This window comes from Cobetia sp. BMC6 (genome assembly GCF_029991385.1).
Taxonomy (GTDB): Bacteria; Pseudomonadota; Gammaproteobacteria; order Pseudomonadales; family Halomonadaceae; genus Cobetia.
Window position 1 is genome coordinate 1 of the sequence record NZ_JAKUMF010000009.1, and the last position, 57,671, is coordinate 57,671.

Annotated in this window: 47 protein-coding genes (1 of these 47 running past the window's edge); 25 read left to right on the forward strand and 22 right to left on the reverse strand. The window is 61.4% G+C overall.

The genetic code is table 11. The annotated features are described in order from the left end of the window. Positions 1-209: 209 nt before the first annotated feature. Complete coding sequence (gene sohB / locus MKZ40_RS14015; protein ID WP_175090214.1) at positions 210-1,313, reverse strand: protease SohB; 1,104 nt, start codon at positions 1,311-1,313, stop codon at positions 210-212. Positions 1,314-1,872: 559 nt separating this feature from the next. Here sohB and MKZ40_RS14020 point away from each other — a divergent pair. Next, positions 1,873-2,190: an SCP2 sterol-binding domain-containing protein gene (locus tag MKZ40_RS14020; protein WP_043332726.1), complete on the forward strand. Its 318-nt coding sequence runs from the start codon at positions 1,873-1,875 to the stop codon at positions 2,188-2,190. Between the two features lie 124 nt (positions 2,191-2,314). Here the strand turns inward: MKZ40_RS14020 and nudC are convergent, their stop codons facing one another. The 4 genes from nudC to MKZ40_RS14040 all read right to left on the reverse strand — a co-directional run bounded on the left by nudC (position 2,315) and on the right by MKZ40_RS14040 (position 5,688). Beyond that, positions 2,315-3,088, reverse strand: coding sequence for an NAD(+) diphosphatase (nudC, locus tag MKZ40_RS14025; RefSeq protein ID WP_175090215.1), 774 nt, complete (start codon positions 3,086-3,088; stop codon positions 2,315-2,317). Beyond that, positions 3,088-3,894, reverse strand: a complete 807-nt coding sequence (gene dnaQ / locus MKZ40_RS14030; RefSeq protein WP_175090216.1) for a DNA polymerase III subunit epsilon — start codon at positions 3,892-3,894, stop codon at positions 3,088-3,090. The genes nudC and dnaQ overlap by 1 nt, the downstream gene beginning before the upstream one ends. Positions 3,895-4,045: 151 nt before the next feature. Beyond that, positions 4,046-4,480, reverse strand: coding sequence for a ribonuclease HI (rnhA, locus tag MKZ40_RS14035; RefSeq protein WP_054556047.1), 435 nt, complete (start codon positions 4,478-4,480; stop codon positions 4,046-4,048). Between the two features lie 341 nt (positions 4,481-4,821). Further along, positions 4,822-5,688: a class I SAM-dependent methyltransferase gene (locus MKZ40_RS14040; RefSeq protein ID WP_175090218.1), complete on the reverse strand. Its 867-nt coding sequence runs from the start codon at positions 5,686-5,688 to the stop codon at positions 4,822-4,824. Between the two features lie 748 nt (positions 5,689-6,436). On the opposite strand from MKZ40_RS14040, the gene gloB reads away from it, so the two are divergent. From gloB to MKZ40_RS14090, 10 genes are all read left to right on the forward strand, one after another. Further along, positions 6,437-7,225, forward strand: a complete 789-nt coding sequence (gene gloB / locus MKZ40_RS14045; RefSeq protein WP_107334887.1) for a hydroxyacylglutathione hydrolase — start codon at positions 6,437-6,439, stop codon at positions 7,223-7,225. A gap of 208 nt (positions 7,226-7,433) precedes the next feature. Continuing rightward, complete coding sequence (locus MKZ40_RS14050) at positions 7,434-8,840, forward strand: LysM peptidoglycan-binding domain-containing protein (protein WP_254627152.1); 1,407 nt, start codon at positions 7,434-7,436, stop codon at positions 8,838-8,840. 401 nt (positions 8,841-9,241) lie between these two features. After that, entirely contained in the window at positions 9,242-11,257 is a 2,016-nt protein-coding gene (locus MKZ40_RS14055; RefSeq protein WP_254627153.1) for an extracellular solute-binding protein, read from the forward strand. A gap of 185 nt (positions 11,258-11,442) precedes the next feature. After that, positions 11,443-12,531, forward strand: a complete 1,089-nt coding sequence (gene yejB / locus MKZ40_RS14060) for a microcin C ABC transporter permease YejB (RefSeq protein WP_084589313.1) — start codon at positions 11,443-11,445, stop codon at positions 12,529-12,531. 88 nt (positions 12,532-12,619) lie between these two features. Continuing rightward, on the forward strand, positions 12,620-13,702 hold the full coding sequence (locus MKZ40_RS14065) for an ABC transporter permease (RefSeq protein ID WP_282627945.1): 1,083 nt from the start codon (positions 12,620-12,622) through the stop codon (positions 13,700-13,702). After that, the gene (locus MKZ40_RS14070) at positions 13,699-15,336 is read left to right on the forward strand and encodes a dipeptide ABC transporter ATP-binding protein (protein WP_175090220.1); all 1,638 of its coding nucleotides are present in this window, start codon (positions 13,699-13,701) and stop codon (positions 15,334-15,336) included. The genes MKZ40_RS14065 and MKZ40_RS14070 overlap by 4 nt, the downstream gene beginning before the upstream one ends. 269 nt (positions 15,337-15,605) lie before the next feature. Then, positions 15,606-16,916 (forward strand): imelysin family protein, encoded by a 1,311-nt coding sequence (locus tag MKZ40_RS14075; RefSeq protein ID WP_175090221.1) that lies wholly within the window; start codon positions 15,606-15,608, stop codon positions 16,914-16,916. Between the two features lie 202 nt (positions 16,917-17,118). Continuing rightward, complete coding sequence (locus MKZ40_RS14080; RefSeq protein WP_254627154.1) at positions 17,119-18,621, forward strand: di-heme oxidoredictase family protein; 1,503 nt, start codon at positions 17,119-17,121, stop codon at positions 18,619-18,621. A gap of 16 nt (positions 18,622-18,637) precedes the next feature. Next, positions 18,638-19,816: an imelysin family protein gene (locus tag MKZ40_RS14085; protein ID WP_175090222.1), complete on the forward strand. Its 1,179-nt coding sequence runs from the start codon at positions 18,638-18,640 to the stop codon at positions 19,814-19,816. Positions 19,817-19,872: 56 nt separating this feature from the next. Beyond that, positions 19,873-21,039: a DUF1513 domain-containing protein gene (locus MKZ40_RS14090; RefSeq protein ID WP_175090223.1), complete on the forward strand. Its 1,167-nt coding sequence runs from the start codon at positions 19,873-19,875 to the stop codon at positions 21,037-21,039. A gap of 149 nt (positions 21,040-21,188) precedes the next feature. Here MKZ40_RS14090 and MKZ40_RS14095 read toward each other — a convergent pair whose 3' ends face one another. The 3 genes from MKZ40_RS14095 to MKZ40_RS14105 form a co-directional block, all read right to left on the reverse strand. Continuing rightward, entirely contained in the window at positions 21,189-23,114 is a 1,926-nt protein-coding gene (locus MKZ40_RS14095; protein WP_254627165.1) for a TonB-dependent siderophore receptor, read from the reverse strand. A 581-nt stretch (positions 23,115-23,695) separates the two neighbouring features. Then, a complete protein-coding gene (locus tag MKZ40_RS14100) occupies positions 23,696-25,453 on the reverse strand; it encodes a multidrug ABC transporter permease/ATP-binding protein (RefSeq protein ID WP_175090225.1) in 1,758 nt (585 codons plus the stop codon). Between the two features lie 232 nt (positions 25,454-25,685). Continuing rightward, positions 25,686-28,133 carry a DNA polymerase II gene (locus tag MKZ40_RS14105; protein ID WP_282627946.1) on the reverse strand — a complete coding sequence of 816 codons (2,448 nt, stop codon included), beginning with the start codon at positions 28,131-28,133 and terminating at the stop codon, positions 25,686-25,688. A gap of 216 nt (positions 28,134-28,349) precedes the next feature. Between MKZ40_RS14105 and MKZ40_RS14110 the strand changes: the two genes are divergently transcribed. From MKZ40_RS14110 to MKZ40_RS14120, 3 genes are all read left to right on the forward strand, one after another. Next, positions 28,350-29,741, forward strand: coding sequence for a diguanylate cyclase (locus MKZ40_RS14110; protein ID WP_175090227.1), 1,392 nt, complete (start codon positions 28,350-28,352; stop codon positions 29,739-29,741). Between the two features lie 325 nt (positions 29,742-30,066). After that, positions 30,067-31,056: a GlxA family transcriptional regulator gene (locus MKZ40_RS14115; RefSeq protein ID WP_225348017.1), complete on the forward strand. Its 990-nt coding sequence runs from the start codon at positions 30,067-30,069 to the stop codon at positions 31,054-31,056. Positions 31,057-31,184: 128 nt separating this feature from the next. Further along, the gene (locus MKZ40_RS14120; protein ID WP_175090228.1) at positions 31,185-32,411 is read left to right on the forward strand and encodes a TauD/TfdA family dioxygenase; all 1,227 of its coding nucleotides are present in this window, start codon (positions 31,185-31,187) and stop codon (positions 32,409-32,411) included. A gap of 87 nt (positions 32,412-32,498) precedes the next feature. Here MKZ40_RS14120 and MKZ40_RS14125 read toward each other — a convergent pair whose 3' ends face one another. From MKZ40_RS14125 to MKZ40_RS14155, 7 genes are all read right to left on the reverse strand, one after another. Further along, positions 32,499-32,999, reverse strand: coding sequence for a hypothetical protein (locus MKZ40_RS14125; RefSeq protein ID WP_175090229.1), 501 nt, complete (start codon positions 32,997-32,999; stop codon positions 32,499-32,501). Between the two features lie 55 nt (positions 33,000-33,054). Beyond that, positions 33,055-33,786 (reverse strand): cytochrome c, encoded by a 732-nt coding sequence (locus MKZ40_RS14130; protein ID WP_175090230.1) that lies wholly within the window; start codon positions 33,784-33,786, stop codon positions 33,055-33,057. Positions 33,787-33,986: 200 nt separating this feature from the next. Continuing rightward, positions 33,987-34,397, reverse strand: coding sequence for a hypothetical protein (locus tag MKZ40_RS14135; protein WP_153635667.1), 411 nt, complete (start codon positions 34,395-34,397; stop codon positions 33,987-33,989). A gap of 208 nt (positions 34,398-34,605) precedes the next feature. Beyond that, on the reverse strand, positions 34,606-35,388 hold the full coding sequence (locus MKZ40_RS14140; protein ID WP_084589316.1) for a copper resistance protein B: 783 nt from the start codon (positions 35,386-35,388) through the stop codon (positions 34,606-34,608). A 9-nt stretch (positions 35,389-35,397) separates the two neighbouring features. Further along, on the reverse strand, positions 35,398-37,374 hold the full coding sequence (locus MKZ40_RS14145) for a copper resistance system multicopper oxidase (RefSeq protein WP_175090231.1): 1,977 nt from the start codon (positions 37,372-37,374) through the stop codon (positions 35,398-35,400). Between the two features lie 84 nt (positions 37,375-37,458). After that, on the reverse strand, positions 37,459-38,622 hold the full coding sequence (locus MKZ40_RS14150; RefSeq protein WP_254627155.1) for an ATP-binding protein: 1,164 nt from the start codon (positions 38,620-38,622) through the stop codon (positions 37,459-37,461). Positions 38,623-38,770: 148 nt separating this feature from the next. Beyond that, positions 38,771-39,445 carry a response regulator transcription factor gene (locus MKZ40_RS14155; RefSeq protein WP_153635664.1) on the reverse strand — a complete coding sequence of 225 codons (675 nt, stop codon included), beginning with the start codon at positions 39,443-39,445 and terminating at the stop codon, positions 38,771-38,773. A gap of 307 nt (positions 39,446-39,752) precedes the next feature. Here MKZ40_RS14155 and MKZ40_RS14160 point away from each other — a divergent pair, with 307 nt between their 5' ends. Beyond that, a complete protein-coding gene (locus MKZ40_RS14160) occupies positions 39,753-40,559 on the forward strand; it encodes a sulfite exporter TauE/SafE family protein (RefSeq protein WP_175090232.1) in 807 nt (268 codons plus the stop codon). A gap of 241 nt (positions 40,560-40,800) precedes the next feature. On the opposite strand, the gene MKZ40_RS14165 is transcribed toward MKZ40_RS14160, so the two are convergent. Further along, on the reverse strand, positions 40,801-42,267 hold the full coding sequence (locus tag MKZ40_RS14165; RefSeq protein WP_175090233.1) for an aldehyde dehydrogenase family protein: 1,467 nt from the start codon (positions 42,265-42,267) through the stop codon (positions 40,801-40,803). A gap of 136 nt (positions 42,268-42,403) precedes the next feature. Between MKZ40_RS14165 and MKZ40_RS14170 the strand changes: the two genes are divergently transcribed. Both MKZ40_RS14170 and MKZ40_RS14175 read left to right on the forward strand, forming a co-directional pair. Then, entirely contained in the window at positions 42,404-42,616 is a 213-nt protein-coding gene (locus MKZ40_RS14170) for a DUF3820 family protein (protein WP_175090234.1), read from the forward strand. A gap of 115 nt (positions 42,617-42,731) precedes the next feature. Further along, the gene (locus MKZ40_RS14175) at positions 42,732-43,148 is read left to right on the forward strand and encodes a hypothetical protein (RefSeq protein WP_152965372.1); all 417 of its coding nucleotides are present in this window, start codon (positions 42,732-42,734) and stop codon (positions 43,146-43,148) included. A gap of 6 nt (positions 43,149-43,154) precedes the next feature. On the opposite strand, the gene MKZ40_RS14180 is transcribed toward MKZ40_RS14175, so the two are convergent. Both MKZ40_RS14180 and MKZ40_RS14185 read right to left on the reverse strand, forming a co-directional pair. Continuing rightward, entirely contained in the window at positions 43,155-44,243 is a 1,089-nt protein-coding gene (locus MKZ40_RS14180) for an NAD-dependent epimerase/dehydratase family protein (RefSeq protein WP_175090235.1), read from the reverse strand. A gap of 60 nt (positions 44,244-44,303) precedes the next feature. Next, complete coding sequence (locus tag MKZ40_RS14185; RefSeq protein ID WP_043332759.1) at positions 44,304-44,687, reverse strand: hypothetical protein; 384 nt, start codon at positions 44,685-44,687, stop codon at positions 44,304-44,306. Between the two features lie 175 nt (positions 44,688-44,862). Here MKZ40_RS14185 and MKZ40_RS14190 point away from each other — a divergent pair, with 175 nt between their 5' ends. The 4 genes from MKZ40_RS14190 (at position 44,863) to MKZ40_RS14205 (ending at position 47,852) form a co-directional block, all read left to right on the forward strand. Next, complete coding sequence (locus tag MKZ40_RS14190) at positions 44,863-45,267, forward strand: helix-turn-helix transcriptional regulator (RefSeq protein WP_107334903.1); 405 nt, start codon at positions 44,863-44,865, stop codon at positions 45,265-45,267. Continuing rightward, positions 45,260-45,691, forward strand: coding sequence for an arsenate reductase (glutaredoxin) (arsC, locus tag MKZ40_RS14195; RefSeq protein ID WP_175090236.1), 432 nt, complete (start codon positions 45,260-45,262; stop codon positions 45,689-45,691). Before MKZ40_RS14190 ends, arsC begins: the two co-directional genes overlap by 8 nt. A gap of 51 nt (positions 45,692-45,742) precedes the next feature. After that, the gene (gene arsH, locus MKZ40_RS14200; RefSeq protein WP_153636846.1) at positions 45,743-46,477 is read left to right on the forward strand and encodes an arsenical resistance protein ArsH; all 735 of its coding nucleotides are present in this window, start codon (positions 45,743-45,745) and stop codon (positions 46,475-46,477) included. Positions 46,478-46,538: 61 nt separating this feature from the next. Then, complete coding sequence (locus MKZ40_RS14205) at positions 46,539-47,852, forward strand: arsenic transporter (RefSeq protein ID WP_175090237.1); 1,314 nt, start codon at positions 46,539-46,541, stop codon at positions 47,850-47,852. Positions 47,853-47,986: 134 nt separating this feature from the next. Here the strand turns inward: MKZ40_RS14205 and MKZ40_RS14210 are convergent, their stop codons facing one another. Further along, positions 47,987-48,919 carry a LysR substrate-binding domain-containing protein gene (locus tag MKZ40_RS14210; protein ID WP_175090238.1) on the reverse strand — a complete coding sequence of 311 codons (933 nt, stop codon included), beginning with the start codon at positions 48,917-48,919 and terminating at the stop codon, positions 47,987-47,989. A gap of 328 nt (positions 48,920-49,247) precedes the next feature. On the opposite strand from MKZ40_RS14210, the gene putP reads away from it, so the two are divergent. Together putP and MKZ40_RS14220 are read left to right on the forward strand one after the other, a co-directional pair. Beyond that, positions 49,248-50,732 (forward strand): sodium/proline symporter PutP, encoded by a 1,485-nt coding sequence (putP, locus tag MKZ40_RS14215; RefSeq protein WP_175090239.1) that lies wholly within the window; start codon positions 49,248-49,250, stop codon positions 50,730-50,732. A gap of 163 nt (positions 50,733-50,895) precedes the next feature. Then, entirely contained in the window at positions 50,896-51,756 is an 861-nt protein-coding gene (locus MKZ40_RS14220; protein WP_175090240.1) for a DUF1989 domain-containing protein, read from the forward strand. Positions 51,757-51,841: 85 nt separating this feature from the next. On the opposite strand, the gene MKZ40_RS14225 is transcribed toward MKZ40_RS14220, so the two are convergent. The 3 genes from MKZ40_RS14225 to MKZ40_RS14235 form a co-directional block, all read right to left on the reverse strand. Continuing rightward, complete coding sequence (locus MKZ40_RS14225) at positions 51,842-52,543, reverse strand: HD domain-containing phosphohydrolase (protein WP_175090241.1); 702 nt, start codon at positions 52,541-52,543, stop codon at positions 51,842-51,844. Positions 52,544-52,896: 353 nt separating this feature from the next. Next, complete coding sequence (locus tag MKZ40_RS14230; RefSeq protein WP_131431945.1) at positions 52,897-53,790, reverse strand: LysR family transcriptional regulator; 894 nt, start codon at positions 53,788-53,790, stop codon at positions 52,897-52,899. Between the two features lie 372 nt (positions 53,791-54,162). Then, positions 54,163-56,313 (reverse strand): TonB-dependent siderophore receptor, encoded by a 2,151-nt coding sequence (locus MKZ40_RS14235; RefSeq protein ID WP_282627949.1) that lies wholly within the window; start codon positions 56,311-56,313, stop codon positions 54,163-54,165. Positions 56,314-56,696: 383 nt separating this feature from the next. On the opposite strand from MKZ40_RS14235, the gene MKZ40_RS14240 reads away from it, so the two are divergent. Both MKZ40_RS14240 and MKZ40_RS14245 read left to right on the forward strand, forming a co-directional pair. Then, positions 56,697-57,218 (forward strand): TetR/AcrR family transcriptional regulator, encoded by a 522-nt coding sequence (locus MKZ40_RS14240; protein ID WP_175090242.1) that lies wholly within the window; start codon positions 56,697-56,699, stop codon positions 57,216-57,218. 26 nt (positions 57,219-57,244) lie between these two features. Next, positions 57,245-57,671, forward strand: the beginning of a protein-coding gene (locus MKZ40_RS14245) for an alcohol dehydrogenase family protein (RefSeq protein WP_254627156.1). The gene runs 608 nt beyond the window's last position; 427 of the gene's 1,035 nt are visible here — the first part of the coding sequence; its start codon is at positions 57,245-57,247; the stop codon falls past the right edge of the window.

Sequence of the window (57,671 nt, forward strand, 5' to 3'; positions counted from 1 at the left end):
TCCCCCGGTCGGCTTCCACGTAAAGCTCGAGACGATGCGGAGATGACGTGGTATCCAGATGCTGGTCCTTGAGTTTCCAAGGCGCTTGCAAGCCCAAGCCAAGGGTCAGGACCTGAGTACCATCCATATCAATTCTCCAGTCTGTTCGGGGGCCCATATCCTGGACCATTCCAGGGCACTAATTCCACACTTGGCGTCGAAGAGCCCTTTTATTGCTGATGCCAGCGCGACTCCGCATTGCGCTCCAGCACGCGGTCCAGCACGCGATCCAGACTCGATGTCACGCCCTTGCCGAAACGGTCCATCACGCGGCGCGGCTTCTCGAGACTCACCTCGAATATCTTGACCTCTTCCTTTAGATAGCGCGCCAGCAACGCCTGACTGGTACCGACCTCGTCGATCAGACCGATATCGATGGCTTCACTGCCATACCAGATATCGCCCTGGGACACTGCCTCGACGTCCAATTGCGGACGACGGCTGCCGACATGCTGCTTGAACAGCTCATGGGTGCGCGCCAAGTCCGACAGGAACTTCTCACGCCCTTCTTCACTGTTCTCGCCGAGCATGGTCAAGGTGCGCTTGTAACGCCCCGCCGTCAGGATCTCGACATCCACATCATGCTTCTTGAGCAGACGGTGCACATTGGGCACCTGAGCCACGACACCGATCGAGCCGATGACCGCAAAGGGCGCTGCCACCACGTGATCCGCCGCACAGGCCATCATGTAACCGCCACTGGCCGCGACCTTGTCGACCGTGATCGTCAGTCGCGCGCCACTGGCACGCAGACGGTCCAGCTGTGCCGCGGCCAGACCATAGGCATGCACCAGGCCACCACCGGACTCAAGTCGCAGTACGACCTCATCCTGCTCACCCAGCACGCCTTCCAGTGCCGTGATCTGTTCTGCCAGGCTTTCCACACCACTGGCCTTGATATCGCCGACGAAGTCGAGCACGAAGACCCGGCGCCCACGCGTGCTGGCCGGCGTATCGTCCTTGTCCACATTGCCGCCCTTGTTGGCTTTCGCCTTGGCCTTGAGCGATTTCTTGAGCGCCTTGGCCTCCTGCTTGTGCTTCTTGGCCCGCGCCTTCTCCTTGGCGGCGTACTCGGCCTCTTCCAGGCCGGCGTGGCTCAATTCGCGTTGATAGCCCTTGATGCGCTCATGCCAGGGGCGAATCTTCAGCTTGGCCTGGCGCTCTCCCGCTTCCCCCTGTCGTGCACGTGCAATGATGAGCACGATGGCCGCGATCGCGACCACTACGGTGATCGCCTGGGCCAGAAAGAGGCCGTACTGTGAAATCCATTGCATGCACTTGCTCCTGAAACATTGAAGAAGGTGTCTGATCTCTCGCCTGCACGTGAGCGGCGAACGCTCGCTCTCGAGTGCATGGCTGTCAGGCAGAAGGTCAAGGCATCTGCCACACGACCAGGACCCCATAACGAAATCACCGGCTAAAGGGCCGGTGCGGGATGGTACTCGATATGGGGGCGAGCTTGCCCGCCTGCAAGGCTGGCAGGCGCTTGGGCAGATTACACGCTGCTCGTATTGTCATGTGACTGGCGAGCCGCCTGTGCGGGTTCTCTAGGTGACCTGGACGCGATCTGTACGTTATCCCTATATGTTACTTCTACACGTTACTTCTGCAGGTTCGGAGCTGAGCGCTGAAGCGCGGAACACGCCAGATCGATTAAACGACTTGATTGGAACGCTCGTTTGAAATAATCTGATGTCAGTCTTGAAGGTCAGCAGCGTGATCACTTCATGGTGAGCAAGGTGATGAACGACACCCCACCCCTCATCATGCACGTCATCTTTCCCCGCGATCATTGACCTTTCTCCACCGCTAGCCCTGACAAGGAATATCACCATGGCCGACGCCAACGCCGTCATCGACATGCTCAAGAGCCGTTTCAACCCCGAAGCCGCCAAGGGCATGGATGAAGTCTTTCAATTCAACATCACCGACAGCGATGACTACTACATGGTCGTCAAGGACGGCACTCTGGACGTCGGCGAGGGTGAGCACGATGATCCGTCAGTGACCCTGAGCACCGACAGCGATACCCTCAAGGGCGTGATGAAAGGCGAAGTCGACGGCATGCAGGCCTTCATGACTGGCCGCCTGAAAGCCACCGGCAACATCATGCTGGCCACCAAGCTGACGTCTCTGTTCCCGAACAAGTAAGCGTCTACTTGAGCAGGTGCATCGTTGCGAACAAGCCCGATGAAAAGGGTCGCTTGATGCACCAGCCAAATAAAACGCCCCGGCCAATGGTCGGGGCGTTTTATTTGGGGAGAGGCTCACAATTTCAGCGGCCCGTCGCGACCGAGCGCAGGAAGTTGTCGATCAAGGCATGCGAGATCGAGAACTTCGGGGGCAGCCCCGGCAAGTCTTCCGGCGTGAACCACTGGGCATCCTCTATCTCGACACCATCGATGGTGATGTCGCCACCGGCATATTCCGCGTAGTAGCCCAACATGAACGAGTGCGGGAACGGCCACGACTGACTCTGGAAATAACTGACTCGCCCGACCTCGACACCGACTTCCTCGTGCACCTCTCGCCGCACGGCCTCCTCGGCACTTTCACCGGCTTCGATGAAGCCCGCCAAGGTCGAATACATGCCCGGCCCGAAGCGCGGACTGCGTGCCAGCAACATCTCGCGCCCCCGAGTGATCAGCGTGATGATACAGGGCGAGATACGCGGGTAGCTGCGATGCTGACAACCGGTGCAGTGCATGGCGAACTCATGTTCCAGACGCTTCATGCGCTTGCCACAACGGCCACAGAATCGATGGTCGCGCAGCCATTTGAGTACCTGTAGCGCGCTGGAAAGCAGCGGAAACTGATCACGTGGCAGCGTATGCAGCCACTGACGCGCGGTGGGCCAATCCGCACTGCCATTCTCACCGAACACCGCAATCGGCGCGCCCTGCCATTCCCCGAGGGCCACGGCGCCGCTGGGCCAATCCGCGATAGGCTGGATGATGCCGCCATCCGGCGCAGGCGCCACGCCATCACGCCCCACGCGAATCAGATAACCATGGCGCTGAGTCACACGCGAGAGATCACGAATCAACATCAGGCGTCGTCTCCGCGGGCACCTCGGTTGTCCAAGCTGGCGCCTTCAAGACTGGCACTATCAAGACTGCCCAAGGCATCGAGCGAGAAGCGATCGAACAGGCACTCATCCGCCTTGCCGCGAATCTCTTCACACCAGGCCGAGTGACGCTCAAGTTCCAGCGCGGAAAGCCCGGGCGTGACCAGACGTGGGCGATCGGCACGCAGGCGACGAACCCCGACGATACCGCCCTCCTCGCCATCGCCTTCCTCTATCACGTCCAGGCCCAGCGCCGTCTGGCCACCGGTCATCGCCAGATAGACGTCGCCGAGAATCTCGGCATCCAGCAAGGCGCCGTGCAGCACACGATGCCCGTTGTCGATATCGTAGCGCTTGCACAGCGCATCCAGATTGTTGCGCTGTCCGGGGTGCTTCTCTCGGGCCAGCTTCAGGGTATCGAGTATGGCGCAGTGATCGGCGACCGGGCCCAACGGGTTGGCGCGCCCGGGGTTGATCAGCCCGAATTCGTGATCGATGAAGCCCACATCGAATGGCGCATTGTGGATGACCAGCTGGGCACCCTTGATGAAGTCCCAGAAGGCATCGGCAATCTCGGCGAAGACCGGCTCGTTGGCGACTCGCTCATCGGTGATGCCGTGAACCCCGATCGCCTCTGCATCGATCAAGCGCTCAGGATTGACGTACTGATGGTAGGTGCGTCCGGTCAGGCGGCGGTTGATCATCTCCACCGCGCCGATCTCGATCAGGCGATGGCCTTCCTTCGGATCGATACCTGTCGTTTCGGTATCGAGAATAATCTGACGCATCTCAGACCTCTTGGTAAACAGTGACAGCTCCCTGACCGGCATCTGCCTCAAGCTTCGGGCCGCGCATCAGGGTGCCTCAATATCGGATACTGCATGTCCGTGCTCAAACACGGCTGGCCACCACGCTAGGTGTACCTGCCAGCCGAGGCACTCAGCGGCGGCGCTGCATCTCGTCGATGGCCTCGTTGGCCAGCGCATCGGCGCGCTCGTTGCCCTCATCGCCGCTATGACCCTTGACCCAGCGCCACTCGATATCATGACGCTCACTCTGGGCCAGCAGTGCTTTCCACAGATCTTCATTCTTGACCGGCTGCTTGGCTGCCGTCTTCCAACCGCGCTTGACCCAGCCGTGCACCCACTTGGTGATGCCGTTCTTGACGTATTCGGAGTCGGTCCACAGCACCACCTGACAGCGCTTGGTGAGCGCAGTGAGCGCCTCGACCGCCGCCATCATCTCCATCCGATTGTTGGTCGTCTGGGCCTCGCTGCCATTGAGTTCCTTGCGATGCTTGCCACTGACCAGAATCGCGCCCCAGCCACCCGGGCCCGGGTTGCCACGACAGGCACCATCGGTGTGGATGACCACGCGAGTCGGCGCCGCCTTGGATTCGGACGTCGCAGCAGCGGAGGGATTCTGGGGTTCGGGCGTGGATGAACTCTGGCTCACAAACGGCACTCTCGACAAAGGAAACGAAGACGGGCAAGTGCGACGGCGCTGGCTGTCACGACAGGGGCAAGCCTGGCTCGCAGAGGCGGGGCTTGGAAACCGCCCCCTGACAATCACTCTCCGGGAGCCCCCCCGCGGCAACAGCAGGCCTTGCCACAATGAGCGCCATTCTACCCACTCGCATGCAGCATGGCCAAAGTCCCTGTGTTTTTTTACAGCTTCCGCCAGACTGAAGCCTTGAAGAAAAGGGAGCCCTCGAGCTAGCCACGCTCGGACAGATCTCTGCGCGACTCACGCTTCACATGCCCCTCCCGGGAATGCACCCGCGTGGCCTGGCCGATGGAGACACCGGGGATGGCGACTCGCGGTCGCTTGGCATTCAAGGGTTGCACGTACCCGACATTGCGCCGCGCCCGTATCAACATCAGGCTGCCCAGCGGCAGGTTGTAGCGGCGCCCCATGCGTTCAAGCCAACCGTGTCGCAGGCGTAACCCCGGCAGATGGAAGCCGGCATAGTCGATGCGCTCGATCTCGAAATCCACGAAGGCCAGCCAATCGCGCAGGGCCGCCGGCGTCCGCCAGCTTCCCTCCCAGGGAGTGATGTGGCGACGCCGCGGGTCCAGACGCAGCAGCCCCTCGCCTGATAACGGCTGCCAGGCGACGATGACCAGACAGCCACTGGAGCGCAGCACGCGGGCCGCCTCACGCAGCAGTCGGTGCGGCTCCGGCGCGACCTCCAGCAGATGGTGGAGCATCACCAGATCCATGCTCTCGTCCGGCAAAGCCAGCTGCGTCAGCGGGCAGATCAAGGTGGAAGGCGACTCGGCAAGCGCCGCCTCGGGACTCCATTGGATGGCATGGCGGATGGCGGAGAGCGACAGGAGGTCATTGCCGCCCGGGCCCAGGTTCAGGCTGTGAAAACCGAAGCAGCGCTCGAACAGCGGCAACAGCATCTCGCGCTCCGCCGTCAGGATGTCCTGCCCATCCGGGCCCTCTAAAAAGGCACGCATGGCGCGCACATGGGCACTCAATTGGCGCGCATGCTGGCGCTGGCGCTCCTCGGCGGTCAGGGACGCGCTGGCCTTGTCCGCACCGGAGTCATTCACACCAAAGGGGCCTTTCCACATCTTGCATCTCCCGGGCTTCAGGCGGGGAGACACTCCCCACGGCATAGACAGGCTTTGACACTTGTCTACATTCTCACACCATAAGAGGTTTGACACTTACCTGCTGGCTCGTCAGGCTTGTTATCCTGAAAATTCAGATTCCCGCCACGAATCAATCCACTGGGCATCATCGTGCTGGCTATTGGCCTTGCGATTGATGGCGCTCATGGACTTTGGCACCGGCGGCCAGTCGTGACTTTTCCAGCGGGACTCTTCTTGCTGGGCTCTGCGTCAGCCACCCGGCGCCTGATCGCAAACGGCGAGCCTGACCGGGAACGAAATGCCGACAAGCGAGTCTTGAACAGGACTGCGGGCACCGAGCGTCTCGACACGCCCGGCCCGACACTCAGGATAGAGTGAAGCAAGGTGTTGCCCAACATCCTGCGAATGACCCATAAATATGCGTTGTCGATCATAGAGCATACGGATTGCCCCTCCCGCCCGGATACGCGGCCAGGGGAGCGGCCAGGAGCACGATCGTCCTGAGCCGTCTCTGAGCATGACTTTATGCTGCTTTCGACAACTAACTCTCAGTAAGGAGTCGATGGAACCGCCTGCCCATCAGTATTGCAGGCGACGATGACATGCCATGTTCATCTGCTTCAGCCTGGCCGATTCCTCGGCGAGGACGTATGAAGCCCCTTTTCGCGTCACTGGCCTGTCATTGCTTCGATCGACGACTGCAAGACATCAAGAGCACCTGACCACCATGATGAGCGTAACGCCCATAGCGGCCTTTCAGGACAACTACATCTGGTTGATACAGAGCGACGACAACCCCCGCGTGGCGGTCGTCGACCCCGGTGATGCACGCCCGGTGATGGAGGCCCTGGAGTCCAGAGGCCTGACCCTCGACACCATCCTCATCACCCATCACCACCAGGATCACACCGGCGGCCTGCCGGAGCTGATCGAACGCTATCAGCCTCGCGTGGTTGGCCCGCACAATCCGGCCATCCACGGTATCGACGAGCGTGTCGGCGATGGCGACAGCTTCCGCCTGCAGGGCCGCCTATTCGAGGTGATGGAAGTGCCGGGCCATACGCTGGATCACATCGCCTTTGTCAGCTCCGGCATGCCGGGACTGCTGTTCTGCGGCGACACCCTGTTCAGTGGCGGTTGCGGTCGCCTGTTTGAGGGCACGCCAGAACAGATGCATCACTCCTTGTCGCGCCTCGCCGCCCTGCCGGAAGAGACGCTCGTCTTCCCTGCACACGAGTACACGCTGGCCAACCTGGCCTTCGCCAGTGCCGCCGAGCCGAACAACCCGGCGCGAGACACCCTCAACGCAGAATGTGAACAGCTGCGTTCACTGGGCCGCCCCACGCTGCCCACCCTCATCGGCCGAGAAAAGCAGATCAATCCGTTCCTGCGCAGTGATGAGGTGGCGCTGCAACGCCACCTCGAGCAGGAAGGACGCCTCTCGGCACCCTCGGGTCAGGAAGATTCCCCACTGGCGGCCTTCACGGCACTGCGTCAGTGGAAGGACAACTTCTAGCCCTGCTGCCCGCGTGCCATTGCCCCCGTTCTGACGCCACCCAGGTGAGCGGTTGGAGCGCGGCGTGAATGGCATTTCGCGTGACAGCGGGTCGAGAACATTCCTGATCTCGATCAGCCCCCGCAGTCACTGATTCGTGCCGGCATGACCGGCCAGCCGAGCCGCTGCTGTCCCATCCAGCCGCGGCTCGCCAGAGAGTATTTCGTCAATGCATCAGCAAGACCTCCGTACCGACGGCCAGATGGCCGCCGACACGCCGTGTCGTGTCACTCCGACCCAGGCCCCCTTCCGTCCGGCTCGACTGCGTCACCTGATTCGCCTCGCCTCTCTGGGTGCCACCCTGTGCCTGATGCCGCTGACCGCCAGCGCCAATTCAGCGATGGTGTCCGGGGTCTCGCCCACCAGTGAATATCAGCGCGCCCCGCTGAACTTCATGGAGGCCGTCGACGCCATTCCCGCGCACTACGACGACGTCTGGGAGCGACTGCGCGCCGGCTATCAGCTGCAGCAGGACACCGGTCGCCCACGCGTGCGCAAATGGATCAGCTGGTATCAGGAGCACCCCCACCACGTGGAGCGTATCGCGGAACAGGCCCGCCCCTGGATTCGCTACGTGACACTGCGCACCGAAGCACGCGGCCTGCCGGCAGAGCTGGCACTGCTGCCCTTCATCGAGAGCGCCTACGATCCGGATGCCGCGCATCCGGGCGGTGCGACCGGCATGTGGCAGTTCATGCCGCGCACCGGTGACGCCATGGGGCTGACACGCAACCGCTGGTATGACGGTCGCAAGGACGTGTTGCTGTCCACGGATGCCGCGCTGGATTACCTGGAGACCCAGGGCGAGCGCTGGTATGACGGCGACTGGGAGCTGGCGCTGGCCGCCTACAATGCCGGTGCCGGCACCGTGAATCGTGCACGCCGCCGCGCCGGTGGCGATGAGGATTACTGGAACATCAAGCTGCCCAACGAGACCATGGAATACGTGCCGAAGCTTCTGGCACTGGCCGCGGTGATTCGCGACCCTGAGGAATATGGGCTCTCGTTGCCGAAGATTGACGACAGGCCGGAAATCGCGGCCGTCGAGACGGGCGGACAACTGGACCTGTCCACCGCCGCCAAGCTGGCCGGCATCAGCGAAGACGAGCTGCGCGCCCTGAACCCGGCCTACAAGCGCTGGGCCACCACGCCGGGTGACAGCTCGCTGGTGATTCCCGCCACCGCCCGCGATACCTTCCTCAGCCAGCTGGCCACGCTGCCTGAAAAAGCGCGCCAGAGCTGGGCCAGCTATCGCGTCAAGCGCGGCGACACCCTGTCCGTCATCGCGCGCCGCAGTGGCCTGACGCTGTCCGAGCTGAAGCAGAAGAACCGCCTCTCGGGCAACACCATCCGCATCGGCCAGGCACTGATGGTGCCGGACCGCGGCGCCTCGGTGGCCACCCAGCTGGCCTCGGCCAACGGCGAGAAGAAGGTGCTCGTGAAGAGTGGCGATTCCCTGTCCTTGATCGCCGCCCGTCACAATGTCAGCACTCGCCAGCTCGCGCGCTGGAACAAGCTGTCATCTGCGGACTACCTGCGCCCCGGCCAGATGCTGACCCTTTACAGCGCCAACTGAGTCAGTCGATTCACGCGTCGTTGCACGACGCTTGATAGGCGATTCCTCAACGCCCCTGCCATCTGCGATGGTGGGGGCGTTTGCGATTCAAACGCCGCAGCATGGCCGCTGACAGGGAACTTCGTTACTCTTGGCGGGGTCGATGCAAGGAGACCGGCCGCAGCCCGGCGCGTGGCGTGCACCTGCTGCACCGCTTCCGCAGTTCTCCTGCGGTTCTTCTTCAGCTCACGGCAGCTCACGATAGTGTGTCGACAGCGGTGTCGTCACACTTGTCGACAACCGCTGAGGAGACCCAAGCAAGCAGAGTTGATGGCGAGTCAGGCGCAAACCAGCCGCTGCCCAGATGCCGGTCATTTCATCACGGCCGCGAGGCCCGGGTCATTCAGTCAAGGAAGTCTTCGATGCAGCGTGTTTCTTCACTCACCCAACGTCGCTGGGCCGCGCTACGTGCGCTATGCCTGGGGGCGCTGATGGTGAGCGGCTCGTTCACTGCCACGGCCAACGCGGCTGAGCCCAATGCAGCTGGGTCCAATGCGAATAGCGAGCAATCTGCCGATTCACGCCCCAGCGCCGACATGGCGTCGGGCACGCAGGCAACCAGCGCTCAGGCAACCAGCGCGCAGGCAACCAGTATCCCCACCTCGAACGTGCAGACGCCGCTGGACGTCCCGACCGTGCATGGCCTGGCCATCTACGGCGAGCCCGCCCACAAGCCCGGCTTCACGCACTTTCCTTACGTCAATCCAGAGGCGCCGGTCGGCGGTCGCATGACGCGCGCCGCCATCGGCAGCTTCGACTCCACCAATCCCTTCATCCTCAAGGGCAATTCGGTGGCGGGACTCAACTACTTCGGGGGACTGATCTACGACACCCTGATGATCCCCTCCGCCGATGAACCCTTCACCGAATACGGATTGCTGGCCAGCGGCGTCCGCCTGGCCGAGGACCGCAGCGCCATCGAATTCGATATCGATCATCGGGCGCGCTTTCACGATGGCGTGGCGGTGACTGCCGAAGATGTCGTCTTCACCTATCGCCTGCTCAAGGATGAAGGCCTGCCGTTCTTCAAGAGCTATTACCACGATGTCACCGGCGTCAGCGTGATCGATGCCGACACCGTGCGCTTCGAGATGGCGCCAGACGCGGCGCGCGAATTGCCGCTGATCATCGGCCAGCTGCCGGTGTTGCCGGAGCACTACTGGAAGAGCCGCGACTTCACACGCGCCACCCTGGAACTCCCGCTGGGTTCCGGCCCCTATCGCATGGCGTCTCTGGATGCCGGCCGCCAGGTTCGCTATGAGCGTGTCGACGACTACTGGGGCAAGGACCTGCCGGTCAACAAGGGCCGCCACAACATCCAAACGCTGGTCTACGACTACTACCGGGACCAGACCGTGTCGCTGGAAGCCTTCAAGGCCGGCAGCATCGATCTGCATGTCGAAAGCAGCGCCAAGAACTGGGCGACCGCCTACGACACTCCCGCGCTGCACGAGGGCCGCCTGAAGAAGCTGGAAGTCCCGGACAGCAACCCGGCGGGCATGCAGGGCTTCGTGCTCAACGAGCGCCGCGAGCGCTTCCAGGACCCGAGAGTCCGTGAGGCACTGGCGCTGGTCTTCGACTTCGACTGGATCAACCGCAACCTCTTCTACGGCGCCTATCAGCAGACCCACAGCTATTTCGAGAACTCGGACATGGCCGCGGATGGCATGCCCACCGGCAAGGAACTCGCGCTGCTTGAGCCCTTCAAGGATGAGCTGCCCAGCGCGGTCTTCGACAAGCCTCTGCCGATCGATGAGCCACAGGAATTGCGCCCTCGCCTGCGCAAGGCGTTGGGACTGCTGCGCGAAGCGGGTTATGAAGTGGTCAAGGGCCAGCTGGTCAGCCGCAGCAGCGGCAAGCCGCTGACGCTCGAGGTGCTCAACTACGACACCCAGTTCGAGCGCATCATCCAGCCGTGGATTCGCAATCTGGCGCGCATCGGCATCAAGGCGCGGATTCGCACCGTCGACGTCAATCAGTACATCAACCGCCGTCGCAGCTTCGACTTCGACGTGGTGGTCGGCAGTTATCCGCAGTCCAACAGCCCCGGCAGCGAGCAGCGTGAATACTGGACCAGCGACTATGCCGACGTGGCCGGCTCACGCAACCTGATCGGGCTGAAGAGTCCGGTGGTGGACGCGCTCACCGATGCCCTGATTCAGGCACAGACCCGCGAAGACCTGCTCAGCGCGACACGGGCTCTCGACCGTGTACTGCGCTGGGGCTTTCATGTCGTGCCCCAGTGGCACCTGGCGGCGACGCGCATCGCGCTCTGGAACAAGTTCGGCTATCCGCAGCCCTTCCCGGAATACCAGCTGAGCCTGGACAGCTGGTGGATCGAGCCCGACAAGGATGCCTCGCTGGAGCCGGGTGAATAAGCCAGGTGAATAAGCCGGGTGAATACGTCTGGTCAACAAGCCTGAAGAATACGCTCGGCGCATATGCCAGGCATAGACGCCTGGCGGGATTGACGCCTTGCTGATGCGTCCACGACACCAATAACCGATGCCCCTTGCACCGCGCATCAGATGCCGGCGATGAGGGGCACGCAGGGAGATTGCCATTGGGTGCCTATATTCTGCGCCGGATTCTGTTGATGATTCCGACGCTGCTCGGAATCCTGTTGCTGAATTTTCTGATCGTTCAGGCCGCCCCCGGTGGCCCGATCGAACAACTGATGTCACGTCTGGACGGCATGAGTGCCGGTGCCAGCACCCGCCTCAACAGTGGCGGCGGTGATGGTGTCACCAGCGGTGGCGGTGGCTCCTCGACCTATCGCGGCGCGTCAGGGGTCGACCCGGCCTTGATCGAGGAGCTGGAGCAGCAGTTCGGCTTCGACAAGCCGGTCTGGGAGCGCTTCACCGACATGGTCGTCGATTACGCGCAGTTCGATTTCGGCGACAGCTTCTTCCGTGATCGGCCGGTGATCGACCTGATGCTGGAGCGCCTGCCGGTCTCCATCTCGCTGGGGCTATGGACCACGCTGCTGGTCTATCTGGTCTCGATCCCGCTGGGTATCCGCAAGGCACTGGTGCATGGCTCGCGCTTCGACATCTGGACCTCCGGCGTCGTCATCGTCGGCTACGCCATTCCGGGCTTCCTGTTCGCGATCCTGTTGATCGTGGTATTCGCCGGCGGCAGCTATCTGGACTGGTTCCCGCTCAGGGGGCTGACCTCGCCGGACTTCGAGCAGCTGTCCACCGCCGGCAAGATTCTGGATTACTTCCATCACATCGCCCTGCCCGTGCTGGCCTCCGCCATCGGCAGCTTCGCAACCCTGACGATGCTGACCAAGAACAGTTTCCTGGACGAGATCCACAAGCAATACGTCCTGACGGCGCGCGCCAAGGGCGCCAGCGAGAACCGCATCCTCTACGGGCATGTCTTCCGCAACGCCATGCTGATCATCATCGCCGGGCTGCCCGCGGCGCTGGTCGGCATCTTCTTCACCGGCTCGCTGCTGATCGAGGTGATCTTCTCCCTCGACGGGCTGGGGTTGCTCGGCTTCGAGGCCGTCCTGCAGCGCGACTACCCGCTGATCTTCGGCACCCTGTATCTCTATACCCTGATCGGTCTGATCCTGAAGCTGGTCTCTGATCTGATGTATGTGTGGATCGACCCGCGCATCGACTTCGCGACACGGGAGGCCTGACATGCGTCACGAGACAACGCTTCACGAAACGTCGGTTCATGAAACGTCGGTTCATGAAACAAAGCGTCACGAGACACCCGCTCATGACGTGAGCGACGAAAGCCAGCAACCGAAGCAACGCCCGCGCACCTCACGCCTGTCGCCCATCACCCGACGGCGCATGGCGGCCTTTCGTGACAACCGTCGCGCCTGGTGGTCGCTGCTGATCTTCGGCGTGCTGTTCGTGCTCTCGCTGGGGGCCGAGCTGATCGCCAATGACCGCCCCCTGCTGGTCGAGTATCAGGGCGAGACCTATCTGCCGATGCTGCACGAGTATCCGGAGACCACCTTCGGCGGCTTCCTGCCCACCGCCACCGACTATCGCGACCCCTATGTGATCGAGGCCATCGAGGCGCAGGGATTCATGCTCAACACCTTGATTCCCTACTCCTACGACACCTTGGATCTGAATCTGGGCTCTCCGGCGCCGTCGGCCCCCAATGGCCGTCATTGGCTGGGCACCGATGACCAGGGCCGTGACGTGCTGGCGCGCGTCATCTATGGCTTCCGGCTGTCGGTGATCTTCGCGCTGGTACTGACGGCGGGCTCGCTGGTGCTGGGGGTGGTGATCGGTGGCATGCAGGGCTACTTCGGCGGCAAGGTCGACCTGATCGGCCAGCGTCTGATCGAAGTGTGGTCCGGCCTGCCGGTGCTGTTCCTGTTGATCATTCTCGCCAGCATCGTCGAGCCGAACCTGTGGTGGCTGACCGGCATCATGTTGCTGTTCTCGTGGCTGGGCATCGTCGATATCGTGCGCGCCGAATTCCTGCGCGCTCGCAATCTGGAATACGTGCGTGCCGCCCGGGCCATGGGTCTGCCCTCGCGGCTGATCATGTGGCGTCATGTGCTGCCCAACGCGATGGTCGCCACCCTGTCCTTCATCCCCTTCCTGTTCACCGGCGCCATCACCACCCTGACCGCGCTGGATTTTCTTGGCTTCGGCCTGCCAGCAGGCTCACCCTCGCTGGGCGAGCTGGTCGCCCAGGGCAAGAACAACCTGCAGGCACCGTGGCTGGGCATGACCGCCTTCCTTAGCCTCGGCATCATGCTGACGCTGTTGGTCTTCATCGGCGAAGGGCTGCGCGATGCCTTCGACCCACGTCATATCAGTGACCGGGAGCAGAACGCATGAGCCATCCCTCTTCACCTGCGGACAACACCGGCACCGCTGCCAGCGTGCTGAGACTCGACGATCTCTGCATCCGCTTCGGCCAGACACCCGTCGTCAGGCATCTTTCCCTTGAGGTCCGACGGGGGGAATGTCTGGCCATCGTCGGCGAGTCCGGGTCGGGCAAGTCCGTCAGCCTGTTGGCGAGTCTTGGCCTGCTGCCGGGGCATGCCCATGTCACCGGGCAGCGCGAATTCACGCGGCCTGACGGCAAGACGCTGAATCTCGCTGCCCTGACGCCACGCCAGTGGCAACGCGTGCGCGGCGGGCAGATCGGCTTCGTGTTCCAGGAGCCGATGACCTCGCTCAACCCGCTGACACGTGTCGGCGAGCAGATCAGTGAAAGCCTGCGCCTCCAGCAGGGGCTGCGCGGCAATGCTGCCCGCCAGCGCGTGCTGGAACTGCTCTGCCAGGTGCAGCTGCCGCGTCCCGAGGAATTGATCGATGCCTGGCCGCACCAGCTCTCCGGCGGGCAACGCCAGCGCGTGATGATCGCCATGGCGATGGCCAATCAGCCACCGCTGTTGATCGCCGATGAGCCGACCACGGCGCTGGATGTCACCGTGCAGCAGGAGATACTCCAGCTGCTGGACCGCCTGCGCCGCGACCAGGGCATGGCGATGGTCCTGATCAGCCATGACCTCAATCTGGTGCGCCGTCACGCCGACCGCGTGATCGTGATGCGCGACGGGGAATGCATCGAGCAAGGGCGCGTCGACGAGGTATTCGATGCGCCACAGGCCGATTACACCCGCGAGCTGCTGGCCGCCGAACCCGAAGGCCTCGCCAGCGACTTGAGTGCCGAGGACGCCGCGACACCGGTTCTCGCCGCGCGCAAGCTGGAGGTGCGCTTCGCGCGCAGCAAGAAGCTGTTCCAGAAGCGCCCCGCGGACTTCGTCGCCGTTCATCCGCTGGATCTGACGCTGGCCCGCGGCGAGACGCTCGGCGTGGTCGGGGAATCGGGGTCCGGCAAGACGACACTCGCCCTGGCGCTCTTGAAGCTGCAGGCCGCCAAGGGCGAGATCCACCTCGAGAACGAACGCATCGATACGCTGGATCGCAATGCGCTGCGCCTGCGTCGCCGCCAGATGCAGATCGTCTTCCAGGATCCATACGGCTCGCTGTCGCCACGCATGCCGGTGGCGGACATCATCAGTGAAGGTCTGCGCTTTCATCATCCAACGCTCAGCGAAGACGAGGTTCGCCTGCGTGTGGCGCAGGTGCTGGAGGAAGTCGAACTGCCCTCGGCGTGTGCCGATCGCTATCCCCACGAGTTCTCCGGCGGCCAACGTCAGCGGATTGCCCTGGCGCGCGCCCTGATCCTCGAGCCCAGACTGCTGGTGCTGGATGAGCCCACCTCGGCACTGGACCGCAGCGTGCAGAAACAGCTGATTGCCCTGCTGCGTGAACTCCAGACACGCCGTGGCCTGAGCTATCTGTTCATCAGTCATGACCTGGCGGTGGTACGCGCGCTGTCCCATCGGGTGATGGTATTGCGTGAAGGACGCCTGGTGGAAACGGGCACGACGGCAGAAGTGCTCGGCAATCCCCGCGAGGACTATACGCGTGCCCTGATACAGGCCGCGGGTCTGGCCTGACACGCTCTGCTCTGACATAGCATGCCAATCGCCCTGCTCGGGCAGCCACAGATGATGAGCAGGGCGTTGGCGCATTGCAGTCAGTGCACCCCTGCGTTGCAGGACGCACGTTTTGTCGATTGCAAATAATAAAGGTTCTCAATATGATCCAGTGAGATGCGGGCCGACCATCGAGAGATCGTGTAATGACTTCCCGCCCCCTCTCGAGCGGCCCCACGCACTGCCGTTCTGCGCGCACTGCATAACAACAGACCGATCAAGGGATCCACATGACTGCCTCTTTCCGTTTTGCCTCACGCAAGCCGCTGGCAGCTGCCATCGCATTGTCAGCCTCCATGTTCACCGGTGCCGCTCTGGCAGAGCATCATGGCGACGCGCATGACAAGGCGTTGACGGCCGACGCTGTCGTCGCCCAGTACGCCAACGTCGCGCATGCCACCTACAGCGATGCCCTGGCCAGTGCCAATGCCCTGCGCGCCGCCAATGCCGCGCTGATCGAGTCGCCGTCCGACGAGACGCTGTCCGCGGCACGTGCCGCCTGGAAGCAGGCGCGCGTGGCGTATCAGCAGAGTGAAGTGTTCCGCTTCGGCAATGCCATCGTCGATGACTGGGAAGGTCAGCTCAACGCCTGGCCGCTGGATGAAGGGCTGATCGATTACGTCGAAGGCGACGGCTATCAGGCAGAGCTGGGCAACCCGGGTGCCAGCGCCAACATCATCGCCAGCGACAGCGTGCAGATCGGTGCCGACAAGATCGACACCACTGAGATCACACCGGAGCTGCTGGCGTCCCTCAACGAGCTGGGCGGTTTCGAGGCCAACGTGGCCAGCGGCTACCATGCCATCGAATTCCTGCTCTGGGGTCAGGACATGCACGGCTTTGAGGCCGGTGCCGGCGAGCGCCCGGCGACCGACTTCGCCAAGGGCGATGCCTGTACCGCCGACAACTGTGACCGTCGTGGCGCCTACCTGCTGGCCGCCAACGACCTGCTGATCAGCGACCTGGAATACATGGTCGGCCAGTGGGCGCAGGGCGAGAAGGACAACTACCGCGCGGAACTGACCTCACTGCCGGCCGGTGAAGGCCTCGAGAAGATGTTGTTCGGCATGGGCTCCCTGTCACTGGGTGAGCTGGCCGGTGAGCGCATGAAGGTCGCGCTGGAAGCCAACTCCTATGAAGACGAGCATGACTGCTTCTCCGACAACACCCACTACTCGCACTTCTACAATGCCAAGGGCATCCAGAACGTCTACGAAGGCAAGTACGTGACCCTGGACGGCCGCACCTTCGAAGGCCCGTCACTGCATGCACTCGTCGCCCAGAATGACCCGGAACTGGCCGAGAAGATGCATGAGGCGCTCGACACCACCATGGGCCAGCTGCAGGTGATGGTCGACACGGCAGAAGCCGACGGCGGCATGAAGTTTGACCAGATGATCGCCCCGGGCAATGCCGAAGGCGCCGAGATCATCAATGCCAGTATTCAGGATCTGGTCGCCCAGACCCGTCTGATCGAAGAAATTGCCGGCACCGTCGGTATCGATGGCCTGGAAGCCGACACGGCAGATCACGAATTCTGATCAACTGCTCCACATTGCCAAGCGTGAGTTGGCTGAAGACCCCAAGCTGCCTCGCGTCGCGCTGATATCCTCGCCCGAACCTCTCTCACGACAGGTTCGGGCGTTGATGGTTCTTGCGCCAGCTTTTCATGCGCGTCTGCCGATAGAGTCCTGAGAGGCGACTCTTCGAGCAGCCTGACCGCGCAAGCCGGGAAAACCCTGTATGCCAATATTGCACCACGACATGATGCTGCGTCCCTCCCTGACCCGCTCCCTGCCACTTGCCATCGCCCTGGCGTGCCTGCCTGCTCAGTCGGCATCGGCAGATCAACCCAAGCCCACGGCAGATTCCGCGATGACAGTGATGAGCTATCTGTCTTCCCTGCCATTGCAGGACACCGACAGAAGCGGTGGCGACGGCAGCGTGCCCAAGCACGATACCAATGCCTATTCGCTGCCGGCCAAGAACCTGAGCTTCGATCAGCGTCTGTCCTTCAGTGTCGGCAACAGCTTCTTCAAGAGCCCCTGGGTGATCGCGCCCGCCAGCACCACCGCGCGCGATGGCCTCGGCCCGCTGTTCAACACCAACGCCTGCCAGAACTGCCACGTCAAGGATGGCCGCGGCAGCCTGCCGGTCGAGGGCGATCCCTCGGTGGGCCTTTTCCTGCGCCTGGGTCTGCCGGACAGCCACGAGGACAGCTGGAGCGATGAGGAGCGTGAATTCCGGCGTATCGCCGGGGTGATGCCGCATCCTGTCTATGGCACCCAGCTGCAGAATGCCGCCGTGCCCGGCATCGAGCGCGAAGGCCGCATGCAGGTGGATTACGAGCAAGTGACGGTGACCCTGGCGGACGGGGAAGTGATCGCGTTGCGCAAGCCGCGCTACTCCATCGTCGAACCCGGCTTCGGTGACCCGGGCGCCATCGCGCTCTCCCCACGTCTCGCCCCCGGCATGGTGGGGCTGGGGCTGCTCGAGGCGGTCAGCGACGAGACCTTGCTCGAGTGGGCCGACCCGCAGGATGCGGATGGCGACGGCATCAGCGGGCGCGCCAATACTGTCTGGTCACTCGCCGAGCAACGCGAGGTCATGGGGCGTTTCGGCTGGAAGGCCGGCCAGCCCGATGTGCGTCAGCAGAGCGCCAAGGCCTTCGCCGGTGACATGGGGCTGACTTCCAATCTGGTCAGCTCCACCGACTGCACCCCGCTCCAGAAGTGCGAGGCATTGCCCGATGGGGGAGAGATCGAGGTCGACGACAACGTGATGGACAACGTGGCCTTCTACTCGCGAAATCTGGCCGTGCCCACCCGGCGTGACATCGATGACCCGACGGTGCGCCAGGGCGAGCAACTGTTCCGCGAGCTGGAATGCGCCAGCTGCCACCGCCCTCGCCTGACCACCCAGTCCGGCGGCGTGGCGGAACAACTGGCCGAGCAGACGATCTGGCCCTACAGCGACATGCTGCTGCATGACATGGGCGAAGGACTGGCAGATGATCGCCGCGAATTCGACGCCAGCGGCCAGGAGTGGCGCACGCCGCCCCTGTGGGGCATCGGCCTGGCCCAGACGGTCAACCCTGCCACGGGCTTCTTGCATGATGGCCGTGCACGCACCCTGCTCGAGGCCGTGCTCTGGCATGGCGGCGAAGCCCAGCCAAGCCGCGATGCCGTCGTGGCCCTGCCGACTGACCAGCGTGAAGCCCTGTTGCGCTTCCTCGAGACTCTCTGACAAGGAATACCCGTTCATGCCCCGCGACACCTTCACCCCTGCCGCAACCCCGATGAAACCAGGCCTGCGCAATACCTCGCCCCTGGCCCTGATGGCCTGTGGCATGACACTGCTGGGCGCCGCGCTGTTCTCGACAAGCACACTGGCGGCGACGGACTCCTCTGCCGCCAACACAGACGCTGCCACCACTGACACCAACAGCGCAGCGGCCGTCAGCCAGTTTGCCGCTGACACGCTGAGTGAGGCGCACCAGCAACTTGCCAGCCGCCTGCAACAGCTCGCGCAGCATACTCAGGCGTTCTGCTCCGCCGAGGGTGACGTGACCCTCGACACCCTCAAGCAGGACTGGCGCAGCGCCATGCTGGGGCTGAATCAGGTCAACTGGGTGGAAATGGGCCCGATCCTGCAGAACTCGCGTCAATGGCAGCTGTATTTCTGGCCGGACAAGAAGGATCTGGTCGCGCGCAAGACCCGCGCCCTGCTCGCCGGTGATGCCCCTATCACGGTCGAGAGTCTGGCGGAGCAATCCATCGTCATGCAGGGACTGGGCAGCGTGGAGTATCAGCTGTTCGATGCCCGCTATGCCGACTCGCCCCTCACGGCCGACTCGCGCCGCTGCGAGTTGATGACGGCCAACACCGCCTACGCCGCCAATACCGGCAAGACGCTGCGTGATGAGTGGCAGCAGTTCGCGCCGCAACTGGCCGAAGGCACTGGCGCCTTCAGCGATTCACGCGACGCCGTGCTGTCTCTGGTTCGCGCGCTGACCGTGCAGCTGGAAGCCATCAAGGACCGCAGACTGCGCCGGCCGATCGGCCTCGACAACGGCGGCACGGCCAACCCCTATGCGGCTGAGTCCTGGCGTGGCGGCATGGGGCTTGCCAACATCGCGGCGACCCTGGCGATGATGGAACGCCTCTGGCTTGGCAATGACGATGTCGCAGGCATTCAAGGCTATCTGAATGGCCAGGTCGACCCGCGCATGGTGGCCTCCACCACAAGCGATTTCGTCGATGCGCGCCAGGCCTTCGCCGCCCTGCCGGATGACCTCGCCGGCATACTGCGCGATGACCCGCGCAATGGTGAGCTGCAGCAGGCCATGATCCATGTCGAGACCCTGCAGGCCGGCTTTGCCGACACGCTCAACCCGGCGCTTGGCCTGTCACTGGGCTTCAACAGCACCGATGGCGACTGAGGAATTGAGAGCGGCGAATGACAACTGACAAGGGGCCAGGCGAGATGCCTCACGGCATGACAGACACACACGCAGCCGACGCCCGCCAGCGACGTCGGCTGCTCAAGGCGTTGGCCTGCACGCCACTGATGGGACTGCCCGGCGGCATGGCCGTGGCGGGCGGCAACAACGCCGCCAGTGCCCAGGGGCGCGAGCCACTCGGGGTAGCCATCTCGGCATGTGATGATGACACGGGGCAGCACTTTGCCAGCTGCACCAGTTATCGGGGAGTGGAGCGCTGGCGCCAGCCGATACGCCAGCGCGCCCACGGCGCCACCCGACACCCTCACAAGCCGTGGGCGCTGATCTTCTCACGGCGTCCGGGGACGGAAATCAATGTCTTCGACCTCGACAGTGGCGAGCGGATCGCACGCATCGAAGCCGCACCAGACCGCCACTTCTATGGGCATGGCGTATTCAGCCCGGATGGCGGTCTGCTCTACACCACCGAGAATGCCATCGCGCCCGGAGAAGGCCGCATCGGCATCTACGACGTGAATCGCGACTTCACACGGATCGGCGAGTTCGCCAGTGGCGGGATCGGCCCGCATGAAATTCGCCTGCATCCGGATGGCCAACAGCTGATCATCGCCAATGGCGGGATTCTGACGCGGCCTGAAACCGGTCGGGTCAAGCTCAACCTGGACAGCATGCAGTCGAATCTGACCTTGCTCGACCGTGTCTCGGGCGAGATTCGCTGGCAAGGCGAGCCCTCCCATCACCAGCTGTCACTGCGCCACCTGGACGTCAGCCGTGAGGGCGTCATCGTCGCGGGCTATCAGTACCAGGGCCCCGCGGCGGACCACCGACCGCTGGTGGTGATGAAGCATCCCGGCAGTGACCGCTTGCAGGAACTGCCGTTGCCGCGGGACTACGTCCCACAGTTCAAGCAGTACATCGCCAGTATCGCCGTCTCCCCCGATGGGCGACTGGCCGTGGCGACTGCCCCACGCGGCAATCTGATCACGCTCTGGGATCTCGCGACGGGAGAGCTGGACACGACTCTGGACTTCGCCGACTGCGCTGGCGTGCTGGCGGTGCCGGCCACGCAGCAGACGCCTGCAGGCTTCGTGGTCAGCAATGGTCGTGGCGAGTGGCTGCTGATCGATGAGGAGGGGCTGCCGGCGCTTGGCCCGGTGCGGTTGGCGAATACCCACTGGGACAATCACCTGGCGCTGATGTAGCAAGCGGTAACCATGCCCCAAACGCGCATGTCTCAAGATGACAATGCCTCAGGAACGACAAGGCCTCGCAGGTAGCTGCCTGCGAGGCCTTGTCGTTGATAGATTGCCATGCTCTCACGAGCATCAGCACTCAAAAGCAGCCAGCTGCCTCAGAAGTGATAGGTCAGACTCCCGATGATGCTGCGAGACTCTCCGTAATAGCACCAATAACTGCAACTGGCGACATACTCCTTGTCGGTGAGATTGCTGACATTGACCTGCGCACTCAACTCGCGAGTGAAGTCATAGCCAACCATCGCATCGAACAGCAGATAGTCGGACACGGTGGCATCGCCATCCACTGATTCGCCGACATAACGGGCACCCGCCCCCAGACGCAGCCCCTCCAGGGCACCACGCTCGAAGGCGTAATCCAGCCAGCTGGAGGCCTGATGGCGCGGTATCAGCGGGGCACGCACATCGTTTTCCAAGCGTGCATCGGTATAAGTATACGCTGAAGTCAGTTTGAGATGGTCCGTCAGATAACCGACCATCTCCAGCTCGAAGCCACGCGACTGGCGTTCCCCTTCCTGAACCTGAAAACCTCCGGTGGTGACAAGAGTATTGTCCTCAGTGAGTTCAAAGACGGCAGCCGTAAGATACCCATCCCAGCCCGCAGGCTGGTACTTGGCGCCCAGCTCCCACTGACGACCTTCGCGAGGCTCATAGAGCGAACCGCGATCATCGGTCGCGCTGATCGGCTCGAAGGATTCGGTATAGCTCAGATAAGGGTTGAGGCCGAAGTCACTCAGGTACATCACCCCGCCCGACCAGCTGATCTCGTCATCATCGGAGCGCTCACGAGACCCCGTCGTCTGATTGACGTTCTCGGTCTCGGCCTGGTCGTAGCGCACTCCCGCCAGCAGTACCCACTTGTCGTCGATGCGCAGCTGATCCTGCACGTAGAGACCGATCTGCTCCTTGTCGATATCGCGCCGCGTGATCTGTTCATCGCTCAATGCGGTGTAATTGCCGTATTGCGGATCAAACAGATCGATCGGGTCGCCGAAGGCATAGTCATCCGCTTCCTTGCCCGACAGGCTCAGATTCTGATAATCCACACCCAGCAGCAAGGTGTTCTCGGTGCGCTCGCCATACCATTTGCCGATGGCCCGGTTGTCGACGGTATAGCTGTCGATGGTGCCCTCGCGGTACAGAAGCCCCCGCTGACCTTCGCGCGCCGAGGACTGATAGAGGATGTAGCTGCTGATCAGGTCGAGATCCAGCTGGCTATAACGGAAATCCTGCTCCAGCGCCCAGGTGTCGTTCACTTGATGGCGAAACTCATAGCCCAGGGATGTCTGGGTACGCTCATCCTTGTCATACCCCGGTTCACTGTAATTGGTCTGCGGGTCCACCTTGCCGAACGGCGTATCATCATTGGTGCCATAGGCCAGCTTGAAAGCGTTGGTAGGTACACCATCATCCTTCTGGAGGCTGGCGAGTAGCGTCAGCTGGGTCGCATCCGAAATGTCCCAGGTCAGGCTCGGTGCGAAGTAGTAGCGCTCGTTCTCAGTATGATCCAGATCCCCATCACGTTCGCGATACAGCCCTACCAGACGATAGCGCACATCCCCGTACTCGCTCAGATAACCACTAGTATCGAGCCCCGTCTGGCGAAGATCGCGATTGCCGATCTGCAGCTGCAGTTCCGTCTGGGGCTCATCGGTCGGACGCTTGCTGATGGCATTGATCAGACCGCCAGGAGGCGCCTCCCCATAGAGGATGGAGGAAGGCCCCTTGAACAGATCGACCCGCTCCAGGCCCCAGGTCTCCGGCAACCACTGATAGAAGCCTTCACGGTAGATGCGCAGGCCATCCTGATAGGTGGATTGATCAAAGCCACGCACCTTGAACCAGTCGGTATTGTTATCGGATCCATAATGGCCAGACAGGACGCCGGCACGGTAGCGGAAGGTTTCATCGAGCTGCTGGACGTTTCGCGTGTCGAGCTCTTCGCGATTGACCGTCGAGACCGGACGCGGCGTCTCCACCAGCGGCGCATCGACTTTCAGTGCCGTTCCGACCACGACCATGGTGCCATCGGTCTCGGCGGCCAGCACGATGGCGGACTGTGACAGGAGCCATGCCGCGATGCAGAGCCGTATGGTGTGTGACAGTGGGGCTTGTGACAGAGCGGCATATGAATAAGGTGCAGGTGCCGGCCGGGCAGCTGCCTGTCGAGATGATAGGTATCTTGGCATGTCGTGTTCCCTTGTAGCGATCGTTGTATGGTCAATTTCCCCTTCCGTCTCGTGGCGTCTCTCACTGGCACGCTCATATCCAATGCGGAATGGAATTAGGATGATTCGTATTCAACAAATGTAACTTGCGGTGACACACCGTTCTGCATGTACCTGCATGCAATCCCGAGAATGGCGCGTCCTACCGACTGCAACACCCCGAGGGGCGATTCACTCTGCAGCCGGACATCATCCCTGACACATCACATGAGACCGTCTCCTGGGCTCACGTCCTGGCGTTGCGACTTCTTGCGTCTGCTACCTGCATCGCGTCTTCCATCTTCGTCCATGTTCTTCTGCCCAGCGCTCAGACGATGCCCAGCTCGTGGGACGTCTTGCAGGGCATCGGCAGGTATGCGCTTTCGTCTTCCCGGTCACGCTTCATCCAGGCGCGCCACAGCGTCCCGACTGATACGATCACGCTGGGCACCCGACAACTCCTGCAACTTGCCGGCGCGCATCTCGAACAATCTATCCGCTTGCCCGAAATAATGATCATCGTGACTGATGGCGAAGACCGTCTTGCCCATCTCGCGCAGACGCGGCAGCAGATCACGATAGAAGATGCGGCGGAATTGCGGGTCCTGATCTGCCGCCCATTCATCCAACAACACGATGTCGCGACGCTCTGCCACTGCCATCAACAGCGCAAGTCGCTTGCGCTGCCCTTGAGACAGCTCGGTATTGATCACACGGTTTTCCTCAAGCACCAGCTTCTCGCGCATCTGCAGGTAGTCGACCCACTGCGCGATCAATGCCGGGTCTGCCGGCCCACCGGTCGGACCCAGCAGGCGATCGAACTGATGGAAATCAGTGAAGACCGCCGAGAACTGCTGACGCCAGGCTTCCCGCTCGTCTTCGCCTATCGGGTGCCCGTCCCGCAAGAGCGTGCCTGAGATTGGCCGATAGAGGCCGGTCAGAAGCTTGGCCAGGGTCGACTTGCCACTGCCATTGCCACCGATCAGGAAGACCAGCTCTCCGCGCCTGAGGGTAAGATCCAGCGGACCGACGCAGAAGGCCTGCATGTCATTGTGCGCAATGTCCTGTCCCGTGTTCTCGCGGCCGGCGTAGCGAAAGCAGACACCCTGTAGACTCAGGGTCTGCCAGTCAGACTCGGCCGAAGTGCCTGCGGCTGAATCATGTCCTCGCGGCTCGGGATGCCGAGGAGACGCGAAATCGGCGTTGACCGGTGCCAATGCCAACTTGCGCAGCTTGGCAAAGGCCACATCAGCCCCCAGCAAGGTGGGCAATGCCCCCACGGCCTGGATCAAGGGCGTGCGCAGAAACAGCAGAGTCAGGGAAAAGGTCGCGGCGACTTCACCACTGGCCCATCCCAGGCCATTGGCCAGATAGAAGACAATACCGATGGCGCCCAGCATCATGATGTTGGAGAAGTTGACGGCGCTCAGGTGGTAGGTGTCCGCGCGCACGACATGATGGCGATACTCACAGGCATTGACACTGTAGCTGGTGTCGAAATAGTCACGCGCACGTGGACGATTGAGCGCCAGCTCCTTGCGCCCGTCGATGACAGCCTCATAGTCGGCATAAAGGCGACTCTCCGCTTCACGCACCTCGGCCAGGTGGCGATAGACTCGCGTGACCATCCAGCTGCCCCCCATAATGGTCAAGGTCACCCAGATGGCGGTGATCAACATCATGCCGAGAGACAACCAGCCAAGATAGAACACGGCTCCCAGGGTCAGCACGATGCCTTGTACCAGTTCTGGCAGGCGCACGAACGCCAGGGTGATGTTGCGGATGTCACTCGAAAGACTCGCCAGCAGGTTGGCGCTGCCGAGCTGCTCGAGCCGCTCGATATCAGTATCGAGGATCTGCTTGACCAAACGCCCGCGCAGTCCATGCACGAAATGATGCCCCAGCGTCGTCAATGCCAACTGTGCACCCAGCGTGATCGCAAGCAACAGCAGAATCAGCCCAAGAAACTCCGGAAGCACCCCGACATGGGCCGCAAGCCCCTCGTCCAGGGGGACGGTGGCAGAATGCGCGATGAGTCGCTGGTTGATATAGGCAATGACACCGATGCCTAGCCCTGCACTGACAAGGCTCAGAAAGATCACACCAAGAAAGGACCAGCGATATTGGGCAAGAACCACTTTCAGTAACGTCACACCTGCTCCCGGACATCATGGCAATCAGACCGCCACCAAAAGGCGGCGACGCAGGTCATGTGACTGCGCCGAAAGAGAATCTTACGGCGCGCATAGTTAATGCAAGAAATAATGAGAAATATTATCACTACGGAATAACGACTATAGATGCCGTCGCGCGCCCCCCCCTCTTCTTGCACCACTCCCCGATAGGAGCCCCCCCGCTCATGGGCCACTCATGTGGCCGCAAGTCTCACCACAGCGTCATCTGACGATCCAGCAGGCGATCGAAATCATCGTCGACGAACGGCAGGATGCCATCGGCGACGGGCTTGAGCTGACGACTCAGGTAGTGCTCGACATCAATGGGCGAGCGCAGATACTCGACGGGTTCCGGGCCGGAGGTGGTCATCACATAGCGAATCCAGCCGCCGCGCTGATAGCGTAACGGCAGGCCCCGCCGACGGTTCTCGTCATCCGCCAGACGCGCCGCACGGACATGGGGCGGCACGTTGCGCTGATAGTCGTCGAGCTTGCGCCGCAGCCGCTTGCGGTAGATCAAGGCCTCGACATCCGAGGTGTCCGCCGCGCCATGGGCATGGCGTTGCAGGTAATCCTGCACGTAGCCTTTCAGATACTCCTGATAGGGGCTGCCTTCGAAGATGCGGCGATAGAGTCCCTGCTGGAAGGTCTTGGCCAGCGGCGTCCAGTCGGAACGCACCGACTCCAACCCCTTGAACACCAGTTCCGTCTGGCCGCTGCTGCCTGTCTGTTGCAGCCCGGCGTAGCGTTTCTTGCTGCCCTCTTCGGCCCCGCGAATGGTCGGCATCACGAAGCGCTGATAGTGGGTCTCGAACTGCAGCTCCAACGCGCTGTCGAGATCGAGACTGTCCTTGAGATGCCGTCGCCACCAGTCGGTGACATGCGCCGCCAGCTCACGGCCGATCCGGCTCGCCTCGGCTTCGTCATGCGCAGCGCCCAGCCACACGAAGGTGGAGTCGGTATCGCCATAGATGACGCGATAGCCCTGCGCCTCGATCAACTCCACCGTCTGCTGGATGATCTGATGGCCACGCCGCGTGATCGAGGACGCCAGCCGTGGATCGAAGAAACGACAGCCGCGTGACCCCAGCACGCCGTAGAAGGCATTCATGATGATCTTGAGCGCCTGGGTCAGCGGGGCATCACCCGCCGCGCGGGCGGCGTCACGTGCTTGCCAGATCTCGGCGACGATGCCCGGCAGGCAGTGTCGATCACGCGAGAAGCACGCGCCGAGAAAACCGGGCACACCGGCCTCAGGGGCATCATCCGTGCCGTTCTCCGACCCACGCAGCCCTTCGACCAGACCCAGCGGGTCGATCAGGAAAGTGCGGATGATGGAGGGATACAGACTCTTGAAATCCAGCACCAGCACCGAGTCATAAAGCCCGGGCTGGGAATCCATCACGAAGCCACCGGGGCTGTCCTCCCCCACCACGTCTCCCAGATTGGGCGCGACCTTGCCCAGCCGGTGCAATCTCGGCAGATACAGGTGCGTGAAGGCCGCCACCGAGCCACCGCTGCGATCCGCCTCAAGCCCCGTGGCAGCGGCCCGCGCGAGCAGAAACTCCATCAGTCGCGTCTTCGCGAAGATGCGCGTGACCAGCTCGCAATCCTTGAGGTTGTAGCGCGCCAGGGAAGGCTTGTCCTCGGCGAACATGCGCAGAATCTCGTCCAGCCGGCCGTAGGGGTCATCGATGGCCTTGCCTTCCTGCAACAGCTCACGCGAGACATTCTCGAGACTGAACGACTCGAAATGCCAGAAGGCCGACTTGAGCGCCTCGATGCCATCCACCACCCAGCGCCCGGCGATCTCGGCAAAGAAGTGCTCGGCCTGGCGGGAATGAGAGCGCCACTGCATCACGCTGGCGTCACGCCCCAGTCGCAGCGGCAGACCTTCGGCCTCTGACAGCCGCACCAGCATGCGCAGATCGAACTGGATGACGTTCCAGCCGATGATGACATCCGGATCATGCCTTGCGACCCAGTCCAGCAGGCATTGCAGCAACTCACGCCGGCTATCGCGGTATTCCAGCGAGAAATCGCGGCTGACGTTCTCCTCGCCATTGGGGGGCCCCAGCATGTACACCTGACGCTGTCCGCAGCCCTCGAGCGCGATGGAATACAGATTGCCCCGCGCATCGGTCTCGATATCCAGCGATGCCCAGCGCAGCGGTGGCCGATAGCCCGCAAGCGGTGTCAGGCGCGCATTCTTCACGCTGCCATCAGGCTGGCGCTCGCCGCGTGCCGTGACGCCTGCCGTGATGAAACGCTCCATCAGGTAGCGGTCCGTCGGACGAACATCCGCTTCGTAGACGTCGACGCCAATCGCCTTCAAACGGCGCGCCAGCTGGCCCAGGGTGCGATATTCACGACAGTAGAGCCCCACCACCGGGCGATGGTGGAAGTCTTCCAGTGCCAGCGGACGCAGCTCGGCGCCGACCTCAAAGCTCACCAGTGTCTGAGCCAGTACCTGCTGTTCGGCGGGCAGGAAAGCGACGACTTCCTGGGGTGCACATTCGGCACGTACGGCACCTTCGTCGGTGCGAATCCAGAAGCTGATCACCACCCCCTCGGGCGTGTCCCGCCAATGACGTGTCAGCACGAAGCCATGAAGTTCAACAGGAGCGTGGCGGGAATCTTCGGATGCGGCCTCTGGCACTGCATTACCTTTACGTTGAATATACGAATGCCGGGCAGGATGAGAGCAAGACGCGTCTGCATCCTCATACGATAATATGAATTCTGTATCGTACAACATCCGGCGTGAAGCCTGAGCTTGACGACGGAAATACCGTGCCTTCCCGGCGACAGGATGGATGTCTGCGGCAAGGAATGCCTCTGCCGAGATAGCGGCACCCCACAAGGAGCCTGCGTCATGCAACGCTTTGAGATGATTCAAACCCTGCTGGGCCAGATGCTGGGCCAGATCGACGACATCATCTTGCTTGCAGATGATCAGCGCCATATTACCTACCTGAATGACAGTGCGGTGAAGGCATTCGGCTACCCGCGTGAAGCGTTGATCGGCAAGCAGACACGTATGCTGTATGCCTCCAGCGATGAGTTCGAGCGCCAGGGGCAGAGGCGCTTTCGTGTCGATGCCCAGCCCGCCAAGGAAGGCCGGGTCATCCGCTACCGACGCCAGGATGGCACCTACTTCTATGGGGAAACGCTCGGCGGCCCCATCAAGGACCCCACCAGCGACAACATCTTCATGTTCGGGCTGATCCGCGATGTCTCACGCCGTGTGACGGCGGAACATACCCTGCACAGCCTGCATGCCATCACCTCATCACGTGAACTCAACTTCAATGAGCGCATCGATGAGCTGCTGAAACTGGGCTGCGCCCATTTCGGCCTGCCGATCGGTATCTTCAGCCGCATCCAGGACGGCGAATACGTCGTCCAGCGCGCCTGTCACCCGGAAGACCTGCTGGAACCGGGACTGAGTTTCTCGCTCAGCGATACCTATTGCGATCACGTCTACAAGGCCGACTGCGTCCAGGCCTTCCATCATGTGGCCAGCAGTGAGATCCGCAACCATCCCTGCTATGCCAACTTCAATCTGGAAGCCTACATCGGGGCGCCGGTGATCGTGGATGGTGAGCGCTACGGCACCTTCAACTTCTCAAGCCCTGATCCGGTACCGCCCTTCACCCCCGAAGACATCGAGCTGGTACGTCTCATCGCCTTGTGGGCCGGCCACGAAGTCGCGCGTGCCAATGACATCAATGCCCTGAAGGAAGCGCATCAGGCGCTCGAGAAGATCGCGATCACCGACCCGCTGACAGGCCTCTACAATCGCCGTCATGCCCAGCAGGTACTGGATGACAGCATCGCGGCACTGGCCACCGCCGAGGTTGACCACCCCCTGTGCGTGGCACTGCTGGATTTCGACCATTTCAAGAAGATCAACGACAATCATGGCCATGACGCCGGTGATCTTGCCTTGCAACACTTGAGCGTCCTCGCCGAGGAGATTCTGCTGCCCGGCGACACCCTCGCCAGATGGGGTGGCGAGGAATTCCTGGCGATTCTGCCTGACTCGCTGCTCAGTGACTCGGCCACGCGCATCAACCTGCTGCGACAACGCATGAAGGACAGTGTCGTGGAATACGCTGGCCAACGTCTGCCCCTGTCATTGAGCATCGGGATGACCTGCCTGGAACCCGATGACCGCGCCACGCGCGAGCAGTTGATCGCACGCGCCGATGAAGCCATGTACGCGGCCAAGGAAGAAGGACGCAACTGCCTCAGGATGCTGTAACGCAATGATGCGTGAATTGCTCCGTCCTGCCTGGCCTGATCAGGAGCGCCAAGCAGGACGGAGCCCTCTCACCAAAGCCCGCTCACCAAGCCCTCTCGCCGAAGCCCTCGCGCCGAAGCCCTCGCGTCACGTCATCCCCCCTCTCGCACTCAGGTAGCGAACACGCTAAGGTCAGGCCCATCCCCTACTGCTGAGCCACCCGACGTCGTCGTTGCCTATCCTCATGCCTTCACACGATTCCAGCGCTACGCCGCCCGATGCGTCCTATGCCTTCGGCCTCCCGGAAGACGGCGTGCTGTCTGACCAGCCCACAAGCATTGCGCCCTTGACCGCCACCCTTGCCTCGCCTGCCCCCGCTGACCGTCACCAACTCGGTATCTTCCTGCTGCCGGGCTTCGCGATGGTCGCGTTGTTCTCGATGATCGAGCCGCTGCGCATCGCCAATCGACTGCGCGGAACACGCCTGTATCAGTGGACACTCGCAAGCCAGGATGGCGCGTCGGTCAAGGCCTCCAACGGCATGGTGCTGCCGGTGGATACCGCACGTGACGAGCTTGCCGCAGTGGACAAGCTGGTGGTGTGCACCAGCTTTGCCCCGGAAGCCTATCTGGAAGACCGCACCTTGCACTGGCTGCAGGAGCGCTCCCATAGCGGCTGCCAGCTCGGCGGCGTGGACACCGGCTGCTTCGTGCTGGCGCGCGCCGGCCTGCTCACCGGCAAGACGGTCACGCTGCATTGGGAAAGCCTGCCGGAATTCAACCAGCGCTTCGATGAGGTGGACGCCGTGGAGTCACTGTATGAAATCAGTGACGATGGCTTCTTCTGCGCCGGCGGCAGCGCCCCGCTGGACATGAGCCTGGAGCTGATTCGCCGCCAGCATGGCCAGACGCTCTATCAGGCGGTACGCGAACAGCTGATTCTCGATCAGGGTCGCCTGCCGGCCAGCCGCCAGCGCGGCATCAGCCAGCAGACGGCCGATCTGGCCGACCCGCTGCTCAGGCGTGCGATCACTCGCATGGAGAACACCCTGGAGGCCCCGCTCAGCATCGAGGCACTCGCCGAGGAGCTCGGCCTCTCATGGCGCCAGCTGGAGCGCCGCTTTCAGCAAGGGCTCGGCTGCACGCCTCGCGCCTATCATGGGGAGCGTCGCCTGCTGCACGCACGCAGCCTGCTTCACGATACCCGCCATGGCGTGACCGATATCGCCCTGGCCTGTGGTTTCACCTCGCATTCGAGTTTCACCCGCGCCTTTCGCCGTCGCTTCGGCATCACCCCGACCCAGGCACGCCGCCAGCCACCGCGCCCCTTGGGGTGATCCACGCCCGATACCCGCAACGCGATGTCGAATTGGGCACAGTGGATGTCGAATTAGGCACAGTAGCGAGCGCCGTGGGCTGCCATTCTGTCGGGGAATCGCTCACCTGACATAAGGAAGGACTCTCCATGGCGCTCCCGATCACACCCGATTACGACAGCTGGCCAATTGACGAGACTCTCGTGAAGGTCATTCACGAAGCACGCTATCTGAGCGTGACCTGGAGCGATGGCCGCGTCAGCCGTTTTCATAGTGTCTGGTTGCGCGAGAACGCCGCGGACGATACCACCGTCAATCCGGCGACGCGCGAACGCATTCTGGACCTCTCCCAGATTCCCGCCTGGCCGGAAATCGCCGAGGCCAGCATCGATGAGGACGGCGCACTCAGCGTGCTGTTCACGCCCGAAGACCGCAGCCTGCGCTTCCACCCGGGCTTCCTGCGTGCCAATGACTATGACAACCAGGACGCGCTGCCGCCGGAACTGCCACCGCTGACGCTCTGGCACGGTGAGCAGTTGGATCAGCCGCCGACCATCGATGCCGCCCGCCTGGCCGAGGCCGATCATGGCAGCGCGCAGGAGGCGGAAATTCTGTATCCCACCCTGCACGAACTGCTCGGCAAGGGACTGGTGCGCCTGCGCGACCTGCCGACGGAAGAAGGCGCCATCGAAAAGGTCGCCGAACGCATCGGCTCGATCCGCACCACCAACTTCGGCCACCTCTTCAATGTCCGCGCGATCCAGAACCCGGATTCCAACGCCTATACCTCCATCGCCTTGCCGCCGCATGTGGACCTGCCGACCCGGGAATATCAGCCGGGCCTGCAGTGCCTCTATTGTCTCGAGAACACCGTGGAAGGCGGCATGGCGGTGATGATGGATGGCTTCGCCATCGCGGCGGCGCTAAAGGAAGAACACCCCGAGGCCTACGAGACACTCACCACGGTGCACTGGCGCTACGCCAATACCTCGCGCAATACCGATCATGTCTGGTACTCGCCGATGATCGTGCTGGGTCAGGCAGGAGAACTGCTGGAGGTACGGATCGCCGACTTCCTGCGCGGGCCGATGATGGCGCCGTTCGAGCAGACCGAGACCGCCTATGAGGCACTGATGACGCTACAGCGCATGTTGCGTGAGCCGCGCTTCGCCATGCGCTTCACCTATGCCCCCGGCGACATGGTCATCTTCGACAATCGCCGCCTGCTGCACGCCCGCGATGCCTTCGAGGGCGACAGCGGCAGCCGCTGGTTGCAAGGCTGCTACCTGGAACGTGACGAGGTGCGCTCTCGCTATCGCATGCTCAAGCGTGCCGAACGCGCCGAGCGGGTCGAGGAAGCTACCCAGACGGCGTGATTCGGCACGGCATGCCTCTGCTCGCGAATTGGCTCACACATCAGCTCACGCCGATGGCCGGCATGAGAATGAGAACGTGCGGGGGAATCAGGGCGTGCGTGGCGTGATGACGAGCGTGAAGCCGGGGTCCTGCGGGATCAGGGGCGGCAGACAACGCACCTCATGACCAGGCAACTGGCGGGCAAGACATCGGGTCAGCGTCGCAGGTTCACAGGCGCTGACCCATGCCGGCCTATCAGGCTTCTCGCCCCGCCAGTGGACGGCATGCATGCCCCATTCCGGCTCCAGCATGTGACGTGACAGGGTCTGCCAGGCCAGTTGATGGCGACCGCTGCCCGACACGATGCGCGTGGACAACGGCAGACGTTCGACATCACAGGCATCGATCACGATTCGCAGGCGTGGATGACGAAGAATCACCTCGACGAGTCTCGCGAGTTGCTCGCCCTGCTGCCAGTTGGCACTGATGCGACAGCTGATCGCCACGCAGGATGCCGGCGTCTCTGCCAGCACATCGAGAATGTCGCCGTGCACCACCTCTTCAAGCTGAGGCCGGCTCTGGCATCGTACGCCTGTCAGGCAGGTCATGTTGTTTGCGGCTGGCCGTGTACGTCACTTCCGATGCCTGATGCTGGCCCTGGCCTCAATGTTGATGCTCTGCATCATGTGATGAGTGAGGATGATCCTCAGCCCGGCCACTGTCCTTCGGCTCATGATTCTCTTTCGGCTCATGACTGCCCTCCGGCTCATGGCTGTCTTGTAAATCAGCAGGCCCATCAGCTTCCCTAGCGTGATGTGATTGGCGGGTGTCATCGTCATGATGCGATGACGGTGATTGTGCAGTCTCGCCTCCGCCATGTTGATGACCATCACTTGCTGCCACAAGAGCCGTATAACGAGCAGCACTCATGTCCGGTAGCTCTTGCATGAAAGCGACCATCTGCCAGATATATTCATCCTGCATGCTCTTGCCCCATGCCGGCATTCCGCTGGCTTTTATCCCATGCTTGATGACCCAGAAGCGCTCTTCAGGCTCACCATGCATATCCGAAGATACAAAATTCGGTGGACTGGGGTAAAGCCCCTTGCTGAGCTCTGTCTCTTGCATGCCTGGCGCGAGATGGCAGGAGGCACACATCGATGCATAATTGCCGGCCCCCGCCACTTTCATGGCTTCATCATCGAGGGGTGGCGCGGCGATATCACTCGCGTGGCTTTCGATCGAACGTTCACGCGCCGTTTCAAGAATTCCATGGACCCATGACCCATGCGGATCATCTGCCGCGACACTGACGACGCCGGAGTAAATGACTCCGGCCCCTGCTGCCAGCAGCACCATGAATGCCAGACACATCCCCAACAATAATTTCTTCATGTCGCCCCCCTTTTAGACGGCAAGAATAGTCAATGACAAGGCTGTCAACCAAAGCGAAAAAAAAGGCCGACGAATGCCGGCCATCAACACGATCCAGAGTGACGCCTTATTTACAACACAACATCAATGAATAATTTTCAAATATCGCTCAGCAATTTACATTAAACCTATCATTGATCATCTTTCGCCATAACCACCTCTTATTCAAAAGCAACATTTAGAGAATAGCTACGCCCATTTTCGTCAGCCGAACCACTTATTGAATTTCCTGCGACCTCCAATTGGTAATAGCCTTCTTGGACATCCTGCTCCAGTGAAAAATGCCCATTATCATCAGAGGCTGTCGCGACGACATTTCCTTGTGGGTCTCGTAGCACAGCAGTCATCAAGTTGTTCTTACTCGAATCAGCTGCAAAATGTCGACTGCTGATCTTTAGAACTGCATCATGTTCAACGGCTATTTGGAAACGCAATGGCTTTCCAGCCACAAGTCCATATGTTTCTGAAACTCCAGCCGAAAGAGTCGGAAGACGGCTATGCTCATCATTGGCCTGCGTCACAGCGGTAAAAAAAGTCATGGTAGCAGCAAGTAACAGCGTTGATGTTTTCATGAAAATCATCTCTTTATGGGTTCACTTATCATCATGGCAACACAACCTGAAAACATCCTGAAAATGGAATAGATTATCATCACATTGTACAAAACCATAAGACATAGTCTCCCAATCAAAAGGCCATTCTGCATATTCATGTAAAACATGATCACGCAACTACACCACCGCTATTCAATTGAAAAATGTCACTGCCATCCTGACTCCTCTAGAACATCATGCGCACACCGACCACGACAGCCGTATCCTCCACATCCTCACCTTCTTCACGCTGCATATCGGCGGTTTCGCCATACTCTCTCTGCCAGTACATGCCGACGTAAGGCGCTACCCGCCGAGTTATCTCATAGCGTGCACGCAAGCCGATTCGTACTGAGTTGAGGCCCGTCCCAATCCCCTGCTGCCTGGACTCATTGGCAGCGAACACCATTTCACTACGTGGCTGTAGATACCAGCGCTGGGTCAGGCGCACATCATGTTCAAGCTCCAGGCTGGCAGTCACGATACCTTCCTCTCGGTACTGCACTGCGGCATCCGTCTCGATCCGGTAGGGGGCGGTCCCCTGAAAGCCGAAGACCCCATATACGCCTTCATCATGATCATCGTTGAACACACCACCCTGATAGCCAGCTCCAACCTGGAACTCCCAGAAATCGGCAACCAGGCGACTGTAGAGAAGCTCAAGGGATTCAAACTCGGCTTCTTCACCATCGCCTTGGACATTCTCCCCTTCTGACTTGAGATAGACGCGGTGGGTATCTCCGCCATACCAGGCCTGAAAATCCCACACCAGGGAGTCCTCTCCCTTGTCCGGAAGGCTATATTCCAGGCGATCGAAAACTGCGCTCCACTGGAGATGTTCGGCCATGGGCGATGGCCATGACGCCGGGGCATCATATCCATCCTGGGCAAATGCCTGGGAGGCACCAGCACTGGAGAATAGACATACCGTCACGCAGGCAAGACGAAATGAATGCTGACTGATTGACATGATGACTCCTCAGGAAACCTTTACGACACGGAACATACCTGCATCCATGTGGTACAGAAGATGACAATGGAAAGCCCAGCTACCTTCTGCATCGGCAGTGATCAACGCTGAGACGCGCTCACCGGGTTTGACATTCAAGGTGTGCTTGCGAGGGATCAGGTCACCGTGGCCATTCTCGAGCTCCATCCACATCCCATGTAAATGAATGGGATGCTCCATCATGGTGTCATTGATCAAGATGAGACGGAGGCGCTCATCTTTATGAAAATGAATAGGGCCATTGACTTCACTGAACTTCTTGCCATCGAAGGACCACATATAACGTTCCATATTGCCGGTCAGATGCAACTCCATCTCGCGCATGGGCCCACGTCTGTCCGGCCATGGTGAATAGGCCTTGAGATCCTGATAGACCAGTACACGACGCAGCGACTGGTCCAGACCGATTCCTGCCTGGTCATAACGAGCCCCTTGCTGAGCAGCACCCGCCATCAGCATGCCGCCCTGGGCTGCATCGGCTTGCAGGCCAGTCATCTTCGAATGGTCCATACCTGCCATCTGCGAATGGTCCATGCCCGCCATCTGCGAATGGTCCATACCTGCCATCTTCGAATGGTCCATGCCTGCCATCTTCGAATGGTCCATGCCCGCCATCTGCGAATGGTCCATGCCTGCCATCTTCGAATGGTCCATGCCTGCCATCTTCGAATGGTCCATACCTGCCATCTTCGAATGGTCCATGCCCGCCATCTGCGAATGGTCCATGCCCGCCATCTGCGAATGATCCATGCCCGCCATCTGCGAATGATCCATGCCTGCCATCTGCGAATGGTCCATTCCAGCATGAGCGCCCATGGCCTCCATCCCGCGATCAGCGATCTGCCGTTGTTCAGGTACGGGCGCCTCCATTCCGGGGCGGGGTGCCAACGTGGCTCGCGCGTAGCCACTGCGGTCCATGGCTTCGGCGAAGATGGTGTACGCCTTGTCATCTTCCGGTGTCACCAGCACATCGTAGGCTTCCGCCACGGCAATACGGAACTCATCCACTTCAACCGGTTGCACTGGCTGACCATCTGCCGCCACCACGGTCATCTTCAAGCCGGGAATGCGTAAATCGAAGTAGCTCATTGCCGAGCCATTGACGACACGCAGACGCACTGTTTCCCCACGCTTGAATAGCGCGCTCCAGTTTTCTTCTGGTGAATGACCATTGAGAAGATATGTATAGGTACTGCCGGTGACATCGGCAATATCCCGTGAGCTCATGCGCATCTCTGCCCACATGCTGCGCGACTCGATCGTGTCCACCCAACCACCCCGTCGTACATCCGCAAAGAAATCAGCGACGGTGCGCTCCTGGTAGTTATAGTAGCCTTCCATGGTCTTGAGATTGCGAAATACGGACTTGGGGTCTTCGAATGTCCAGTCAGTCAGCAGCAGGACATGCTCACGATCATAGGTGAAGGCTTCGGGTGTTGCGGAGTCGATGATCAATGGACCTGCGTGGCCTTCCTGCTCCTGGAGGCCTGAATGACTGTGATACCAGTAGGTACCGCTCTGAGTGACAGGAAACCGGTAGGTAAAGGTTTCGCCCGGTGCTATCCCTGCGAAGCTGATACCCGGCACGCCGTCCATTTCCGGAGGAAGTATGATGCCATGCCAGTGAATGGAGGTTGGCTCATCGAGCAGGTTTGTCACCTTGATGACAGCATCCTGCCCCTCCTTCAAGCGCACCATGGGCCCGGGACTACTGCCATTGATGCTGATAGGACGAGCGAATTGCCCGGCAATGTCGATGTCTTCACGTCGAATGACAAGAGAGATCTCGGGCCCATGCTCAACCCCTTGGGAGTAACCTGATGTGCGCCCCCAGGGGTTGGCCCAGGCGGGTGCCACGCCTGACACCATTGCGCCCAGCCCCAGGGCAGAACCTCCCTTGAGCAACTGACGACGTGATACAGAAAATTCAGACGGTTTTGGTGCCATGGCCGTTGCTGCTCCCGAGTCATGAATGAAGAGTCATGACATGGATGAAGCCACGGCAAGCTGAAACGAACCTGAATGGAGTGCCTATTTGCGTGTGGGCAGATGCACCTCGGCTCTCAATCCCCCTGCGCCGGCTGTTGAGTAGCTCACGCAACCAGCGTAATGCTTGACGAGATGGGCAAGAATGGAGAGCCCCAACCCATAACCCGGGTGAGTTTCGTCCTGACGCCACCCACGCTCGCCAAGATGGGCCAACTGTGCCTGCGGCACCCCCGGACCATCATCCTCGACGCAGAGCACGATCTGGTCACTCTCTATCGTCAATCGGCATTGCACCTGATTGACAGACCACTTGCCCGCATTATCCAGCAATATGCCGAGCATTTCGGTGAAATCCTGTGTCTCGACATTCACCCAGCTATCCGCATGCTCATTAGATACGCCCAGACACTCCAGCAAGAAGGTACGCTGCGGATAGATCCCCTGGAACATCTCGATCAAGCGCTGGGCCTCTTCAACCGGGCGTGTTGTCTGACCGGCGCGCGGGCCAGCAATGCGGGCTCGCCTGAGTTCTGTCTCCAGCTGGGAATGAATCGTCTCTACACGTTGCAGCATCTTGCCACGACGTACCTCATTGATCGGTCGCTTGCCACGCAGCACCTGTGTCAGTGCCGCCAGAGGTGTCTTGAGCGCATGGGACAGATTCGCCACAGACTCTCGTGAACGAGTCAACCTAAGATCAAACTCATCCAGCAAGGTGTTGAGCTGTGATACCAGCGCATCAAGCTCGGAAGGGGCCTCAAGCACAATCCGCTTTCGATACCCGGACTGAAGTTCACTCAATTGATGGCGCAGGACACTCAACGGCTTGAGCCCCCGCCTTACCGCCAGCAGATTGAGTGATATCAGAATCCCCCACAACAGGATGGCGCTGGCGGCGATCCACCAATGAACTCGGGTCAAGCCCTGCTCCACTGGCGAGAAATTCTCGGCAATCAACAATTGCACCGCGTCCCCGCGGATATCGAAGACGTGCCGATAGACCAACAGTGGCTGTTGCTGAAACTGATGCATGAATAACGCATCCCCCTTGCCCTCAAGCAAAGGGAGCATCTGCGTCGGCAAGGCAGGCAACGAGGTACTGACCTTCTCCCCGACTCGCAACACATAGAAATGATGAAAGCTCAGAGATTCCTCACGGGCCGCTGCCATGAGCTGGGCAACAGGCCGCTCATCCTTCTTGAGCAAGGTGACGATATGCGATGCCTCATCCTTGAGACGCTCCCCAAGAAAGTCCTTCGCCAGCTCGTGGAGAAAGAAGCCATGCAGATACCAGGCAAACAACACCACCGCGAGGGATGCACCTCCCAGGCGGGTCAGCAGGCGAAAACGAAGGCTACGACGATCGATGTGAAACAAGCAGATACCCCTGTCCGCGGCGGGTCTGTATCAAGTCCTTGCCCAGGCGGCGGCGAAGGCGAGCGATATAGACTTCTACCAGATTGGGCGCCGCGGCGTCCTGCTCCAGGGCATATAGCTGATCCAGCAACTGTGTCTTGGAGTGCACTCTGTCTGGATGATGCATGAGGTACCGTAACAGGCGAAATTCGGTGGCCGTCAAGCTCGCCCACTGCTCTCCATCACAGCACACACGCTGCGCCTCTTCATCCAGCTGAATTCCGCTCACCTGAAGATACCCATGACTTGCCCCTTGACGACGCCGAAGCAGCGCATGAAGACGTGCCAGCAACTCTGCTTCATGAAATGGCTTGGTCAGGTAATCATCTGCCCCGCTGCGCAAACCGACGACCTTGTCTTCCCACGTGTCACGGGCCGTGAGAATCAGTATCGGAATATCCACCTGACCTTGACGCCAGCGCTTGAGCAAATCCAACCCGGAGCCGTCCGGTAGTCCCAGATCCAGAATGGCCAGCGCGTACTGCTCGGTTGCCATGAAGGCTTGCGCATCATTCAAATTGGAGGAGACATCCAGTCGATAACCATTGTCCTCAAGCAGCTCGGCCAGGCTTTCCGCCAGCAGGTCATCATCTTCAAGCAACAACAGCTTCATGCCAGCTTTCTCCTGATCCACAAAACACCCACTGAACACTGCGGCATATGGCTAAACCAACATGCCATGGTAAGCCTCACCATCCTATAGGGGAAAGCTGATCTCTAGCTGAAAAGACAGCAACATGCAATTTCACCAACACGCGAAGCCGCTCGAATCTCCTAGGCGCTATCCAGCCACGCACGCTTGGCTGGATAGCGCCTCTTGGTCACGGTAGCCTTGCACGCCTGTCAGGCAGGACATGCATCATGTCGGCTGCCTGAGCCCCTATTCTCTCTCTATTGGCTAATTGCACAGGATGCCCGCAATGCTCGCAAGTCCCGCCGATATTCCCTACCTCGCAAGCCTGCTTGAGGGCCTCGCGCAGTATTTCCCGCTCTCGCTATCTATCGTCTGCACGTTGCTGCTGCTTGCCCTGCTGACGTCAGCCATGTCCGCAGCTGTCGGGGTCGGCGGCGGCACCCTGCTGATCATGTTCATGGCGCAGTTGATGCCTGCCGCTGCCCTGATTCCGGTGCATGGCATGGTGCAGCTGGGCTCCAACGGCGGGCGCATGGCGATGACGTGGCGCCATATCGACATGCGCCGCCTGTTGGCCTTTCTGCCCGGCGTGGCGCTGGGTGCGCTGGTCGCGGCCTGGGTGTTGATCCGCTTGCCTGAAGGGGTACTGGAGCTTTCCATCGCGCTGTTCGTGCTGTTCACCTGCTGGGGGCCGGCACTGCCTAAGCGAGCTTTGAGCCGCACGGGCACCTTGATCGCCGGAGCCATCACGACTTTCCTTTCGAGTCTGATCGGTGCCAGCGGCCCACTGGTCGCGAGCTTCATCAAGCAAGGCGGCGGCGAGCGTCACGCCAAGGTGGCGACCTTCGCGGCCTGCATGGTCGCGCAGCACCTCACCAAAGCCTTCATCTTCGGCATGGCAGGGTTTCTCTTCCAGGAGTGGTTGCCCCTGATCGTGCTGATGATCGGCGCGGGCCTGATCGGTACCCGCCTCGGACTGCGCTTTCTGGATCGCGTCTCCAACCGGCATTTCGATGGCCTGTTCAAATGGGCGCTGTCATTGCTGGCGCTCAGGCTTGCCTGGCTGGGTAGCGCTTCTCTGATCAGTCATTGATCCGCCGTCAGGCGCGCCCTGATCCGCTTCTCACGCACGGCTCATCTGGCGGTCGCGCTGATGATCACAGCATGTGTCCCTGTCCTCTCGACAGGGATGCCTTGGGTGTCACACTGAGCTGGCTCTTTGCCTACCTCGTCCATCATGACACGTCAGCATTACCTACCATCAAAAGCGCCCCGCTCAGGCATCAGGCTGAGCGGGGCGCTGCTTGTCATGCGTCAACTACAGGTCAGAGACATCAGAACGGATATTGGCGGGGCTCGACCTGCAGGCTGACCCACTGGTCGGTGGTGAATTCCTCAAGCACCCAGTCGCCATTGAAGCGCCCAAGGCCGGAGTTCTTCTCGCCACCGAAGGGCGCGCGCGGGTCATCGTTCACTGGCATGTCATTGACGTGCACCATGCCAGCCTCGACCTGGCGCGCGAAGCGCTCGCCACGTGCGATATCCGCGGTGAAGACGGACGCCGAAAGGCCATATTCGGTGCCATTGGCAAGCTCCAGCGCGTGAGCTTCATCACGGGCCTTCTGGATGCCGACCAGCGGACCGAAGATCTCGTTGCGGGCCAGACTCATGTCATTGGTGACCTCGGTGAACACATGCGGCGGCACCAGCTGACCCTGCGTCTCGCCCTCAAGCATCACCTGGGCGCCCTCGCCCTTGGCCGTCTCGATCATCTCGAGTAGACCATCACGCTGCTTGGCATTGATGATCGGCCCGATGACGGTATCGTCCTGTGCGGGATCGCCGACCTTGAGTGCACGGGCACGCGCCACGAAGCGATCGACAAAGGCGTCATGGACCGACTCATCGACGATGATGCGGTTGATGGCCATGCAGATCTGCCCCTGATGGAGGAACTTGCCGACCAGAGCGGCGTCCACCGCCTGCTCGATATCCGCATCATCCAGCACCACGAAGGGACTGTTACCACCCAGTTCCAGGGCAACGTGCTTGAGATGATCACCACCGACGGCGCGCTCGCCGATGCCCTTGCCCACCTGGGTGGAACCGGTGAAGGAGATCAGCCGCGGCACCTCGTGATCCACGAAGGCATCGCCGATCTCGCTGCCGGAACCGACCACCACGCTCAAGACGCCGGCAGGCAGGCCCGCCTCCTCGAACAATCTGGCCAGCAGCAGGCCACCGGTCAGCGGCGTGTCACTCGCCGGCTTGATGACGACGCTGTTGCCAAGCGCCAATGCCGGTGCCAGGGAACGCTGGGTCAGATGCAGCGGGAAATTCCACGGGCTGATGATGCCGATGACACCCAGCGGCTTGCGAAAGACACGGCTCTCCTTGCCCGGCACCTGAGCCTCCATCGCCATTCCGGCCACGCGGTTGGCCATCGCGGCAGATTCCAGCGTGATCGCGCGAGCCGCGGCCAGTTCCGCCTGCGCCTTGATGCGAGTACTGCCGGACTCACGAATCAACCAGCCGAGCAGCTCCTCGCGTCGCTCGTCCATCAGCTCCACCGCCTTGTGCATCACGCCCGCGCGCTCGCTTGCCGGCGTCTGGGCCCAGTCAGGCTGGGCATCGCGCGCCTTGCGATAGCTGGCGTCGAGATCCTCGGCGTTGGCCATGGAAATCGAGAGCAGCGAGCTCTGATCGAAGGGGTCCAACACCTCAAGCGTCTTGCCGGCTCGTCCGGCACGCCATTCACCGGCGAGAGGTAGCTGCTCCAGGTTCTGGTAATCGCGAGGCATGAGTCTCTCCGTGCTATGGGGTTATAGGAGACATGGCGATAGTGTGGCAAAACCCAACCACCGCAACTCAGCTATGCCAGAATGGCACCGCCAACTGAGAGCATCCCCCCTACCGAAACCGAATGAGAGTCAAAGGATGAGCCCTGAAGACCTGCAGAAACTGACGACCCGCCAGATGCCCTATGGCAAGTATGCCGGACGCCTGATTGCCGACCTGCCCGGGGATTATCTGGGCTGGTTTGCGCGCAAGGGATTCCCGCAGGGCGAGATCGGTCGCCTGCTCGCGCTGATGCACGAGATTGATCACAACGGGTTGAATGCGCTGCTGGAGCCGTTGAGAAAACGCTAAAGCCAAAGAGAATTATGCTGTCGATTAAGTTGATTTAAATATACCTGCGAGCAACCAAAATATATGATGGTCTTTGCATGCTCCTAACTTCATGCCCACCATTTCTGAGGCAATCATGACACGCACACTAATAACAACTGTACTCATGCTTACCATTACAGGTTGCTCTACTACGCCAATTTCATCATTAGATGCCGACCCCGTCCCTCCTGAACGAATCTATGCACACAATCAACCTTTACAGGAGGAGCATGGGACATTGACTCTGACCCGTGATAGTGGGCTGTTAGGCAGCGCTTGCGGGATCATTGTAAAAATCAATGGAGTTCTAACCGCCAAGCTTGACCCTGCAGAAACTGTCTCGCTGGATCTTACTCCGGGTACATATATCGTCAGCGCTTCAGCGGATCAAGGGCTTTGTGAGACTGGAGTAAAAGAAGTGAAAGACACCATTACTCCCAATACAACAATACGCTATAGAATGGGGTATGACCCAAGCGGAACACTGGGGCTTTTCCCGACAATGTATTGACCAAAATCACGACAGGCGGCCGCTGGCCTCCAGTTGATCGAACATGTCGTGCAGCGTCGCCTCGAGGGGCCGGTAGATCAGACCCAGCTGCTCGCGACTGCGGGTATTGTCGAAGACGAAGGGATGGCCCACGTTGCGCGCGACGACCTTGCGGGTCACGGCCTTGTTGGCCAGCGGACCCGCCAGCCACACCAGCCATTTGGGCAGCTGGCGAGTGGGAATCGCGTACTGCGGGCCGGCGTGACGGCGCAAGGCCCGCCCCAGCTCAATGAAGCTTGAGGAATGCCCGGCGACCAGATGACGCCCATTGGCCGTGGGCAGAAATCCCGCCGCCAGATGCGCCTCGGCCACATCCCGCACATCCACCACGCCCATGCCGTAATCCGGCGCGCCTATCCTGAGCGTGCCATCACATAGCTGCGTCATCAGGCTGAAGGATTCGCCGCGCGTGTCATCGCTGATCGCGGGGCCGAGCACCAGCGAGGGGTTGATCACCACCAGCCGCCAGCGCGACTGCCGCTCGGCAATCTGCCAGGCGGCCTGTTCCGCCAGCGTCTTGGAATGGGAATAGGCCTGATGCTCAAGCGACGCCGTGGTGTTCCAGACACTCTCGTCGAAACAGCCGCGCGGGGTGTCTTGCGCATCGGCATTGTCGCTGTAGATGGCGGCACAGCTGCTGGTCAGCACCACCCGTTCGACACTGGCCTGACGATTGGCCTCTTCCAGCACATTGCGCGTGCCCTCCACTGCCGGACGCACCAGATCGCGCTCAGGGTCCTGGACACTGACCACGAAGGGCGAAGCGGTATGAAAGACCACCCCACAGCCTGCCATCGCCTGAGCGTAGGAACCCGGTTTGAGCAGATCGCTGGCGAAGACATGTAGCTCCCCCGGCAAGCGATCGGCCAGCGCCATGAGCGCCGCCAGACGTTCGCTATTGCCGGGATCGCGCACGGCGGCATGCACCGTCAGGCCTTCTTCCAACAAGCGACGAATCAGCTGCCCCGCCACATAGCCGGTCGCGCCGGTCACCAGTACCGGGCGCGATCGCTCCAGCCCTGCCAACAAGGCTTGCGTAGACGCATTGAGCGGCATGGACGACTCCCGGAATGCAGTAATTGGCGATCTGACGGCACAGTGTGCGCGGCAATGGCGTCAGGCAGACAGCTTGACGAACCAGGTCCACAGGCCGCCCAGAATCAGCGACTCGGCGGCGAAGCGGAATAGATGGCGCATCTCGATGCCATCCAGCATCAGCCCCATCAGACGGGCCGTCATGATGCCAGCGATACCTGCCACCGCGAGCGTCACCAGCACCGGCAACACACCCAGGCCGATCGGCGGATACATCAGCAGATACCCCACCGCGATGACCCAGCCCCAACGAATGCGCCGCGAGATCGCCGCGCCGGTCTCCTTCGGTACGGTCTGCGGCGTGTCGTTCGGCCCCTTGAAGCGGTTGACCAGCTCCGGCACTGCCGCCAGCAGTACCCCTGCAGTCAGCACGAAGCCGCCCAGAATCTGCAATACCATCATCATCGTGCCATCTTCCCTTGTCCGGTAATCAATGGCGCACATGCTACCAATACTGCCGGGCAAATGCCTGACCGGAATGCATCCCCGGGATCGTCTCGTGAATCTTCCCATCTGCGGCACGCTGATCTATCATCGCACCATCGTCATTTCGACAAGTCTCGACATATGGACGGATCAAATGAATGACTCCGACAGCCTGCCCGACCCGCAGGCCACGCTGGACACCTTCGCGGCGCTGTCCCAGGCCACGCGTCTGGACACGTTTCGCCTGCTGGTCCGCCACGAGCCACAAGGGCTGCCCGCCGGCGAGATCGCCCGTCGTCTCGAGGTGCCGCACAACACGCTCTCGACCCATCTGGGCGTACTGAGCCGCGCGGGGCTGATCCACTCCCAGCGCGAAGGCCGTTCGCTAATCTACCGCGCCAACCTCGAGCACATGCTCGCCACCGTGCAGTTTCTGGTACGCGACTGCTGCGCGGGCTCCTCGGTGGTCTGCGACCCACTGCTGGCCTCGCTCACCGTGCCCGACTGCAGCGCCTCTTCTACCCCCTGTGCTTCTCAGGAGCCTGGCAACGATGACTGATTCCGTCCGTTCTTCCGGCAAGATCACGATGTATCACAACCCGGCCTGCGGTACGTCACGCAATGTGCTGGCCATGCTCAAGGCCTCCGGCGAGACACCGGAGGTGATCGAGTATCTGGTCACGCCGCCGACGCGCGAGACGCTGGAATCCCTGATTGCCGCCATGGGGGGCGGCCCGCGTCCGCTGCTGCGCCGCAAGGGCACGCCCTATGACGAGCTCAATCTGGATGACCCGACCTTGAGCGATGCGGCATTGATCGACGCCATGATGGCCCACCCGATCCTGATCAATCGCCCCATCGTGGTCACGCCGCAGGCCACGCGCCTATGCCGCCCGTCGGAGGCGGTACTGGAGCTGCTGGACAACCCGGTCGCGCAATACACCAAGGAAGACGGCGACGTCGTCCACGCCCCCAGGACCTGAATCATGAACGCACACACTCCCGACACGTCTCACCTGCCCACAGGCGACACCATGACCGATGAGATGAAAGCGGCACTGGCCGACCTGCCCAATATCGATGCCGAACACTGGCGACCGCTGGAGATCGATCGCCTGGTCGGGCCGGATGCCCCGCGTCATGCACCGCGCATTCTGGTGCTGTACGGCTCCCTGCGTGAGCGTTCCTTCTCGCGCTTTGCCGCCGAGGAAGCGGCGCGCCTGCTGCGTGCATTCGGAGCTGAGGTGCGCCTTTACTCGCCAGCCGGCCTGCCATTGCCGGATGACTGCGAGGCCGATCATCCCAAGGTGCAGGAGCTGCGCGAGCTGGCCCAGTGGTCCGAGGGCATGCTGTGGGCGAGCCCGGAGCGCCACGGCGCGATGACCTCGATCATGAAGGCACAGATCGACTGGATTCCCCTGTCACTGGGCGGCGTGCGCCCCACCCAGGGCAAGACGCTGGCCATCCTGCAGGTCAGTGGTGGCAGCCAGAGCTTCAACAGCGTCAACCAGCTGCGCATTCTGGGCCGTTGGATGCGCATGCTGACCATCCCCAACCAGTCATCCGTGCCCAAGGCCTTCAATGAATTCGACGAGCATGGCCGCATGCGCCTGTCGCCGCTGTATCTGCGCATCGTCGATGTCTGTGAAGAGCTGATGAAGTTCACCTGGATGAACCGCGACCGCAGCGCCTATCTGACCGAGCGCTACTCGGAGCGTGTCGAGAGCGCCGAAGAGGTCTCCCGACGCGTCAATCAGAGCACGATCTGACGTAATCCGCGGTCGCGCACGCGGCTTCTCACTTACTCTTCACCCTCGACAAGGAGACGTCATGCTTGCCTTGGCAATCTTCGCCATCACGCTGGCACTGGTGATCTGGCAGCCACGTGGGCTGGGCATCGGCACCAGCGCCCTCGGCGGCGCCGTGATCGCGCTGGCCTGCGGCGTGGTCAATCTGCCGGATGTGCTGGTGGTCTGGGATATCGTCTGGGACGCCACCTTCACCTTCGTGGCGCTGATCATCATCTCGCTGATCCTCGATGAGGCGGGCTTCTTCAGCTGGGCCGCACTGCATGTCGCGCGCTGGGGCGGCGGCAACGGACGCAAGCTGTTTCCGCTCATCGTGCTGCTGGGCGCGGTGATCGCGGCCTTCTTTGCCAATGACGGTGCGGCACTGCTGCTGACCCCGATCGTGATCGCGATTCTGGTGCGCCTGGAATTCTCGGCGGCTGCCTCGCTGGCCTTCATCATCGCCACCGGCTTCGTGGCCGACTCCACCAGCCTGCCGCTGGTAATCTCGAATCTGGTCAACATCGTCAGCGCCAACTACTTCGACATCTCCTTCACGCATTACGCCGCCGTGATGGTGCCGGTCGATCTGATCGCGCTGGCCGCCACGTTGATCGTGCTGTGGCTGATGTTCCGCAAGGAGCTGCCCTCGCACTACGCGCTGGAGAAGCTCGAGGCACCGTCGAGCGCCATCAAGGACCGCCAGGTATTCCGCGCGGCCTTCCCGCTGCTGGGGGTGCTGCTGGTGTCCTACTTCGTGACCGCGCCGCTGGGCATTCCGCTCGCCGTCGTCACCGGCAGCGCCGCGCTGATTCTGCTGGCCATCGCCGGGCGCTGGCTGGGCAGCGGTGATGCCGTGATCGAACTCGGCCCGGTACTGCGCGGCGCGCCGTGGCAGATCGTGCTGTTCTCGGTGGGCATGTATCTGGTGGTCTACGGGCTGGGCAATGCCGGCCTGACCGATCACGCCAGCGACATCCTCGCCTGGCTTGCCAGTCAGGGCGAGCTGGTCGCCACCCTTGGCACCGGCGTGCTGGCCGCCGTCACCGCCTCGGTGATGAACAACATGCCGGCCACGCTGATCGGCGCGCTGGCCATCGACCACCTCACCGCGCAGCAGGTCAGTGACGCGACGCGTGAGCTGATGGTCTACGCCAACGTGATCGGCAATGATCTGGGGCCCAAGTTCACCCCGATCGGCAGTCTCGCCACACTACTGTGGCTGCATGTGCTCGATCAGAAAGGCCATCACATCAGTTGGGGGCAGTACATGAAGGTCGGCCTGGTGCTGACGCCGCCGGTGCTGATCGCCACCCTGCTCGGCCTGTGGGCCTGGCTGGGCGTGCTCAACGGCTGAGAGGCCGCCATCTCCTGGCCAAGGGCCATGGCTCAGGCCGTCATGACATGACCACTTGCACAAGAAAGCCCCGCCGAATCCCGGCGGGGCTTTTGCGTTGCGTGCGGCATTGACTGGCAGTGAGATGCCCGCCGTCAGGGCTGGCGGCGGCTGACGATGACTCCACTGTCGGCCGCTTCTCCCTCGGCGGCGATCTCCGCGCGCATCCAGTCGCAGAATTGCTGCACGTGCCTGGCGGGCTGCGGATGATGGAACAGCCAGTAGGCACGCTGGGGATTGGCGGCCATCTCGAACAGGCATTCCAGGGTGCCGTCCTCAAGCTCCTTGCGGATCAGGCGTGGCGGACACAGCGCGACTCCCTGCCCCGCGACCACCGCAGCACTCAGCAGACTGAAATCCTGATAAAGGTCGCCCTTGTCGAGCTGGGAGGGATACAACCCGCAGTTGTTGAACCAGTCATGCCAGGGCTGGCGCGACTGATCGTGGATCAGCTCCAGCTTCAACAGGTCCGCCGGCTGGGATGGGCGGCGGTGATGCTCCAGATACAGCGGACTGGCCACCGGCTGGGTGGCCCCCGAGAACAAGCGGAACGCCTGTGACGCCTTGTCCGGGAGTTCGTCCTGCCAGGTGATCATCACATCGACCTCCGGCAACAATCCCCGCGCACTGATGCCGGCATATTGCAGGCTGACCGCGATATCGGGGCATTGCTCGCGAAAGCTGTTGAGCCGCGGGATCAGCCAGCGCACCGCCACCGAGGGAAGACAGCTGACACGCAGCTGGCGCCGCTGATGCACGCCTTGTGGGTCGACCTCGAATTCGGCCACCGACTGCTCGATTCTGGCAAAGCCGGCCTGCAGGCCATCGGCCAGTCGGCGCCCGGCGTGTGACAGCACCACGCCGCGTCCGGCCCGCTCCAGCAGACTGACCTCCAGCGTGGCCTCCAGGCGACGGATCTGGTGACTCACCGCCGACTGGGTGATGTTGAGCTCATCCGCAGCCGCGGTGATGCTCCCCAGGCGTGACACGACCTCGAAGGCATTGAGCGATGACAGACTGGGTCGCATGGGATGTCCTTGATGACTGGCCTGGCCGGGTGCCAGAAACCGGGTGCCAGAAACTGGGTGCCGAGTTCCTGTGCCAAGCGCTGTGCTGAGTGCTTGCGAGCGCCCTGATGGAAGAAAGGCGTCAACCAGCATGTGACGGCAACCCATGATATGAAGTCATAGGTTATACGAAAAATGGTCAGTTTTCTGCAATCCACCTCATGGCTAAGGTGAAGGTGTCAGTGATATTGCCAGCTCCCCGCTGCTTGTTCCGCGTAAGCCTGCTGCAACACGACACCACTGGTGAACAATAACAAGACGCCTCGGCGTCACCATGAGGTCTCCTAGGATGAACTTACCTGTCCTGCTGTCGTTCGGGCTCTATCTGCTGCTGATGCTGGGCATCGGCATCTACTTCTATCGCATCACCCACAATCTGTCGGATTACATACTCGGGGGACGCGGCTTGCCGCCAAGCGTCGCGGCCTTGAGTGCCGGCGCCTCCGATCTCAGCGGCTGGGCCCTGATGGGCCTGCCCGGCGCCATCTTCAGTGGTGGCCTCTCGCAAGCCTGGATCGCGGTCTGGACCCTGGTCGGCGTCTACCTGAACTGGACCCTGGTCGCCGAGCGACTGCGCGTGTTCACCGAAGCGGCCGGCAATGCGCTGACGGTGCCGGACTATCTGGAAGCGCGATTCGAAGACCGCTCACGCGTGCTGCGTACCCTGTCTTCCGTGGTCATGCTGGTGTTCTTCACCTTCTATGTCTCGGCGGGTCTGGTCGGTGGTGCCGTGCTGTTCGAAGGGCTCTTCGACATCGATTACCGCGTCGCACTGTGGTTGGGCGCGCTGGTCATCGTCGGCTATACCTTCCTCGGTGGCTTCCTCGCCGCCTCATGGACCGACCTCATCCAGGGCCTGATGATGGCCGCCTCGCTGTGTGCCGTGGCTGCCATGACGGCAGTGGCGCTGTTCGGCGATGGCGCAGCCGCCCCGGCAGCGGCGCAGGATGTCGCCCCCATCGGTGGCCTGATGGAAGGCGTGACCTTCCTGGGCATGCTGTCGCTGGCCGGCTGGGCGATCGGCTACTGTGGCCAGCCACACGTCGTGGTGCGTTTCATGGCCGTGCGCAAGCGTGAAGATATCAAGGTGTCGCGGCGTATCGCCCTGCTGTGGTCCGCCATCACCATGGCGGCTGCAGTATCAGTGGGCGTGCTGGGTTACTACTGGTTCGGCGGTGAGCTGGGTGGCGGTCTCACGGACAGCGAGCGTGTCTTCATCTCCCTGAGCCAGATCATGCTCAACCCCTGGGTGGCAGGCTTCATTCTGGCCGGCGTCCTGGCCGCGATCATGAGCACCGTCGATTCCCAGCTGCTGGTCTGCTCCAGCGCCATCGCCGAAGACATCTACCGTGGCCTGATTCACCCCAAGGCAACGCAGAAGGAGCTGGTCTGGCTGAGCCGTGCCAGCGTGATCGGCATCGCACTGCTCGCCACCGTGATGGGCAGCGAGCGTGACAGCAGCATCCTCGGCCTGGTGTCCTACGCCTGGGGTGGCTTCGGCGCCGCCTTCGGTCCCGTCATCCTGCTGTCACTGTTCTGGCGTGGCATGACCCGCAATGGCGCCATCGCCGGCTTGCTGGTCGGTGCCCTTACCGTCGCGATCTGGAAGCCGCTGAGCGGCGGCCCGCTGGAGATATTCGACATGTTCGAGGTCGTACCCGGCTTCCTGTTCGCCCTGATCGCCGTCGTCCTCGTCAGCCGCATGAACGCAGAACCTGCCGCCAGCGCCTGCTTCGACCGTCTGATGAAGCACTGGCGCCGCGAACAGGCATGACCCCGCGCAGTGGGACCGACAACCTCCCCCTGTGCCCTGCAGATACCGCCACTGCCGGCCACGACTCTTGCCGGCAGTGCACGAAAGCCCCCAGCCGGGCAGCGAATTCCAGGCAGTCCGGCCTGGTCATCAGATCCAATTTCGACTCACGAGGAGTCCTGTCATGAGTGATGTACCTGCCGCCTATCAAGCCAGCAAGGGTTCGATTCTGGACGTCGATCGCGACTTCTACGACAGCCTCACCGAAGGCAAGGCCGAGCGCACCCTGGTCGCGACCCATACCGTGCCGCTGCGCGATGGCCTGGCGTGGGAAGTGCCGGCGGGCCACGTGCTGCGCATCAAGATCACCGAGGGTTCACAGGTCGGCGATTTCAACATGTGGAACCTGCAAAACCCGCGTGAGCGCATGTGGGCGTCTCGCACCCGCCAGCTGCAGCGTGCACATGTCAGTACCTATGATCGCCTGTGGTCCACACTGCCCTACCTGCGCCCGATGGCGACCATCATCGATGACACCCTCGCCGACTATGGCGTCGATGCAGAAGGCGGTCGCGTGCATGACCTGCTGGGCACGCGCTGCGACCCCTACGTCAATCGCCTGCTGACCGGCGAGGACTTCGATCACCACTGCCATTCCAATCTGGTGCGCGCAGTGGAGCCCTGGGGCCTGACCGAATTCGATATCCACGATGTGCTCAACATCTTCCAGTGCACCGGCCTCAACAATGAAGACAAGTACTTCATGAAGGCCTGCCCGGCACGCAAGGGCGATTACCTGGAGTTCTTCGCCGAGACGGACCTGCTGTGCGCGATGTCCTGCTGCCCGGGTGGCGATCTGTCAGTGGACCTGTGGGGCCCTGATGCGCGTGACCCGCTCGAGACCTGCAACCCGCTCGGTGTCGAGATCTATCGACTGGAAGGCGACGTGCTCGCAGGCTGGGAGTCGCCCAAGGTCGCGGCTTACGCCGGCAATCACGGCCGCCAGCACCCCACCACCGACTGGGCCGCCATCTTGACACGCTGATCGCCTTTAGCGGGTACTGATGTAACAAAGCCCCCTGCCGAGACTCTCGACAGGGGGCTTTGCCTTTTGTGCGGACATCGCCGCCTCACCTTTGGCTTGTCTGCTCATACAAACGGCGATGTTCGGCGTGCAGCGATGTCCACAGCGGCGCCATGCGGGCAATCAGGCGAGGATCAAACTGCTTGCCGGATTCCTCGCTGAACAATCCGACCAGACGCTTCAACGACCAGCCCGGCTTGTAGGCGCGCGGCGAGGCCAGGGCATCGAAGACATCCATCATCGCGGCCACCTGACAATGCAGTGGCAAGGCACCCCCGGCGGACCCGGCAGGATACCCTTGGCCATTCCAGCCCTCGTGGTGGGTAATCGCCACCAGGCTGGCCAGCGCTCTCAGGGGGCCGCGCAGCGTAAACAACAGGCGTCCGCCATGACTGGCATGATCGCGCATAGTGACACGCTCCTCATCACTGAGCGCACGCGGGGCATTCAGAAGCTCCGTCGAGATGCCGACCTTGCCGATATCATGCAGCAAGGCCGCGCTATGCAGGTCATGCAGTGGCACCTTGCGCTGACCGGACGGCAACAGCCTTGCGTAGAGAAATACCGTCAGCCCCGCTACCCGCCAGGAATGCGCCAGGGTATCACCATGATGACGATGAAGGAGGCGCGCCAGGGCCAGGACCCCGGGTTCGAGCGTCTTCGCCCCGGGGGGCGGCTTGAAGAGGTAATCCGGCAAGGGGGCATCACCGGCGGGCGCGAATCGCGTCGCGCACAGGGCATGTTTCATGGGGGCTCCCTGTTCAATCTGCCTATCAAGGGTCGTGAGTCATCAGGGGGCGCATGATCGATGCGCCAGATAGGGTCGCATCAGCCCAGAGTGACGAACGCCTATTTCTCGTTCGTTTTTTTAGATTTGTGTTTCACATCCGTCTCGCAAGCTCGTGCCTTCATATCCGTTTTGAAGACCAGCTCTTCCAAGACCCTGCACTTGCTAAAAAGGACTTGATAGACAGCACGTGATAAAAAGTACTTGATGAATATTAGGCGATAATAATGATGTGCCTCAATGTTTCCTTCATCAAATCCTTGCCTCATCCGTATTGCAGCATGACGCATACCGCGCTCAGAGACGCGCGCATATTATCTCGCGAACCATTCCAGCAGATGCTCGATCAAGCGCACCGTGCGCAGCGGGCGATGGCGCTCACGATGATAGATCAATGACAACGGCACATCCGCCGGCTGCCAGTCACTCAGCAACTCCTGCAGCTCCCCTCGCGCGATGGCTGATTCACAGTAGAGCCTAGGCACGCGAATGATGCCGTTGCCGGCGATGGCACCACTGACCAGCACATGCCCGTTGCGGCACTCAAGCTGAGCCCCGACATCCACCTGCAATTCGCGAGACTCTGCCCCGCGTGCGGTGAAGGACCAGCGCGAGACCGAGCCGACCAGGCAGCGGTGATCCACCAGCTCGCCGGGCGTATTCGGCGCGCCATGGCGAGCGAGATAGTCGGGGCTGGCCACCACCACGTAGGGCAATGTCATCAGCGGACGCGCGATGAAGTCGGCATCCTCGAGGGCGCCCATGCGCAGCGCGATATCGAAATCATCACGAATCAGGTTCACGCGATGACTGCTGAAATCCAGCTCCACCTGCACTTGCGGCCAGGTCTGCATGAAGGCGTGCACGGCGGGTGCCAGCAGCCGCTCGCCGATCGGTCCGCCGACGCTGTTGATGCGCAGCCGTCCGCGCATGGCATTGCGCTCCTCACGTACCAGCGTGACGATCTGGGTGATGTCGCCCAACGCACTGCGACACTGGGCATGCAGTAGATGACCGCTCTCGGTGAGTCGCAACGAGCGTGTCGAACGCTGCATCAGCGACACGCCCAGTGCCTGTTCAAGCGCAGTCACCTGTTTGGAGACCTGCGACCGCGACACGCCCAACTGCTCGGCGGCGCGGGTGAAGCTGCCATGATCCGCCGTCATGACGAAGGCACGAATATCGGCCAGAGGAAGCGACTCGAGCATGGGGCTCTCCAGAGGTGTGATGTCGAGAGGGAACACCGAGGCAGGCACGCCAAGACACTCAATCGAAGACACGCGATCAAAGACAGTCAGTCACGGAGCATCATGCCAGCAGTCTACCAGCCGCATCGACGGCTTCTGTCACAAGGTCTTCAAGACGACAGATGGCGCGTGAAGATCCTCGGCGTTAGATAACGCATACAAAAAGGGCGCTGATGTGCGCCCCTTTTTATTTCTAGATCATCAGTTCACCCGACTTCCGTAACTGGCTTATATCGTCTGTCTTGCCTGTCTGGATGTCGTGACTGTCTATATGCCGTGACTATCCTGGCATCTAGCCGCCCCTGGCGAGTCAGCTAGCCAGAGGGAGCCGGATTACCAGCCGACGCTGGCCGACAGGGTGATTTCCATCGGGTCACCCACCAGCACGCGGGTATCGCCGCCGCTGCCGTAGTAGTAACCCGTATCGAACAGGTTCTTCGCATTCAGCTTGAATTCGGTGTCCGGGCCGAAGAAGTCGTGACGCCAGCCGACGAAGGCATCTGCGACGGTATAGGCATCCATCGAGAAGCTGTTGTCGTCATCGCCTTCACGCTCGCCGACATAGCGCACGCCACCGCCGACACGCCACTCGCCGTAGGACGGATCGATCGCCAGATCATGTGCCAGATAGAGACTGGCCGCGTTGAGCGCCGCATTCGGCAGACGATTGCCCTCGGTGCCTTCGGTATCCTCCAGCACTTCGGTATCGGTGTAGGCATAGCTGAACAGCAAGGATGTGCGGTCCGTCAGGGCCCCTTCGAGGCTGAATTCCAGGCCTTGCGAGCCGGCTTCACCGATGGTGCGAGTCACACCATTGTCAGTGACTGCGACGTTTTCCTTGCGGATCTGGTAAAGCGCCACGGAGGTCGCCAGACGCGGATTCCACTGACGCTTGTAGCCGATCTCGTAGCCCTTGCCGAGCTCGGGGTCGAGGCTCTCGCCGCTGTCACTGTCGCTGCCGTTCGGCACGAAGGATTCGCTGTAGCTGATGTAGGCGGAGCTGGCATCGTCGATGCGATAGAGCAGATTCGCGGAAGGCAGGAACAGATCGTCGCTGTAATCGGGGTCGGACACGAAGTCCTCGCCCTGCCCGCTCTGCTGATCGAACCAGGTGTAGCGCCCGCCAAGGCCCAGAATCCACTTGTCGGTCAGATACCAGCGGTCGCTGACATAGACCCCGATGGCCTGGGTCTCGTCGAGACGATTGCTGCGCGAGGTATTGATGTCGTCGGAGGTCACCTGGGCCAGCTGGCCGTGGTTCACGTCAGTGACGGTGGAGACCGTGACGGAATCGCCGAAATAGCGCTCATCCAGATAGTCGCGTGTGGTCTCGTAGTCCGCCCCGATGACCAGCTGGTGACGCTGCCCCGCGATCTCGACATCGCCCATGGCATCCAGCGCCGTGTAGTGCTCGCTGCGATCATAGCCCTGGTTCTCTTCGGCGCGCACGGTCACATCGCCGCTGTCACTGACGTCGGTGATATTGGCGCGCGCGTCACTGTACTGGCGACGCGTCCAGCCGTAGGTCAGCTTCATGTCCCAGTTGTCGGTGACTTCCTGCTTCCACCAGGCATTGACGGACTCGTCATGGCCATAGACGCGGTTCCAGGACTCATCGAAACGCGTGCCACGCGTGACGTTGGCGGCGCTGCCGTTGTAGAAGACGGTGCCACGGTCGATATCCAGCTCGTAGTCCTGGTACTCGTAGCTGATCTGGGCACTACTGTGCTCGCCTTCCCAACGCAGTGAAGGGGCGATGGTGGTGCGACGCTCATTGCCGTACTCGCGCCAGGAGTCTTCATCTTCATGCGAGAGGATGAAGCGATAGGCCAGGCCGGTATCCTCGATGGGACCGGTGGTGTCCAGGGTGGTATTGCCACCGCCGAAGGAGCTGACCTCGCCACTGATCTCGGTGTGCGTCTCGTACTGCGGGCGCTTGGTGACCATGTTGATCACGCCGCCGGGGTTCTGCTGGCCCTGGAAGAGTGATGACGGCCCCTTGAGCACCTCGACGCGGTCCACGGTCGCCGTGGTGTAGGTACGGCGTGGCTGACGGATGCCATCGATCAGCATCGAACCATCACTGTTGCTGCCGAAGCCTCGCTTGACGAAGCCGTCTTCGGTGCCCCCCAGGGTGTTGCCCAGCTGGATACCCGCGACCGGCTGCAGCGCCTCTTCCAGATCATCCAGATTGAAATCATGCATGACCTGCTGGGTCACGACATTGATGGTGCGCGCCTGCTCGAGGAAGTCCACCGACTGCTTGTTGGCCAGGCTCGAGGCCTCGGCGCGGTAGCTGCCCGGCGCCACTTCGCCTTCACGCTCTCCGGTCACCACGATCACCGAATTCGCGACTGGCGACTCGCCTGAGATGGCGCCCTCTGCCGCCAACGAAGTGCCCGGCAATGCCATCAGACTGAAGATCAGGCAGGAGAAATGCCCCTTGTTCGTGCTTGCAGCGCTATCCCGAGAATGATTTGGCACCTGAAAACCCTTTGTACGCGATGCGACAGCGTCCTGCTGAACCACACCTTTCATCTGCCCAGTGAGCAGAAAGTGGCCATGACTGACGCCCCCCGCGCCAGCAAATGAGTCGCGAATGCTAATCTTTATCAAATGCTATCGCAACGAAAAGTGCGTGATTTTTCCGCGAATTGACCTGAGGTTTGCCTTATTTAACGCTCAGAAAACCCCTATTTGCGTAATTCTACTGACATCGAAGCGTCACACACGCAATGCGCGACGTCAGGCCATGGGAGAAATGACACAAGACTCGGAAAGGCTGCATTGACACAGGGAGAATGGGCGCTCTACCCTGCAAAGGTAGAACAAACATTCTCCCTCGTTGATTCGACCATGGCACCGACATGATTCAGCACGATATCGCCGCCCGCCTGGAGACACTCTTCAGCCAGCGCGGCTTCGCAGAACCGAGTGTTGCCGAGCTCAAGGCAGCGTCAGACGTCAGTCTGCGCACCCTCTATCGCCACTTCCCCTCCAAGGAGAGCATGGTGATCGGTGCGCTTCAGCATCGCCATGAGCGCTACATGGCCTTCCTCGACGAGGGAGTGCCCGAGGATGGCGCTGCTGCGCTCAGCCACCTTTACCAGCGGCTGGGCCACTGGATGGCGTTCGAGGCACCCAACGGTTGCATGTCGGTCAATGCCCTGGCGGCCTTTCCCGACAACCCACAGGTGCGCGAGGCCGTCGATCGCCACAAGCACGAGATTCTCGAATGGCTGGGCCAACGCAGCCGCCGCACAGACCTCGCCACCGAGCTGTTCCTGATCCATGAAGGGGCCTCCTCCGCCTGGCTGGTGATGGGCGAGAAGGCTATCGAGGCCGCACGCTCCACAACACTCACGCTACTAGGAGCCCCACGCAAATGAGCTCTCTCCCCACAAGCAAAGCCAGTATGCACGGCGTCTACCTGACCGGCCATGGCGGCCCGGAAGTCCTGGAAGTGCGTGATGACATCCCTCGCCCGGCGCCCGGCCCGCGTGACGTGTTGGTGCGAGTCGGCGCGGCAGGCGTCAACAATACCGACGTCAATACACGTCTGGCCTGGTATTCCAAGGGAGAAGGTGACGCGGAAGATGCCAGCTGGTCTGGGCAACCGATCCATTTCCCACGTATTCAGGGCGCGGATATCTGCGGCGAGATCGTCGCGGTCGGCTCAGATGTCAGCAATGCGCGTATCGGCGAGCGTGTCCTGATCGAACCCTGCCTGCAGGAGCACGATGGCCAGAACCTCGCCTCCGCGTGGTACATCGGCGCTGAGTGCGATGGTGGCTTCGCCGAATACACCAAGGTAGCGGCGCGCCATGCTCACCACGTGGAGA

Coding starts and splice junctions, on each gene's coding strand:
- sohB (WP_175090214.1), bottom strand. CDS start 1,313: ATGCAATGGATTTCACAGTACGGCCTCTTTCTGGCCCAGGCGATCACC.
- MKZ40_RS14020 (WP_043332726.1), top strand. CDS start 1,873: ATGGCCGACGCCAACGCCGTCATCGACATGCTCAAGAGCCGTTTCAAC.
- nudC (WP_175090215.1), bottom strand. CDS start 3,088: ATGTTGATTCGTGATCTCTCGCGTGTGACTCAGCGCCATGGTTATCTG.
- dnaQ (WP_175090216.1), bottom strand. CDS start 3,894: ATGCGTCAGATTATTCTCGATACCGAAACGACAGGTATCGATCCGAAG.
- MKZ40_RS14040 (WP_175090218.1), bottom strand. CDS start 5,688: ATGTGGAAAGGCCCCTTTGGTGTGAATGACTCCGGTGCGGACAAGGCC.
- gloB (WP_107334887.1), top strand. CDS start 6,437: ATGATGAGCGTAACGCCCATAGCGGCCTTTCAGGACAACTACATCTGG.
- MKZ40_RS14050 (WP_254627152.1), top strand. CDS start 7,434: ATGCATCAGCAAGACCTCCGTACCGACGGCCAGATGGCCGCCGACACG.
- MKZ40_RS14055 (WP_254627153.1), top strand. CDS start 9,242: ATGCAGCGTGTTTCTTCACTCACCCAACGTCGCTGGGCCGCGCTACGT.
- MKZ40_RS14070 (WP_175090220.1), top strand. CDS start 13,699: ATGAGCCATCCCTCTTCACCTGCGGACAACACCGGCACCGCTGCCAGC.
- MKZ40_RS14075 (WP_175090221.1), top strand. CDS start 15,606: ATGACTGCCTCTTTCCGTTTTGCCTCACGCAAGCCGCTGGCAGCTGCC.
- MKZ40_RS14080 (WP_254627154.1), top strand. CDS start 17,119: ATGCCAATATTGCACCACGACATGATGCTGCGTCCCTCCCTGACCCGC.
- MKZ40_RS14085 (WP_175090222.1), top strand. CDS start 18,638: ATGCCCCGCGACACCTTCACCCCTGCCGCAACCCCGATGAAACCAGGC.
- MKZ40_RS14090 (WP_175090223.1), top strand. CDS start 19,873: ATGACAGACACACACGCAGCCGACGCCCGCCAGCGACGTCGGCTGCTC.
- MKZ40_RS14095 (WP_254627165.1), bottom strand. CDS start 23,114: ATGGTCGTGGTCGGAACGGCACTGAAAGTCGATGCGCCGCTGGTGGAG.
- MKZ40_RS14110 (WP_175090227.1), top strand. CDS start 28,350: ATGCAACGCTTTGAGATGATTCAAACCCTGCTGGGCCAGATGCTGGGC.
- MKZ40_RS14120 (WP_175090228.1), top strand. CDS start 31,185: ATGGCGCTCCCGATCACACCCGATTACGACAGCTGGCCAATTGACGAG.
- MKZ40_RS14125 (WP_175090229.1), bottom strand. CDS start 32,999: ATGACCTGCCTGACAGGCGTACGATGCCAGAGCCGGCCTCAGCTTGAA.
- MKZ40_RS14130 (WP_175090230.1), bottom strand. CDS start 33,786: ATGAAGAAATTATTGTTGGGGATGTGTCTGGCATTCATGGTGCTGCTG.
- MKZ40_RS14135 (WP_153635667.1), bottom strand. CDS start 34,397: ATGAAAACATCAACGCTGTTACTTGCTGCTACCATGACTTTTTTTACC.
- MKZ40_RS14140 (WP_084589316.1), bottom strand. CDS start 35,388: ATGTCAATCAGTCAGCATTCATTTCGTCTTGCCTGCGTGACGGTATGT.
- MKZ40_RS14145 (WP_175090231.1), bottom strand. CDS start 37,374: ATGGCACCAAAACCGTCTGAATTTTCTGTATCACGTCGTCAGTTGCTC.
- MKZ40_RS14155 (WP_153635664.1), bottom strand. CDS start 39,445: ATGAAGCTGTTGTTGCTTGAAGATGATGACCTGCTGGCGGAAAGCCTG.
- MKZ40_RS14160 (WP_175090232.1), top strand. CDS start 39,753: ATGCTCGCAAGTCCCGCCGATATTCCCTACCTCGCAAGCCTGCTTGAG.
- MKZ40_RS14165 (WP_175090233.1), bottom strand. CDS start 42,267: ATGCCTCGCGATTACCAGAACCTGGAGCAGCTACCTCTCGCCGGTGAA.
- MKZ40_RS14170 (WP_175090234.1), top strand. CDS start 42,404: ATGAGCCCTGAAGACCTGCAGAAACTGACGACCCGCCAGATGCCCTAT.
- MKZ40_RS14175 (WP_152965372.1), top strand. CDS start 42,732: ATGACACGCACACTAATAACAACTGTACTCATGCTTACCATTACAGGT.
- MKZ40_RS14180 (WP_175090235.1), bottom strand. CDS start 44,243: ATGCCGCTCAATGCGTCTACGCAAGCCTTGTTGGCAGGGCTGGAGCGA.
- MKZ40_RS14185 (WP_043332759.1), bottom strand. CDS start 44,687: ATGATGATGGTATTGCAGATTCTGGGCGGCTTCGTGCTGACTGCAGGG.
- MKZ40_RS14190 (WP_107334903.1), top strand. CDS start 44,863: ATGAATGACTCCGACAGCCTGCCCGACCCGCAGGCCACGCTGGACACC.
- arsC (WP_175090236.1), top strand. CDS start 45,260: ATGACTGATTCCGTCCGTTCTTCCGGCAAGATCACGATGTATCACAAC.
- arsH (WP_153636846.1), top strand. CDS start 45,743: ATGACCGATGAGATGAAAGCGGCACTGGCCGACCTGCCCAATATCGAT.
- MKZ40_RS14205 (WP_175090237.1), top strand. CDS start 46,539: ATGCTTGCCTTGGCAATCTTCGCCATCACGCTGGCACTGGTGATCTGG.
- MKZ40_RS14210 (WP_175090238.1), bottom strand. CDS start 48,919: ATGCGACCCAGTCTGTCATCGCTCAATGCCTTCGAGGTCGTGTCACGC.
- putP (WP_175090239.1), top strand. CDS start 49,248: ATGAACTTACCTGTCCTGCTGTCGTTCGGGCTCTATCTGCTGCTGATG.
- MKZ40_RS14220 (WP_175090240.1), top strand. CDS start 50,896: ATGAGTGATGTACCTGCCGCCTATCAAGCCAGCAAGGGTTCGATTCTG.
- MKZ40_RS14225 (WP_175090241.1), bottom strand. CDS start 52,543: ATGAAACATGCCCTGTGCGCGACGCGATTCGCGCCCGCCGGTGATGCC.
- MKZ40_RS14230 (WP_131431945.1), bottom strand. CDS start 53,790: ATGCTCGAGTCGCTTCCTCTGGCCGATATTCGTGCCTTCGTCATGACG.
- MKZ40_RS14240 (WP_175090242.1), top strand. CDS start 56,697: ATGATTCAGCACGATATCGCCGCCCGCCTGGAGACACTCTTCAGCCAG.